We start from the raw sequence: 57,671 nt of genomic DNA on the forward strand, positions 1-57,671 counted from the left end.
CCACGACGAACGCCGCCCGGGGGCGACCGGCCACCGCCTCGTCGACCGAGAACGCCGGCACCCCCGCCTCGGCGGCGGTCGACGGCGACCCGGGCACCCGCTGGGCCAGCGCCGCCGCCGACCCGCAGTGGCTCCGGGTCGACCTGGGCAGCGTCCGGACCATCTGCCGGGTGGTGCTGAGCTGGGAGGCCGCGTACGCGCGGGCGTACCAGGTGCAGACCTCGACCGACGGGACCACCTGGACCACCGTGTCCAGCACGACGAACGGCGACGGCGGGACCGACGCGCTCACCGTCAACGGCTCCGGCCGCTACCTGCGGGTGTACGGCACCGCGCGGGCCACCGGCTACGGCTACTCACTGTGGGAGGTCACCGTCAACACCACAGGCGGTGGCACCGTGCCCGGCGGCGGGTCGCTCGGACCCAACGTCATCACGTTCGATCCGTCGATGTCCGCCGCCAGCATCCAGACCCAGCTCGACGCCGTCTTCCGCACCCAGGAGTCGAACCAGTTCGGCACCCAGCGGTACGCGCTGATGTTCAAGCCGGGCGACTACTCCGGCATCAACGCGCAGATCGGCTTCTACACCTCGATCATGGGGCTCGGCCGGAACCCCGGCGACGTACGCATCCACGGCGACGTCACGGTCGACGCCGGCTGGTTCAGCGGCAACGCCACCCAGAACTTCTGGCGCTCGGCGTCGAACATGCAGGTCTTCCCGTCCGCCGGGTTCACCCGCTGGGCGGTCTCGCAGGCCGCCCCGTTCCGCCGGATGGACATCCAGGGCGACCTCAACCTGGCCCCCAACGGCTACGGCTGGGCCAGCGGCGGCTACATCGCGGACAGTCGGGTGACGGGCGTGGTCCAGCCGTACTCGCAGCAGCAGTGGTACACCCGGGACAGCAACGTGGGCGGCTACCTCAACGCGGTCTGGAACGTCACCAACTCCGGGGTGGTGGGCGCGCCCGCCACCAGCTTCCCGAACCCGCCGTACACGACGCTCGCGCAGACCCCGGTCAGCCGCGACGTGCCCTACCTCTATCTCGACAGCGCCGGCGCCTACCAGGTGTTCGTCCCGTCCACCCGGACCAACGCCAGCGGGGCGTCCTGGCTGGGCGGGTCCACCCCGGGCACGTCGATCCCGCTGAGCCAGTTCTACGTGGCGAAGCCCGGCGACTCGGCCGCCACCATCAACAGCGCGCTGGCCCAGGGACTGAACCTGCTCTTCACCCCCGGCGTCTACGCCGTCGACCAGACCATCGCGGTCAACCGGGCCGGCACGGTGGTGCTCGGCGTCGGCTACCCGACGCTCGTCCCGCAGAACGGCGTGGTCCCGATGACGGTCGCCGACGTCGACGGGGTCCGGCTCGCCGGGCTGCTGTTCGACGCCGGGGCGGTCAACTCGCCGGTGCTGTTGCAGGTCGGCCCGGCCGGCTCGGCCGCGAGTCACGCCACCAACCCCACCTCCGTGCAGGACGTCTTCTTCCGCATCGGCGGCGCGCACGCCGGGAAGGCGACCACCAGCCTGGTGGTCAACCAGGACGACGCGCTGATCGACCACATCTGGGCCTGGCGGGGCGACCACGGCACCGGCATCGGCTGGACCGTGAACACCGCCGACACCGGCCTGATCGTCAACGGTGACCGGGTCACCGCGCTCGGGCTGTTCGTCGAGCACTACCAGAAACACGAGGTGATCTGGAACGGCGAGAACGGGCGGACCATCTTCTTCCAGAACGAGCTGCCGTACGACCCGCCGAACGCGGCGGCGTGGATGAACGGCTCCCGGGTCGGCTACGCGGCGTTCAAGGTCGCGGACGCGGTCACCTCGTTCGAGGGCTGGGGGATGGGCAGCTACTGCTACTTCAACGTCGATCCGACCATCGCGGCCTACCACAGCTTCGAGGCGCCGACCCGGGCCGGCGTACGGTTCCACGACCTGCTCACGGTGTCGCTCGGCGGCAACGGGTCGATCACCCACGTCATCAACGACACGGGCGCCACCGCGCAGGGCACGAACACGGTGCCGGTCAACGTGGTCAGCTACCCCTGACAGAGGTGAGGCGGGGCCCCTTTTTAACAGACGTCTGTTAAAAAGGGGCCCCGCCTTCGTGGAGGGCGGGCCGGCGGCGACCCGAGGGGGAAGGGCCGCCGCCGGCCGCCCGGTCAGGAGGTGGGGAAGCTGTCCGGGGTACGGATCCGGTTACGCATGTACGCGCCGGACTCGGTCAGCATCGACGTGCCGGAGAAGTTGCCGGCCGCGCAGGTGCCCGGCCGCAGCGCCGCGCTGCCCTCGGCCGCGTCCGAGAACGTCCAGTTGGCGTAGCTGATCTTCAACCGGTCGAGCAGGTCGAGCCAGGCGTTGCTGCTGCCCGTGTCGACCGCGCCGTCACCGGTGTAGGTCACCGTGCCGAACTCGGTGACGAACAGCGGGATCCGGGACGCGGCGCGCTGCACCTCGTTGCGGTAGTTGTCCCCGTGCGACGCGGCGTAGAAGTGGAACGTGTACATGATGTTCTCGGCCCGCACCGGGTTGTTGACGACCTCGTCGGAGTTGCCGCCCTCGGACACGCCCAGCGAGGACCAGCCCCGGGTGCCGACGATGACCACGGCGTCCGGGTCGTTGGCCCGGATCACCGGGATGACCTGCTCCGCGTAGCTGCGGATGGTCGACCAGCTCACCCCGTTGGGCTCGTTGGTGATCTCGTAGATCACGTTCTTCTTGGCGGCGTTGCGCGCGGCCACGTTGGCGAAGAACGTCTTGGCCCGGTCCAGGTTGTACATCGGGTCGCCGGGCGTCAGCGTGTGGAAGTCGATCAGGGCGTACATGCCCCGGGCCTCGGCCTTGTCGACGAGCGTGTTCACCTGGTTGGTGAAGGCGGCCGGGTTGGTCTCGTAGCCCTTCTCCTGCACGTACATCGAGATGCGCAGCAGGTCGGCCTGCCAGTCGTCGGCCAGCGCGGTGAGCGAGGCGTCGGTGTAGCAGTTGGCGAACCACTGCAACCCGTGCGTGCTCATCCCGCGCAGTTGGATCGGCCGGCCGTACTGGTTGCAGAGGTTGACCCCGCAGACCCGCAACTGTCCGTTGATCGCCACCGGCGTGGTGCCGGTCGGCGGCGGGGGCGTGGTCGTCGGGGGAGTGGTGGTGGGCGGCGTGCTCGTCGGCGGTGTGGTGACACCGCCGGTGCAGACCGCGCCGTTGAGCGTGAACGAGGTCGGGTTCGGGTTCGACCCGGTCCAGGAGCCGTTGAAGCCGATGCTGGTGCTGGCGCCGGTGCCGAGTGAGCCGTTGTAGTCCACGTTGCGCGCGGTGACCGCGGAGCCGCTCTGCTGCCACGTGGCCGACCAGCCCTGCACCACCCGTTGGCCACCGTCGGGGAAGGTGAAGCCCAGCGTCCAGTCGCTCACCGGGTCGCCGAGGTTCTTGACCGTCACATTGGCGGTGAAGCCACCCGGCCAGGAGTTGGTGGTGTAGGTGACGGCGCAGCCGGTCGCCGCCATCGCGTTGGTCGACGGCAGGACGGCCGTGGCCGCGAGGGCGAGCGCGCCGACGGCGGCGCCGACGAGCAGGTGCCGCCGGGACGGCCGGGGTATCGAGGACATGCGGGAAGGTCCCATCTGGTGGGTGGTGAACGGACGGTGCCCGTCGTGAACCTGCCCGGAAAGCCCGACGTGGCGGCCTGGGGAGCGCTCCCACGCCGAGGGTAGAGGCGGATGCCGATACGTGCAACCAGCACCCCGGCGGATCAGCGCCGGCTGCGGCGCCCGCCGTAGAGCCGAAGCGCGTTGCAGACGTCGGACACCCCCGGCACGTCCCAGGCCAGCTCGGCGGCGACCCGGCGGGTCTCCGGATCCGCGACCAGACCGGCGAGGATGACCACCCGGTTCTGCACGGTGACGGTGATCTGCTGCCGCCGGGTGGTCCAGTCGGCGCTCAGCCGCTGGGCGACCAGGGAGGTGAGCCGCATGTCCGCGCCGTCGGGCTCCGGCCCGTCGTCGGGAAACGGAAACTCGGGGTACGGCCAGGGCATCATCGCGGGGTGGGCTCCTTCTTCGTCGGTCATGCGCGGCGGCCGGGCGCGACGCCCGACGTCGGGGCGGGAACGTCGACCACGGCGAAAACGCCGTCGAGCCGCATGGTGTGCAACACGGTGAGCACGAACCGCGACGGAGACACCAGGCAGAGCTGCCGGCCGTCGCGCCGGGCGTCCTGGTGTGCCCGCACCAGCAGACCGAGGCCGGCGGAGTCGATCACCTCGATCCCGGCGAGGTCGACGTGCACCCGGTCGGCGCGGACGATCCGGTCGGCGAGCGCCCGGCGTACCTCCTCCGCGGAGTCGCTCTCCGGGGTGGCCCTCGGCTCCTCCACCTGCTCCAGGTCTTCGACGCCCAGGCCGTCGTCGGCGACGGCCGCGCGGGCGCTGCACCGGGGGCAGTGGTGCGGGCCGGAGGCGAACGGCGAGCCGACCCAGTCGTGTTCGAAGACGAGCGTCCACACCACCTCGGCGTCCGGCAGCGTGGTGCCCGCGCCGGTGACGCTGTCGCCGCAGCCGTCGCAGATCAACATCATCAGGTGTTCCGCCGGTACGACCGTCACACCTCCTCCTTCCGCCGGGTGCCCGGGTCGGAGGGCGCCTGCCGGTCCGCCGTCGACCGGACGGCGGCCAGCACCGCCAGGATGACCGCCACGGCGGCGAAGCCGGACTGCACCAGCAGCGGCAGCAGCATCGAGCCGTTGGGGCGCCGGTCGACCAGCCCGGTCACGATTGCCCCGAGCAGCGCGGCGGCGACGCCGAGCGCGAGGGTCAACCAGACCGGGACGGCCTTGCGGCCGGGGACGGCGAGGCGGCCCACGCCGCCGACCACGAGGCCGACGACGAGTGCTCCGACGAGCGTGCTGGTGGTCACCACTCCTCCTCAGCGTGGCGTGGACCCGACCCGGGCCCGGCCGCGTACGGCCGGGCGGGGCGTGTCGACGACGGTTACGGCCGCGCCCAGCCCGCCGGTGGCGAGGATGCGCCGGATCCGGGGATGCGGGTTGCTGAGGATGAGGGTTCCGTCCCGGCGGGCCAGCCGGCGGTGGACGTCGAGCAGCAGCGCGATGGCGGCGGCGTCCAGGTGGCGGCACCGGGCGAGGTCGATCGTCACCTCCCGGGGCTGCAGCGCGAGGACCCGGTCCAGCACGTGTGCGACCTCGGGGAGCCCGGCCAGGTCCAGCTCGTCGGTGATCTCCACCCTTACGTGCGGCACCGCGGACTCCGGCGAGGAGGACGGCAGGGAGATGGTCATCGGGGTCGCTTCCGTGACGGAGTTCCGGTGTCGTTCCCACTCTGGCCAGCGATCTTGGAGGTCACCGGACGGTTGGATGACGGTTCGGTGACAAAAGTCGTGAACGGCCGACGCGATTGGGCGACCCGCGGCCGGCCGGTCATGATGCCCATATGACGGCCGTACTGGTGATCGAGGACGACGACCGCATCCGACTCGCGCTGCAGCTCGCCCTCGAAGAGGAGGGCTACGCCGCCGACGGGGCGGCCACCGCGGAGGAGGGGTTACGCCGGCAGCGCGAGCACCCGGCCGACTACGTGCTTGTCGACCTGATGCTGCCGGGAATCGACGGCTTCGACTGCATCCGCCGGTTACGCCGCGACGACGACGTCCCGGTCGTCGTGATCAGCGCCCGCGACGACACCCACGACATCGTCGCCGCGCTGGAGGCCGGCGCCGACGACTACGTCATCAAGCCGGTCGCGATCAAGGAACTGTCGGCCCGGCTGCGCGCCCTGCGCCGACGGGCCCGGACCGTGGCCGGACCGGCGCCGGCCCAGTTCTTCGGCGACCTGGAGATCAGCCCGGAGGCCGGCGAGGTCCGCCGCTCCGGCCGGCCGGTGCCGGTGACCCGGACCGAGTTCCGGCTGCTCTGCGAGCTGGCCGAGCATGCCGGCCGGGTGCTCTCCCGCCAACAGTTGCTCAGCCGCGTCTGGGGCTACGAGACCGGTGACGAGCGGCTGGTGGACGTGCACGTCGGCCGACTGCGGCAGAAGATCGAGCCGGATCCGGCCAACCCCCGCCACCTGGTCACGCTCCGGGGCCTCGGCTACAAGCTGCAGCGATGAGCCGACCCGGACTGCGCGCCAGGGTCACCGCGGCGTTCGCCGTCGGCGCCCTGATGCTGGCCGCGCTGATGGCCCTCTTCTCGTACGACCTGACCCGGCGCTCGCTGCTCGACGAGCGCGAGCGTGCCGCGGTCCGGGCGGCGTACTACGACGCGGCGGTGGTGCGTTCCGGCCTGGACACCGGCACCCCGGACGTGGTGGCGGTGCTGCGCTCGCTCGACACCGGCAGCGCCCGTCGTCCGCTGCTGCACCTGCGCACCGGTTGGTACGCCCGCGCCGCCGACCTGGGGGCCGGCTCGGTGCCGGTGGAGCTGCAACGGGTGGTCGCCGAGGGGCGGCCCGCCGTGCAGCGGATCCGCCTCGACGGCCAGCCGACGCTGCTTGTCGGCGTGCCGCTCCAGGGCGAGCTGGGCTACTACGAGCTGACCTCGCTGCGCGAGGTGGAGGACACGTTCCAGGTGGTGGGGCTGGCGCTGACCGCGGTCGCCATCATGATCGCCGGAGCGGGCGCGGCCCTCGGCTGGTACGCCACCCGCAACAGTCTCCGGCCGCTCACCGCCGTCGCCGACGCCGCCGAGCGGATCGCGGCCGGTGACTTCGCCACCCGGCTCGACCCGACCACCGACCCGGACCTCACCCGCCTGTCCACCTCGTTCAACGCGATGGTCGACAAGCTGGTGCAGCGGATCGACCGGGACCGGCGCTTCGCCGCCGACGTGAGCCACGAGCTGCGCTCACCGCTCCAGACCCTCGCCGCGGCGGCGAGCGTGCTGACCCGCCGCAAGGAGCACCAGGACGAGCGCACCGCCACCGCGGCCGGCCTGGTCGCCGACGAGGTGGCTCGATTCCAGCGGCTGGTCGACGACCTGATCCAACTCGCCCGCACCGAGCAGCCCGCGCACCGGCAAACCGTCGACGTGGCCGAGTTGGCGCGGGCCGCCTGCCGGGAGCGGTCGCTGCCGGAGAGCCTGGTCACGGTAGCCGAGGGCGTCCCGGACCAGTGGTGGGTCGACCGCCGCCGGTTCGCGCAGGTGTTGCTGAACCTGCTGGAGAACGCCGAGCGCTACGGCGGGGGTCCGGTCGCCGTCCGCCTCGTCGCGGAGGACGGCGTGGGCGTGCTGGAGGTCGACGACGACGGGCCGGGCGTGCCGCCGGCGGACCGGGAGGCGATCTTCGACCGGTTCGTCCGGGGCCGTGCCGCCCACGACCGGGCCGGCACCGACGGCACCGGCCTCGGGCTCGCGCTGGTGGCCCAGCACGCCGCGGCGCACGGCGGGACGGCCGCCGTGCTCGACCGGGCGGCCCGGGGCGCCCGGTTCCGGGTCGAGCTGCCGGGGGCGGTCCGATGAGCTGGCGGCGGGGTCCGGGGCGGACCGCCCGCGGCCGGCGGGTGGTCCCGACGGTGCTCGCGGTCGTGCTGCTCGCCGGCTGCGGCGTGCCGGTCGACGACGAGCCCCGGTTGGTGCGGGAGCCGCCGGGCCGGTTCCCGACACCGTCGGGCACCACGACCGCCGACCCGGCCGGGCGGGCCGACGAGCCGTTCTGCTTCGTGCGTGACGACGGGCTGGTGGTGGTCAACCGCGGGGCGGACGGCCTGCCGGGGGTGGATGCCCACCTTCAGCACCTGCTGGCCGGACCGAACACCGCGGAACGCCGGGACGGGCTGGTCACCGCGTTGCCGGGCACGGTGGCGGTCGCCGGGGCCACCCTGACCGGCACCGTCGCCACGGTCGAGGTGCGCCAGGCCGGCGAGGAGACCGGCCGCAACGACGAGGTGCTCGCGTTCGGGCAGATCGTGTGCAGCCTCACCCAGCGACCGGACGTGGACAGCGTCGCGTTCCGCCGGGACGGGCAGCCGTTGGAGGTGCCGCGCGCCGACGGCAGCGTCTCGTCGCTGCCGTTCACCGCCGCCGACTACCGTCCACTCCTGCATCGCTAGGTTCTGTCCGAAATGAGGTTAAACATTCATCGTCCGTTCGGTTGATTTGACGGCGACTTTTGGTCTAGTGTGGCTGGCACGACCGGTGTGGGAGACCACCCGTTCTTCTCAGACAGGAAGGGCAGCATGACCACGATGACCATGGCACCGTCCGTCACCGAGGTGCACCGCGCGCCGCAGACCGGTGAGGAGAGCCGCGCCAGCGAACTCATCGCGGCGCTGGCCGAGCTGCCGGCGGGTCACCCGCGCCGGGCCGCCCTGCGTAACCAGGTCATCGAGGCGTGGCTGCCGCTGGCCAACCACCTGGCCGCCCGCTACAGCGGTCGCGGCGAGCCGGCCGGCGACCTCGCGCAGACGGCGGCGCTCGGTCTGATCAAGGCGGTGGACCGGTTCGACGCCTCCCGCGGGGTCGACTTCGCCGGCTTCGCCATCCCCACCATCCTCGGCGAGATCAAGCGGCACTTCCGGGACCGCACCTGGAACATCCGGGTGCCGCGTCGCCTCCAGGAGCTGCGCCTGCGCATCTCCGAGGCGAACAGCTCGCTGACCCAGACGCTCAACCGGGCGCCGACCGTCGCCGACATCGCCGCGCACCTCGACGTCACCGAGGAAGAGGTGCTGGAGGGCCTGGAGGGCGCCCGCGCCTACAACGCGGTGTCGCTGTCGACCCCGATCGGTGACGGCGAGAGCGCCACCGAGCTGGGCGACACCCTCGGCACCGAGGACAACGAGTACGAGCTGGCCGAACTGCGCGCCTCGCTCGGCCCGGCGCTGGCCACGCTCGACGAGCGGGAGCAGAAGATCCTCACGCTCCGCTTCTACGGCAACCTGACCCAGAGCGAGATCGCCGCCCGCGTCGGTGTCTCCCAGATGCACGTGTCCCGACTGCTCGCCCGCGCGCTGACCAAGCTGCGCGGCCAGCTCACCGAGGCCTGAGAGGTAAGGAGGGGCCCCCTGTTAACGCCTGCGGTATAGGCGGGGCCCCTTCTTAACCCTCCTGCCCGCGTCCCGACGCCACCTCGCCCGAGGTGGCGTCGGCGCGTCCGGCCGGCACGGCGGCGCGCGGCCGGACGCCGACGCGCCCGGTCGGCACGTCGAACGCGCCGGCCGCGCCGCCGGTCACCAGGCGGCGGGCGGTGGCGGCGGCACCACCGGCGGACGGTCGTCGCAGGTGATGGTGTTCGGCAGCAGCCACGGTGCGAGCCAACCGCCGTCGTTGCCACCGAGGTCGGTCAGGGCGAACTCCGACCCGGCCGACGTGAAGTGGAACGAGCCGCAGTTGTTCACCCCGACCGCGCCCACGTGACGGGCGTCGACGTCGGCGAAGCTCGCCCCGCCGGCGGTCCGGGCGCTCACCACCGAGGTGCCCGTGCCGTCGACCCGGATGTCGCGGAACGCCACGTTGTCGATCCGCACGCTGTCCTTCACCGGCCAGTCGCTGACCAGCATGATCGCGTTGTAGGTGCTGTCCAGATAGGCGTCGCCGGTGACCCGGATGTCGGCGGCGATGCTGCGGTCCAGCGCGTAGAACCAGATCGCGCCCAGGCCGATGTTCCAGTTCAGGTCGTAGGTGCCCGCTCGTACCGTGGTGTTTCCGGTGATCCGAATCCGGCCGGCGAAGGGCTCGGCGCCGAAGCGGGAGCCGACATGGATGGCGCTGCCCTCGCGTACCGGATCGGCCACGAGGTTGTGTGCGACGGTCAGGTCGGCGCCGCCGTAGAGCGCGATGCCGTTGGCCAGCACCGGCGACTGCACGGTGTTGTACGCGAACGTGTTCGCGGCGTTCGCCGTCCCCTCGGACCACATGGCCAGCGCGTCGTCGCCGCTGTTGCGGACCACGGAGTTGGTGACCGACGAGTGCGTGACGCCGGTGTGGAAGTTGACCCCGTCGGCGATCTGGTCGGCGATGACGGTGTTCGTGACCCGCAGGCCGGTCATCGGCCCGTCGAACCACATGCCGACCTTGGTGTGGTGCAGGTAGAGCCCGTCGACGGTGCTGTGGTTGAGCGCTCCGCCCACGCCGTTGACCTGGTCGGTGTCGATCCGCTCACGGACGTCGCCCTCGATCGCGAAGCCGGAGAGGTGCACGTTCCGGCTGCCACCGTCGGCGGCGTCGCGGCCGTAGAAACCGACGCCCGTGTGCCGGGAGCCGTCGGGCGCCGGCGGGTCGAGGGCGACCTCGCGTCCTTTCACGATCGTGTACCAACTGCCGGCGCCGGCGATGGTCACGTCGTCCACCACGATGTGCCGGTTGACCTGGTAGGTCCCCGGTGGCAGGTACAGCGGTCGGTCCACCCGCCGGGCGTACGCGACGGCGCGGTCGAACGCTGCGGCGGACTCCCGCCGGCCGGTCGGGTCGGCGCCGAAGGCCAGCACGTTCACCGCGCGGGGGAGCACCCGGGGCGGGGCGACCAGGTGCGCGTCGAGCAGGTCGATCACCGTCCAGGCGGCGGCCGTGCCGGTGGGCGCGGTCAGCCGGACCACCTCGCCGGCCCGGTGGGTACGGCCGAGCAGCAGCCGCCGCTCGTCGTAGAAGTGGTGCGGCCGGAACGGCTTGCTGATCACCGGCGCGGGAGTGGTGGCCACCGGCACGCAGGCGCACTCGGTGATCCACCAGTCGGGGTGCAGCAGGTCGGCGTCCGGGTCGTTGGTGAACGGGTACTGGTTGTAGAGCCAGGCGTACTGCGAGGTGAGCGTCATGGTGCGCGCGGGCGTCCGCCCGACGGCGACCCGCAGCGGCGCGGTGATCCCACCCCCACCCGGCGCGTCCGGGATGCTGTAGCGCACGGTCAGCGCGTTGGCGGCCCGGGGCAGCGTGAACTCGACGTACTGGCCGGGGAGCAGGCGCACGGCGCGGCGGCCGGACGCCTCGCCGGCGAGCGTGTACGCGGACCGGTCCGGGCCGATGACGGTGCCGGTGGTCCGGGCGTGCTCGGCCTCCTGTTCGACATGGTCGACCGTGGCGCCGCGCCCGGCGACAAGCGCCGGGTCGAGGGCGGCCCGGGTCGTCGCGGTCGGTGGGCCGCCCGGGGCGGGCGACGCGCCTGCGGCCCCGGACGGTACGACCAGGGCGATCGCGGTGGCCGCGGCGGCGAGAATCTTGGGGACGGACGGACGGCCCGCCGGGCCGGGAACGCTCCGCTGCATCGGAGCACCCACTTTCTCAGGGGAGGGACGGTGGCGGCCATGTTATTCCTTACTTCTGTCGCATTTCAAGCATGTAGATGCTCGGATCTTTCGCCACGCCAGGGGCGAAACACGGCAGGCCCGCTGTTCATTTCTTGCAAGAATCCGACGTAGGATTGACGTTGTGACGAAGCGCTTGACGGAGGTGGCTCGCAAGGCGGGCGTCAGCGAGGCGACCGTGAGCCGGGTGCTCAACGGCCGGGGCGGCGTGTCCGAGGCGACCAGGACGGCCGTGCTGACCGCGCTCGACGTGCTCGGCTACGAGCGCCCGACCAAGCTGCGGGGAGAACGCGCGCGGCTGGTCGGCCTGGTCCTGCCGGAGTTGCAGAACCCGATCTTCCCGGCGCTGGCCGAGGTGGTCACCGGCTCCCTCGCCCAGCGGGGCTTCACCCCCGCGCTCTGCGCCCGCACCATCGGCGGCGTGCCCGAGTCCGGCTACGTGGAGATGCTGCTGGACCACCAGGTCAGCGGCGTCATCTTCGCCGGTGGCTCGTACGCGCTCGCCGACGCCTCGCACGAGCACTACCGGCGCCTGATCGACCGGGGCCTGCCCGTGGTGCTGGTGAACGCCGGCGTCGAGGACCTGAGCTTCCCCCGGGTGTCCACCGACGACGCGGTCGCGGTGGAGCAGGCGTACGGGCATCTGCGGTCGCTCGGGCACGATCTGGTCGGCATGGTGCTCGGCCCGGAGGACCACGTGCCCTCCCGGCGCAAGCTGGACGCCATGGTCCGCATCGCGGAGTGGGGCGAGGATCGCAGCTACGTCGAGCGTTCCAGCTTCTCCATGGAGGGGGCCCGGGTCGCGGCGACGAAGCTGATCGATCGCGGCGTCACCGGCATCGTCTGCGCCAGCGACGTGTTGGCGCTCGGCAGCATCCGGGCGGCACGCCGGCTCGGGCGCGCGGTGCCGGCCGACGTGTCGGTGGTGGGCTTCGACGACTCGGCGTTCATGACCTGCACCGACCCGCCGCTGACCACGGTGCGGCAGCCGATCGAGACGATGGGCCAGGCCGCGGTGGACCTGCTGGTCACCCAGATCGAGGGGGCCGGCGTGCTGCACGACGAGCTGCTCTTCGAGCCCGAGCTGGTGGTACGCGGCTCCACCGCCCCCGCCCCCCGCGCCTGACCCCGTCCCCGCCCCGGCATCCCGTTCCGCTCCTGCGTAGCCCGCACCACCACACCCGCACGGCCGTCGACCGCACCCGCGGTCGGCGGCCGTTTCGTGTGCCGCCTGATGCCATGGTCGTGATCAGCCGTTGCAAAGTCGTGTTCTTTCGTCATCAGGTCGACACCTTGCTGTAAAGAGTCGACGTCGCTACATTGACTCCACTCACAGCGGTCCCGCACCTCAGTGGAAGTCATCGATACATCAGTTCCCGAAGGGATGGACAGCATGTCCGTACCGCAGTACCGGAAGGTCGCGGCGGCGGCGCTCGCGGCCGGCCTCGGGCTCAGCCTCGCGGCCTGCTCCACGAAGAGCGACGACTCCGGCGACGCCGGCGACAAGGTCACCATCACGGTCGACTGCCAGCCCGTCGGCGCGCAGAAGGAGCTGCTCAAGAACTGGAACGACGACGTCGCCGAGTTCCAGCGGCAGAACCCGACAATCGTGGTGAAGAGCGTCAGCGTCGGGGAGCAGTGCAACAACCCGCCGGACTTCACCGCCCGCCTCGCCGGCGGCACCGTCACCGACGTGTTCTACGGCTACATGACCGACCTCCAGCAGGTGCTGGACTCCGGCCAGGCCATGGACATCACCGAGTACGCCACCAAGGACACGATCCCCACCTGGGACAGCGTCGACCCGGCGCTCAAGGAGGTCTTCACCGACTCCGGCAAGCTCTACGGCATACCGGTGAAGAACTACTCGATGGGCCTGATCTACAACAAGGCGCTGTTCCAGCGCGCCGGGCTCGACGTGAACAACCCGCCGAAGACGTGGCCCGAGGTGCGAGCCGCGGCCAAGAAGATCTCCGCGCTCGGCGGCGGCGTCGCCGGCTACTCCGAGTACAGCGCCGGCAACACCGGCGGCTGGCACTTCACCTCGCTGCTCTACTCGCAGGGCGGCCAGGTGCTCACCGCGGACGGCAAGAAGGCCGACTTCAACAACGCCGCCGGCAAGCAGGTCCTGCAGAACCTCAAGGACATGCGGTACGGCGACAACAGCATGGGCAGCCGGCAACTGCTCCAGTGGGGTGACCTGCTCACGAACGCCGGCGCGGGCAAGGTCGGCATGTTCATCGGCGCGCCGGACGCCACCCAGGCGATCGTCAGCCAGTTCCAGGGCAAGTACCAGGACTGGGCGATGGGCCCGCTGCCCGGCCAGGACGGGCCGGCGAAGGCGACGCTCGGCGGCGGCGAGGGCTACTTCTTCAAGAAGGGCCTGAGCCCGGAGCAGGTCAAGGCCGGTCTGAAGTGGATCGCCTACCAGAAGCTCACCCCGGGCAAGGGCCAGTTCGACTACGCGCGGGCCAAGCCGCAGAACTACCCGGTGGGTCTGCCCCAGCCACTGCTGTTCACCAACGGGAGCGACGCCCAGAAGCAGGAACTCGACCTGCGCAAGGCCAACGCCAACGTCGACACCACCAACTTCGCGGCCTTCGAGGCCAACCCGGTGCCGATCAAGGGTGAGCCGCGCAACGCCCAGGCCATCTACGCGGTGCTCGACGGCGCGATGTCCGGGGTGCTGACGAACCCGAACGCGAACGTCGACGCGCTGCTCAAGACCGCCGAGGACAAGGTCAACCAGTTGCTGGCCGCCGAGAGCTGAATCGACCGGCGTGGGGGCCGGCGCGCCCGGCCCCCACACCCCGATCACCGCAGGAGTTGCCTTGGCGCTCACCACCGCCCCGGGTGTCACCCGCCGGTCGAGCCGTCCCGCACCGCCGCCGCGGCGTTCCGCCGCGCGCCGCGCCGGCCTCGGTCGGAAGGTACGCGACAACCTCACCGGGCACACGTTCCTCATCGGCGCGGTCGCGTGCTTCGCCGTCTTCTCCTGGTATCCGATGGTCCGCGGCGTGGTGATGAGCTTCCAGCGCACCCGACGCGGCGAGACCACCTGGGTGGGCTGGGACAACTACGCCCGGATCGTGGCCGATCCGAGCTTCTGGACCGCCTGGAAGAACACGTTCGTCTTCACCGGCCTGGCGCTCGTGCTCGGCTACGCGGTGCCGTTCTTCGTGGCGATCCTGCTCAACGAGCTACGCCACGCCAAGGGCTACCTGCGGGTGCTCGTCTACCTGCCGGTGATGCTGCCGCCGGCGTCCGCGCTGTTCCTGTTCAAGTTCTACGCGTACGACCCGAGCGAGGCCGGGCTGTTCAACGCCGTGCTCACCGCGCTCGGACTGCCCACGTCGGAGTGGATGCAGTCGCCGACCATGACGATGCCGGCCATGGTGCTGGCGTCGACCTGGATGAACATGGGCGGCGCGGTGCTGATCTACCTCGCCGCGTTGCAGAACATCCCCGGCGAGCTGTACGAGGCCGCCGAGATCGACGGCGCCGGGGTGTGGCGGCGCATCGCGCACGTGACGATCCCGCAGACCCGGCTGATCCTGGCGCTGCTGGCGATGCTCCAGATCGTGGCCACCATGCAGCTCTTCATCGAGCCGTTGATCCTCGCCAACGGCGCCGGCACGCAGGACTCGGCGACCTCGGTGGCGTACCTCATCTATCAGCACGGGTTCTTCCAGAACGACCTCAACGGCGCCGCCGCGCTCGGCGTGATCATGCTGGTGGTGCTGGCCGGGTTCTCCGCCGTCTACGTGCGACTGACCGCGAGACAGGACTAGGACATGGCAGCCGACGCCACCACCCGTACCCTGATTTCCCCGGCCCAACTGCGGCGCGGTCGCGGCCGGATCCTCTACTGGGCCGTGCTCGCCGTCGTCGTGGCGGTCTTCACGCTTGTCTTCCTCGGCCCGCTCTACTGGATGGTCACCGGCGCGCTCAAGAGCGGCCAGGAGATCGCGCAGACCCCGCCGTCGCTGTTCCCGCGCGACCCGCAGCCGCAGAACTACGTCGACGCCTGGACCAACCTCGACCTGGCGAAGCTGCTGTTCAACACGTTCTACTACGCCACCGGCGCGGTGCTGTTCCAGTTGGTGTTCGACACCGCGGCGGCGTACGCGCTGTCGAAGCTGCGCCCGGTGCTCGGCGGGCTGATCCTCGGCATGATGCTGGCGACGCTGATGATCCCGGCGATGGTGCTGATCGTGCCGCAGTACGTGACCGTGATCGACCTACCGATCGTGCACGTCAACCTGCTCGACTCGCCGTTCGCGATCTGGTTGCCGCTGGTGGCCAACGCCTTCAACATCTTCCTGCTGAAGCGGTTCTTCGACTCGATCCCGGAGGACCTGATGTCGGCCGCGGTGATGGACGGCGCGTCGCCGCTGCGCACGCTCTGGTCGATCGTGCTGCCGATGTCCCGCCCGATCCTCGGCGTGGTCGCGATCTTCGCGGTGACGGCGGTCTGGAAGGACTTCCTCTGGCCGAAGCTGGTCATGCCGTCGCCGGAGACGCGCACGGTGAGCGTCGGCATCTACGCCTTCGCCGGCGGCACCCCGATGAACGTGGTGGTCGCCGCCTCGGTCATCGCCGCGATCCCCACCGTCGTGCTGTTCCTGATCTTCCAACGGAACATCATGTCCGGCCTGACCACCGGCGGCCTCAAGGGTTGACCGGCAGCCGCCGCCCGCCGCATCAGAACCGACCCGCAGAAAGCAGGTGCCCGTGTCCATCGTCGACAGCAGCCCGTGGTGGCGCTCAGCGGTGATCTACCAGGTCTACCCGCGTAGCTTCGCCGACGGCAACGGCGACGGGATCGGCGACGTCGCCGGCATCCGGTCCCGCCTGGACCACCTCGCGGCGCTCGGCGTCGACGCGATCTGGTACAGCCCCTGGTATCCCTCGCCGATGGCCGACGCCGGCTACGACGTGTCGGACTACCGCGACATCGACCCGGTCTTCGGCACCCTCGCCGAGGTCGAGGCGCTGATCACCGAGGCGCACGCGCTCGGCATCCGGACCATCGTCGACGTGGTGCCCAACCACTGCTCGGACGCGCACCCGTGGTTCCGGGCGGCGCTGGCCGGCGGCCCGGACGCGCCGGAACGGGAACTGTTCTGGTTCCGCGCCGGGCGCGGCCCCGGTGGCGACCTCCCGCCCACCGACTGGACCGGCGAGTTCGGGGGCCCCACCTGGACCCGCACCACCGACCCGGACGGCACCCCCGGCGACTGGTACCTGCACCTGTTCGCCCCGCAGCAGCCCGACTTCAACTGGGACCACCCCCGGGTCCGGGCCGAGTTCTCCGACATCCTGCGGTTCTGGTTCGACCGGGGCGTGGACGGCATCCGGATCGACTCGGCCGGCCTGCTGGTCAAGGACGGCACGCTGCCGGAGGTCCACCCGGACCGGCCGCACCCGTTCCGCGACCTGGACGGGGTGCACGACGTCTACCGCGCCTGGCGGCGGATCGCCGACAGCTACCCGGGCGAGCGGGCGCTGGTCGGCGAGGTGTGGTTGCCGGACCGGCAGCGGTTCGCCAACTACCTGCGCCCGGACGAGTTGCACACCGCGTTCAACTTCGACTTCCTCGGCTGCGCCTGGGACGCCGCCGCGCTGCGGGAGAGCATCGACGGCACGCTCGCCGCGCACGCGCCGGTCGGCGCGCCGGCCACCTGGGTGCTCTCCAACCACGACGTCACCCGGCACGTCACCCGCTACGGCCGGGCCGACACCACGTTCAGCTTCGCGGCCAAGCGCGAGGGCATCCCCACCGACCTGGAGCTGGGCACCCGCCGGGCCCGGGCCGCCGCGCTGCTCTCCCTGGCGCTGCCCGGCGCCGCCTACGTCTACCAGGGCGAGGAGTTGGGGCTCTGGGAGGTCGAGGACATCCCGTACGAGCTGCGGCAGGACCCGATGTGGGAACGCTCCGGACGGGTCGACCCGGGCCGCGACGGTTGCCGGGTGCCGCTGCCCTGGCAGGGCGACACGCCACCGTTCGGGTTCAGCCCGGACGGCGCGACCGTCGCGCCCTGGCTGCCGCAGCCGGCGGACTGGAAGGACCGCACGGCCCGCGCCCAGGCCGGCGACCCGCACTCGATGCTGGAGCTGTACCGGGCGGCGCTGGCGCTGCGCCGGGCCGAGCCGTCACTCGGGGACGGCGCGTTGACCTGGCTGCCCGCGCCGCGGCGGGTGCTCGCGTTCGCCCGTGAACCCAACCTCACCTGCGTGGTCAACCTCGGCGACGAGGCCGTGCCGCTGCCCGCGTACGACCGGCTGCTGCTGGCGAGCGGGCCACTCGACGACGACCGGCTACCAGCGGACACCGCCGTCTGGTTGCGTACCCGATCGGCCTGACGGCGGCGCGCCGGCGGCACCGTCCCGCCGCCGGCGCGCCGCGCCCGGGGAGAAAGGAGCAGCCCACCGCCGCACACGGGGGACCTGGCCACCGATGAAAGGGAGCACACCCCGCATGGCCGAGCACCGCACCACGCACCGCCACCGCAGGACCGGGCTGGCGGCCCTGGCCGCCGCCGCGCTCGCCGCCTCGACGCTCACCGTCGTGGCGTTGACCTCCACCGCCACCCCGGCGCAGGCCGCCGGACTGTCCCCGTTCGACATCTCCGGCCGCGGCGCCACCGTGCCGTTCCGGGAGCAGGAGGCGGAGCAGGCCGCCCACAACGGCACGAGGATCGGACCGGACCGCCGCTACGGCACGCTGCCGTCGGAGGCGTCCGGCCGGGAGGCGGTCACCCTCGACGCGGTCGGGGAGTACGTCGAGTTCACGCTCGCCGCCCCGGCGAACGCGGTCACCTTCCGCTACAGCCTGCCGGACAGCGCCGCCGGCACCGGCCGGGACGCCAGCATCGACCTGCGCGCGAACGGCACGCTGGTCAAGGCGGTCCCGGTCACCTCCCGGTACGGGTGGTTCTACGGCGGCTACCCGTTCAACAACAACCCGGGCGACACCAACCCGCACCACTTCTACGACGAGACGCGGACCATGTTCGGCACGACCTATCCGGCCGGCACGAAGATCCGGCTCCAGGTGTCGTCGACCGCGCAGTCGCCCACGTTCACCATCGACCTGGCCGACTTCGAGCTGGTCGGGTCGCCGATCGCCAAGCCGTCGGGCGTGCTCGACGTGGTCACCGACTTCGGCGCGGACCCGACCGGCGCCACCGACTCGACCGCGAAGTTCCAGGCCGCGGTGGACGCCGGGAAGGCGCAGGGAAAGCCGGTGTGGATCCCGTCCGGCACGTTCACGCTCTGGGACCACGTGGTGGTCGACGGCGTGACGCTGCGCGGCGCCGGGCCGTGGTATTCGGTGCTCGGCGGCCGGCATCCCACCGACCGCAAGCGGGCCGCCGGCATCTACGGCAAGTACGTGCCCGGCGGCGGCTACTCCGGTGGCATCCGCTCGCACGAGGCGGGCGGGCCGAGCCGCGACGTGACGCTGCGGGACTTCGCCATCATCGGCGACATCCGCGAGCGCGTCGACGAGGACCAGGTCAACGCGCTCGGCGGCGCGATGACCGACTCGGTGGTGGACAACCTGTGGTTGCAGCACACCAAGGTCGGCGCGTGGATGGACGGGCCGATGGACAACTTCACCATCCGCAACAGCCGCATCCTCGACCAGACCGCCGACGGGGTGAACTTCCACTGGGGGGTCACCAACTCCACGGTCACCAACACGTTCGTCCGCAACACCGGCGACGACGGCCTCGCCATGTGGGCGCAGAGCGTGCCGAACGTGGGCAACTCGTTCACCCACAACACGGTCGGCGTGACGATCCTGGCGAACCACCTGGTCACGTACGGCGGGCGCGACATCACCATCGCGGACAACGTGACCGCCGACTCGGTGACCAACGGCGGCGGCATCCACGTGGCCAACCGCTATCCCGGCGTCACCGGGTCGACGGCGGTGGCCGGCACCATCACGGTCGCCCGCAACACGCTGATCCGCAACGGCAACTCCGACTACAACTGGAACTTCGGGGTGGGCGCGATCTGGTTCTCGGCGCTCAACGAGCCGATCCAGGGCGCGAGCATCAGGGTCACCGACACCGACATCCTGGACAGCTCCTACGCGGCGCTGCACTGGATCGAGGGGCAGACCAGCGGGATCAGCCTCACCAACGTCCGGATCGACGGCGCGGGCACCTACGCGCTCCAGGTGCAGGCGCCCAGCCAGGTCAGCTTCACCAACGTGCGGGCCACGAACATCGCCCAGGCCAACCCGATGCACAACTGCGTCGGCAGCGGTTTCCAGATCACCCAGGGCAGCGGCAACTCCGGCTGGTACACGCCCACCCCGTACTGCGGTCCGTGGCCGCAGCCGCAGTGGGGCAACGGCCCGTCCAGCCCGCCGCCGACGAGCGTGCCGCCGACCACCGCGCCCCCGACCACCGCGCCTCCGACCACGACCCCGCCGACCACCCCGCCGCCGGCCGGCGGCAACCTCGCCCAGGGTCGCCCGGCGACCGCCACGAGCGTCAACCAGGTGTACGCCGCGGGCAACGCGGTCGACGGCAACGCGGCCAGCTACTGGGAGAGCGCCAACAACGCGTTCCCGCAGTCGCTGACCGTCGACCTCGGCGCGTCGCGCACGGTCGACCGGGTGGTGCTGAAGCTCCCGGCCGGCTGGGAACGCCGCACCGAGACGCTGTCCGTGCTCGGCTCCACCGACGGCTCGTCGTTCACCACGCTCGCCGCGTCGGCGGGCCGCGTGTTCGACCCGGCGGCCGGCAACAGCGTGTCCATCGCGCTGCCGTCCGGCGCCCGCCGGTACGTCCGGGTCACCGTCACCGGCAACACCGGCTGGCCGGCGGCCCAGCTCTCCGAACTGGAGGTGTACGGCGGCGGCACCACCACCCCGCCGCCCACCACCACCGCGCCGCCGACGACCGCGCCGCCGACCGGGAACCTGGCCGCCGGCCGCCCGGTCGCGGAGAGCAGCCACGCCGACGTGTACGGCGCCGGCAACACCGTCGACGGCAACGCCACCACCTACTGGGAGAGCGCCAACAACGCCTTCCCGCAGTCGGTGACCGTCGACCTGGGCAGCGCCCGGCCGGTGGCCCGGGTGGTGCTCAAGCTGCCACCGTCGGCGGCCTGGCAGACCCGCACCCAGACGGTGACCGTGCTCGGCTCCACCGACGGCGCGTCGTTCGCCACGCTCAAGGCGGCGGCCGGCTACACGTTCGACCCGGCGGGCGGCAACAGCGTGTCGATCGCGCTGCCCTCCGGTGATCGCCGCTTCGTGCGGCTGACCTTCACCGGCAACACCGGCTGGCCGGCCGGCCAGCTCTCCGAGTTCGAGGTCTACGCCTCCTGACCCGGCGCGGCGGGGACCCGGCCGGATCCCCGCCGCGCCACCACATCCCCCACCCCCGTCAACGCCTCTCCACCTCCCCCGGGAAGAAGGTGTCCGTCCACCATGTCCAGATTCCGTACCAGAATGGTCGCGGTGCTCGCCGCGGTCGGCCTGGCCGTCACCGCGGCGCCCGCCACACCGGCCCTCGCGGCCGGCGGCCCGAACCTCGCCGCCGGCCGCCCCGCGAGTGCCAGCAGCGTCAACGGCCCCTACGTCGCCGGCAACCTGACCGACGGTGACCAGGGCAGCTACTGGGAGAGCAGCGGCGCGCTGCCGCAGTGGGCGCAGGTCGACCTCGGCACCAGCCGCGCCGTCGACCAGGTGGTGCTCAAGCTCCCGGCCGCCTGGGAGGCCCGCAACCAGACGCTGTCCGTGCAGGCCAGCGCCGACGGCAGCGGCTTCACCACGGTCGTCGGATCCGCCGCCCGCTCGTTCAGCCCGGCCGCCGGCAACACGGTGACGCTCGGCTTCGCCGCCACCAACGCCCGCTACCTGCGCGTCCTGATCACCGCGAACACCGGGTGGGCCGCCGCCCAGCTCGCCGAGTTGGAGGTCTACGGCACCGCCTCCTCGTCGACGAACCTGGCGCTCGGCAAGACGCTGACCGAGAGCGGCCACTCCGACGTGTACGCCGCCGGCAACGCCAACGACGGCAACGCGGCCACCTACTGGGAGAGCCCGAACAACGCGTTCCCGCAGTGGATCCAGGCCGACCTGGGCGCCGCCACCAGCGTCAACCGGCTGGTGCTGCGGCTACCCACCGGCTGGGGCGCGCGCCACCAGACGCTGACCGTGCAGGGCAGCACCAACGGCTCGACGTTCGGCACGCTCGTCGCGTCCGCGTCGTACGGGTTCGACCCGGCCGGCGGCAACACGGTGACCGTCACCGTGCCCACCGCGTCCACCCGCTACCTGCGGCTGCTGTTCACCGCGAACAGCGCGTGGCCCGCCGGGCAACTCGCCGAGCTGGAGATCTACGGCCCGGCGACCGGCGACACCCAGGCGCCGAGCGCACCCGGCAACCTCGCGTTCACCGAGCCCACCACCGGCCAGGTCCGGCTGACCTGGACCGCGTCCACCGACAACGTCGGCGTCACCGGCTACGACATCTACGCCAACGGTGTGCTGCGCACGAGCGTCGGCGGCGCCACGCTCACGTACACCGACACGCAGCCCGCCGGGACCACCGTGTCGTACCAGGTCCGGGCGCGGGACGCCGCCGGGAACGTGTCCGCGAACAGCAACACGGTGACCCGCGCCGGCAACACCGGCGACACCACCGCGCCGACCGCGCCCGGCAACCTGGCCTACACCCAGCCGGCGAGCGGGCAGATCAAACTGACCTGGACCGCCTCCACCGACAACGTCGGCGTCACCGGCTACGAGGTGTGGGCCAACGGCGCGCTGCGCACCACGGTGGGCGGGTCCACGCTGACGTACACCGACAGCCAGCCGGCCAGCGCCACCGTCTCCTACCAGGTGCGGGCCCGCGACGCGGCCGGCAACGTGTCGGCCACCAGCAACACCGTCACCCGTACCGGCAGCGGCACCGGCGGCACCAACCTGGCCGTCGGCAAACCGGCCACCGCCTCGTCCGTGGTGCACGTGTTCAACGCCGCCAACGCGGTCGACGACGACGTCGCCACCTACTGGGAGGGCGCGCCCGGCGCGTACCCGAGCACGCTCACCGTCGCGCTCGGCGCCAACGCCAGCATCAGCGCCGTCGTGGTGAAGCTCAACCCGGACCCGGCGTGGGGCGCGCGCACCCAGACGTTCCAGGTGCTCGGGCGGGAGCAGTCCGTGTCCGGGTTCACCAGCCTGGTCGGCTCCGCGACGTACTCCTTCAACCCGAACACCGGCAACACCGTGACCGTCCCCGTCTCGGCGACCGCCGCGGACGTCCGGTTGCAGTTCACCGCGAACTCCGGCTCGTCCAACGGCCAGGTCGCCGAACTCCAGGTGATCGGCGTGCCGGCGCCCAACCCGGACCTCACCGTCACCGCGCTGACCGCGTCGCCGTCCGCGCCGGTCGAGACCGACGCGATCACCCTGTCCGCCACCGTGCGCAACGCCGGCACCGCCGCGTCCGCCGCCACCACCGTCAACCTCTACCTGGGTACGACGAAGGTCGGCACCGCCTCCGTCGGCGCGCTCGCGGCCGGCGCGTCGAGCACCGTCTCGGCGAACATCGGCGTGCGTGACGCCGGCAGCTACCCGCTCACCGCCAAGGTCGACGAGTCGAACGCGGTGATCGAGCAGAACGAGGCGAACAACACCTACACCAGCCCGACCGCGTTGACGGTCCGCCCGGTGGACAGCTCCGACCTGGTTGCCTCCGCGGTGACCTGGTCGCCGGGCACGCCGGCGGCCGGCGCGACGGTCAGCTTCGCGGTGACGGTGCGCAACCAGGGCACGGTCGCCTCGGCGAGCGGCGCGCACGGCATCACGCTCACCGTGCTCAACGACTCGGGTTCCGTGGTCCGCACGCTCACCGGCTCGTACTCCGGCACGATCGCCGCCGGGGCCACCGCCGGTCCGGTGTCGCTCGGCACCTGGACCGCCGCCAACGGCCGCCACACCGTGCGGGTGGTGCTCGCCGACGACGCCAACGAGCTGCCGGTGAAACGGCAGAACAACACGAGCGACCGGGCGCTGTTCGTCGGTCGCGGCGCGAACCTGGGCTACGACATGTACGAGGCCGAGGACGGCTCGGTCGGCGGCGGCGCGCAGGTCATCGGCCCGAACCGCACCATCGGCGACCTGGCCGGCGAGGCGTCCGGCCGGCGCGCGGTCACCCTCAACACCACCGGCGCGTACGTCGAGTGGACCACCAAGTCGGCCGCGAACGCCCTGGTCACCCGCTTCTCCATCCCGGACGCCCCGGGCGGCGGCGGGATCGACTCGACGTTGAACGTCTACGTCAACGGGGTGCTGCACAAGCCGATCAGCCTCACCTCGAAGCACATCTGGCTCTACGGCGCGGAGGCCGGACCCAGCGACTCACCGAGCGCGGGCGCGCCCCGACACCTCTACGACGAGGCGAACGTGCTGCTCAACTCCACCGTTCCGGCGGGCAGCCGGATCCGGCTCCAGAAGGACCCGGCGAACACCACCACGTACGCGATCGACTTCGTCAACACCGAGCTGGTGTCGCCGCGGGCCAACCCGGACCCGGCCCGCTACAAGGTGCCGACCGGGTTCAGCCACGCCGACGTGCAGAACGCGCTTGACGCGGTGCGGATGGACACCACCGGCACGCTCGTCGGCGTCTACCTGCCCGCCGGCACCTACGAGACCGCGCAGAAGCTCCAGGTGTACGGCAAGGCGGTGAAGGTCGTCGGCGCGGGTATGTGGTACACCCGCTTCCAGACGCCCACCAACCAGCAGAACACCGACGCCGGCTTCCGGGTGGAGTCCTCGGCCAGCGGCTCGACCTTCGCCCACCTGGCGTTCTTCGGCAACTACACCAACCGGATCGACGGCCCGGGCAAGGTGTGGGGTGAGCTGAAGGACGTGGACAACCTCACCCTGGACAGCGTCTGGGTCGAGCACACCGTCTGCGCCTACTGGGGGGTGAGCGTGGACGGGCTGACCATCCGGGACAGCCGGTTCCGCAACACGTTCGCCGACGGGGTGAACATGACCAACGGCAGCACCAACGCGCTGGTCACCAACTCGGAGGGCCGCTCCAACGGCGACGACGCGTTCGCGTTGTTCTCCGCCACCGACCAGGGTGGCTCCGGCGGCAACCACGGCAACGTGTTCGAGAACCTGACCGCCACGCTGACCTGGCGGGCCGCCGGCCTCGCCGTGTACGGCGGCTACGACAACGTCTTCCGCAACCTCTACATCGCCGACCAGTTGACGTACTCGGGCATCACCATCAGCTCGCTGGACTTCGGCTACCCGTTCGTCGGGTTCGGCGCCAACCCGCCCACCCGGTTCGAGAACATCTCGCTGATCCGGTCCGGCGGGCACTTCTGGGGCGCGCAGACGTTCCCGGCGATGTGGCTGTTCTCCGCGTCCAAGGAGTTCCGCGGCATCCGGGTGACCGACGTGGACATCGTCGACCCGACGTACTCGGGGATCATGTTCCAGACCAAGTACACCGGCAGCCAGCCGGAGAACCCGATCACGGACACCGTCCTGACGAACGTCTCGATCTCCGGGGCGCGGCGTAGCGGTGACGCCTTCGACGCGAAGTCCGGCATCGGCATCTGGGTCAACGAGATGCCCGAGCCGGGCCAGGGGCCGGCGGTCGGCTCCGCGACCTTCACCAACCTGCGCCTGAGCGACAACGCCCAGGACATCCGCAACACCACCACCACGTTCACCATCACCCGCAACTGAGGTAAGGCGGGGCCCCTTCTTAACGCCTCCGGTATAGAAGGGGCCCCATATCACAGCCTGGGAGGGTCACTCGGGGATGACGAACTGGGCGGTGCTCGTGGTGTCGTAGCTGACGCCGTTCTTCTCGGCGTGGTGAGTGCAGGTGACCGTCACCGTCCGGGACTGGGCGGGCACGCCGGTGACCGGGACGGTCGGCGACCAGAAGGTCACGTCGACGAGCGCGCCGTTGTTCTCGGAGTCGTAGTCGTTCGTGACGTAGCCGAGCACGGTGGCGGAACACCTGACGTTTATGTAGTTGGCGTCCACCCGGTCGTTGCTCCAGGTGGCGAGCCGCGAGTAACCGCGCACCTTGATGCCGCCGACGCGGAACGGCCAGGTCCCTTCGTGGCCGACGCTCTCCAGTTGGATGACGCCCTGCAGGTTGTACGCCGGCGACGACGGCGGCGGTGGCGTGCCGGGGTCGCCGGTGCCCGGGTCGCCGGTCCCGCCCCCACCCCCGCCGTCGCAATTCAGGGAACACTCGGGTTCCGAGGCGTGCGCCGGCGCTGCCGCCGCGCCGGTGCCCGCGAAGCAGGCCAGCAGGGCGATTCCGACGGTGGTAAAGCGTCTGAGCACGTCGTCTCCTGACAGTGGACGCCCGAGAAATCGACCCGCGGCGTGTGATCGGGGACGTAGGTTATCGCTGCCATTTTCGGAAGCGCAATGGATACTGGCCGGTACCGCCGCCCTTACCCGACTCGGCCGCGATTTCCGCGTGTCTTCGCTGGTCAAGAGCCATGTGAAATTCCTGGCGGTTGTTCAAATCGACGCAACAAACACCATTCCGGCGGCGTACGGCGGAGTGGTGACAATTGTCTGGGCTGGCGGGATAATTCGGGCTCAACTGACCAGCTCATTCCGCGCGATACGGCATGCCCGCCATCCCGGTCGGTCGAGCCGTGGCCGGCCGCCGTTCGAGGATGGCGGTCGCGGAGACGGCCGCCCCCGAGGGCGAGGGCGCGACCATCATCGGACCGCGTTCGGGTCGGCCGCCGGCCGGATGGCGGTACGGAGGCAGTCCGCCCGTCGGACCGAGTCGCCGGAGTTGTGCGGCATCCGGGGCAGTTTATTGGGCTTCGGGGATATCGTTCCGGCCTTTTGGTGACCGGTCCCTTATGCAGGGTGTGGCGCGATGTGGGGACGGGGCGCCCTCGGCCGAGTTGCTGAAATAGATGGGCCGCATCGGTATTTTCGGCGGTCGACGGCGCTCCGGTATAGTGCGTCCAATCCCCCTTGGAGTTCGTCGGGAAGTGTTTTGCTGCGTGATGACAACCGGGCTGGATAATGTGCCAACGGGCCTCCGTTTCGTCGGGCGGCGACCACTGTTGGCGCGTATCGACCGGGCCCACGACGCCGCCCTGAGTCGCGGGCGGCAGGTGGTCTGCGAGGTGGTCGGTGAGCCGGGGATCGGCAAGACCCGACTGGTCCACGAGGCCCTGCACCAGCGCGTCCCCCAGGTTCCCTGGACCGTCGGCACCTGCGCGCCGGAGGAGCGGGGGGTCCCCTTCCACGTGTTCCGGCACGCCTTCGCCGCGGGGCGGTCACCGCGGCGGGGGCTGGGCGCCGGGCGGCCCGCCGGAGCGACCGGGGAGATCTGGGGATTCGCCGCCGCGGCGCCGCCGACGTCGGCGTCCGACGCGCGGCGCTTCCGCGCCTTCCAGTTGGCCCGCCGGCTGATCGGCCTGGCCGCCCGGGACGGCCTGGTGCTGGTCCTCGACGACCTGCACTGGGCGGACGCCGCCTCCGCCGGGCTCATCGCCCACCTGCTGCGATATCCGGTGCCCGCGCCGCTGCTGCTCGTGCTCGTCTACCGGCCGCGGCAGACGGCGACGCCGATGCCGTTCGGTCCGCCCGATCCCGGTGGACACGTCGACGCGGAACCGGCGTCGCACGACCGGATCGAACTCCGTCCCCTGAGCCTCGCCGAGACCGCACTCCTGCATCCTGGCGTCGACCCGGCGGAGGTGCGCGCCCGCCACGAGCTGACCGGCGGCAACCCCGGTTACCTGGCGGCGTTGCCCGGCGGCCCGGCCGCGGAGCGCGCCGAGGAGGTCCGTGAACCGCAGGGCGCCCGGCTGTCCGACGCGACGATGGCGGTGCTGCGCCGCGAGTGGGCGGATCTGCCCGCGGTCGACCTGGCCTGCCTACGCGCCGGGGCGATCGTCGACGCGCCCTTCGCCCCCGAGCTGCTCGCCGAGGTCGCGCAGGTGCCCGCGGCCCTGGCGGTCGAGGCCGGCTGGCGGCTGGTCCGACGCGACCTGATCCGCCGGGTACCGGGCACCGGACGGTTCGCCCTCCGGCATCCGGTGCTGCGGATGGCGGTCGCCCAGGACACCGACCCGGCGTGGCGGGTGGACGCCTGTGCACGGGCGCTCACCGCGCTCGTCGACCTGGGCGCGTCGCCCGCGGACCGGGCCCGCTACGCGGAGCGGCTGCTCGCCCTGCCGAGCGGCCGGTGGGCCGAACGCTGCGTGGACGTGCTCTGCCGGGCCGCGCAGGAGATCCGGCGCGAGACACCGGACCTGGCCGCCCACTGGCTGCGACTGGCGCTGCGGGCGCTGCGCCCGACACCCGGCTCGACGTCGCGTCACCGGGAGGTGTCGCTCGCGTTGGCCCGGGTCATCGGGGAGGCGGGCAACCTGGCCGAGAGCCGGGCCCTGCTCCAGGAGATCGTGCCGCTGCTCCCCGCCGACCCGGAGGGGCGACGGGCCCAGGCGGTCGCGCTGTGGGCGCGGGTGGAGCGCCTTCTCGGGAACTTTGCGGAGGCGGCGGCCATCAGCCGGCGCGAGCTGGCCGCCCTTCCGAGCGGCACCGGACCCGCCGGCGCCTACCGACTCGCCACCGAGATCGGCGCCGCCGGAATCCTCGCCGGGCGGCCGGTGGCCGGGCCGCCCGACGCGCTCGCCGGCGACCCCGACGGCTCCGGCGCGGACCTGGCCGGCCTGCTGGCCGTACGCGGCCTGGCCGCCGTCCACGACGGCGCGGTCGACGACGCCCGGGGTCTGCTCGACGCCGGTGCCCGGATCGTCGACTCGCTGCCCGACCGGGACGTGCGGGACCATCCGGACTGCCTGACCGCGCTCGGTCTGACCGCGTTGTATCTCGAACGTCAGGCCGACGCGGTGCGGCACCTCGACCGGGGGTTGACGCTGGTCCGTGCCGCGCATCGGGACGACGGCCTGTGCCAACTGCTGCTCGGCCGCAGCCAGGTGGCCTACCACAGCGGCCAACTGACCGCGGCCATCGGGCTGGCCACCGAGGCGGGCATCGTCGCCCGGCGCATCGGCAGCCGCCACCTGCTGAGTTTCGCCCTGGCGTTCGAGGCGGAGGCGACGGCGTGGCGCGGCGGCCTCCGCGACGACGAACGGGCGGTCGGGCTGGCCCGCAGCGCCGTCGACCTCGCCACCGACCTCGCCACCTGGTCCGGCCGGACCGCCGCGACGGCGTTGGCGACCGCGACGTTGCTGTCCGGCGATCCGGGCACGTGCGCCGACCTGGTGCGTTCGGCCGGGGGAGACAGCCGGCTGAGCCGCCTCCAGGGCACCCTGCGGCCGATGTGGCACGAGCTGCTCTGCGCCGCCGCGCTCGCCGCCGGCGAGATCGCCGACGCCGAGCGGCAGGCGCGGCTGGCGCTGGCCGAGGCGGAGCGGGTCGGTCTGACCGGGCAGCGGGGCTTCGCCGAATCGGCGTACGGCGAGGTGTTGCTCGCCCGCGGTGAGGCTGAGGCGGCGCTGCCGCATCTGGAGACCGCGGCCGACCTGTTCCGCGCCGGCGGGATGGCGCTGCGCCGCAGTGTCGCGCTCGCGTCCCTGGCCCGGGCCGCCGAGGCCGCGGACCGGGGCGTTCCGGCGGCGCGGGCGCGCCGTCGGGCGCTGGAACTGGCCCGGTGGTGCGGGACGGAACGGGTGGGCACGCGGCTGGCCAGCCCGGTCGGCCCGCGCGCGGTCGCCCTGACCGATCGGGAGTGGCACATCGCGCAGTTGGCGGCGACCGGGGTCACCAGCCGGTTGATCGGGCGTCGGCTGAACATCAGTCCCCGCACCGTGGAGGCGCATCTCACCCGGATCTACCGCAAGGCGGGGGTCGCGTCCCGGCCGGCCCTGGTCGCCTGGGTCGCCCGGCTCGATGACACCGATCGGTGACCGCGACCCGACCCGGATGACGTCGTTCGGTGCAACGCCGGACGGCCGGGCAGCATGAGGCCGCGCCGCCACCGGCGGGCTCCGACCGTCGCTCACATACTCGACTGCACCGGGCGCGATTCCCGTGCACCGGTTGCGGATGGAGGACGAGATGCTGGGCAGTAGATCCGTGGGGAGCCCGCGTCGCCTCGTCGGGCCGGCGATGCCGGTAGCCGCCGCCGCGACGGCGTTGCTCGTGCTGGCGGGCTGCGGGGACGGACCGGTGGACGCCGCCGCACCGGCGGCGTCCGATCCGGCCACCTTCGGCCGGGACCGGGCCGCGCTGGTGCTCACCGCCTTCGACCAGGCCGACTCGGCCGCCTCGGTGGCCGGCGACGTCGAGGCGTTACGGACCCAGGAGGTCTCGCCCTCGCTGGACCTGAGCATCGCCGCGGTCCGCCGGGCCACCTACAACAAGCGTCCGCAGCCGTCGTTCCAGCACCTCAACCCGGCCTTCGCGGTGCCGCCCGGCGACCCGGCCTGCTTCCTGGCCACGGCCACCCTCCGGCTCGCCGGCTCGGAGCTGGCCCCCACCGACGTCAGCCAGTTCGTGCTCGACGCCGACGGCCAGTGGAAGCTCAGCCACAACATCCAGGTCACCCAACCGTCGCTCGTGGTCGCCCGGAGCATCGACGGCCGACCGGCCACCGAGGGCGGCGAGGCGCTTGACGAGACCAGCCGCCGGGCCCTCGCCGCCGAGGTGTTCGCCCGCAGCATCGGCTCCACCACGAGCAACAGGGCCCTCGTCGCGTCGAGCCCGCTGCTGGACGGCCAGTTCGCCGGCGGTTGGGAGGTCTACGGGCAGCAGCTCGCCGGCGTCGGCGCGACGGTGCGACGGACGATGGACCGGGCGGAGTGGTCGGACTGCGCGGTCGCGGTGCCGACCGGCACGCTGACGTTCCTGACGATCCACGCCACCGACACGCTGAGTCCGGCACCCGACGGCCCGGCCACCGTCACGATGGTGCCGCAGAGCCCGGACCTGATCGCCACCGGTCATCGCGCGCCGGTGAGCGGGAAGTCGATCCGGGTGACCCGGGTGGAGACCTTCCTGCTGCTGGTGCCGGCGCAGGTCACCGGCGCCTCGGTGCTGGGTCTCAACGACACCGCGCTGACCGTCACGGCCGCCTGACCGCCGCCGCCCGCCCGTCACGGCGACCGACCGGGCTGCCGGCGACGGCTGAAACCGGTGGCAGAACTCGGGATCGGACCCGGGGACCGCGACGATGGCAGCAGCCCTGATCGCCGGCGGGGCCGGGGCACAGTCGCGGTCCGGCCACCAGGCCCGGGAGGAACCATGTGGCGTCCGCGCTTCCGATCGGACTACCTGCCGGTGCGCCTGCCCGACGGTCCGCTCGTGGTGCTGGGGGAGACCCGCAGCCTGCTCATCGACGACCCGGTCACCGCCGAGCTGGCCGACCGGCTCGACGGCACCGTACCGCTTGCCGACGTGGTGGCCCGGCTGGCCGCCCGGCATCCGATGACCGCCGTCGCCGCCGCCCTCGCCCGGCTACGCGACCACGGCCTGCTCGTGTCCGGTCCGGCGCACGCCTCGCCGGCCGAGGCCGCCGGTTGGGACGCCCGGGGGGTGCCCCCCGGGGCCGGGCAGCGGTGGATGGCCGGCGGCAGAGTCACCATCGTGGACCTCGGGGCGCCGCGGGTCGCCGAGATCGCCGGGGCGTTGCGCGCCCTCGGGCTCGCCGCGACCGTGGTCGGGCCGGACGCGCCGGAAGCCGACCCGGACGCGCCGGACGCCGATCCGGACGCCGATCCGGGCGTCGCGCAGGTGCTGGTGCTGCCGTCGTCGATGCTCGACCCCCGGCTGGCCCGGCTCAACGAGCGCCACCTGGCCGCGGGCCGGGCGTGGACCCTGGCCCGGCCGCACGGCAACGTCGTCCTCCTCGGGCCGCACCTGGTGCCCGGCCGCACCGGCTGCTGGGCCTGCCTGCGGCAACGCTGGCAGGAGAACGAGCAGGTGCACGCGTTCCTCGACGGGCAGGACCTGGCCGGACCGTTGCCGCAGCCCGGCCGGGCGGTCCTGCCCGGACTGGCCACCACCGCCGCGGGGCTGCTCGCCGCCGAACTCGCCGTGCTCGCCGTGCGGGGCTCGTCGCCCCGTCTCACCGGCCGGATGGTCGCCCTGGACACCCGGGACCTGAGCACGGAGAGCCACCACCTGGTACGCCAACCCCAGTGCCCCGCCTGCGGCGACCCGGACCTCGTCCGCAAGGCCGAGCCCCGCATCGACCTGCCGCGCAGCGGCGCGGAGCCCAGCCGGGGCGCGGAGGCCCGCACCCGGGAACCCGCCGAGGCGTACGCCGGCCTCGCCCACCACGTCAGCCGCTACCTGGGCGTGGTGAGCCGGCTGACGCCGCTGGAGACGACCGACAACGGCGTCACCCACACCTACTCGGCCGGGCACAACTTCGCCCAACCCCGCCAGCTCGCCGCGCTGCGCCGCAACCTGCGCGGCCAGAGCGGCGGCAAGGGCCGCACCGACCTGCAGGCGCGGATGAGCGCGGTCGGTGAGGCGGTGGAGCGCTACTGCGGGGTGTGGCGCGGCGACCGCCCGGTGCACCGGGCGACCTACCGGCAGCTCGGCCCGGACCGCGCCCTGCACCTGCGCGAGTTGCTGCTGTTCTCGGACCGCCAGTACGCCGACCGGGACCGGCTGAACCCCGACCTGGGCCATCTGCACCGCATCCCGCGCCCGCTGCCCGACGAGATGGAGCTGGACTGGACCACCGGCTGGTCGTTGACCCGGCAGGCGCCGCGCGAGCTGCCCGCCGCGTACTGCTGGTACGGGCATCCGGAGCAGGCCGCCCCGGGGGTGTGCGCGGCCGACTCGAACGGCAGCGCGGCCGGCGGCACCCGGTCGGAGGCGATCCTGCAGGGCTTCTGCGAACTCGTCGAGCGGGACAGCGTGGCCCTGTGGTGGTATCACCGTTCCCGGATGCCGGGGGTGGACCTCTCCTCGTTCGCCGACCCGTGGACGGCCGCCTGCGTCGCGCACCACGCCACCGCCCTGGGCCGCGAGCTGTGGGCCCTCGAGCTGACCGCCGACCTCGGCGTACCGGCGTTCGCGGCGGTGTCCCGGCGGGCCGACGGCGGGCCGGAGGACGTGCTGGTGGGCTTCGGCGCGCACCTGGACGCGCGGGTCGCGCTGACCCGGGCGCTGACCGAGGTGAACCAGTTCCTGCCTGCGGTTCCCGGCCCCACGTCCAGCCGCAACAGGTACGGCGTCGACGACCCGGACACCGCGCGCTGGTTCGGCACGGTGCGGGTGGCCGACCAGCCCTGGCTGTCCCCGGACCCGGCCCGGCCGCCGCGCACCGCCGCGGACCACCCGACGCTCGCCACCGGTGACGTCGGCGACGACGTGCGTCGCTGCGTCCGCCGGGCGGAGCGCGCCGGCCTGGAGGTGATCGTCGTCGACCAGTCCCGGCCGGACATCGAACTGGCGGTGGTGAAGGTCGTGGTGCCGGGGCTGCGGCACTTCTGGCGCCGGCTCGGTCCGGGCCGGCTGTGGGAGGTCCCGGCCCGCCTCGGCCGCGGCCCGGTGGCCGTCGACGAGACGTCGGCCAATCCGTTGAACGTCTTTTTCTGACCGACGCTGTCGACCTGCCGGGAACCGGGGGAGGGACGTGGAGATGAGCACCGATCCGGACGGTCGGCGGTCGCCGTGAGCGGCTCCGGCGGCGGCCCGCCGATCCAGGAGTCCTACCGGCTGCGCCGCGACGCGGAGTTGCGACTCGGTGAGGACGGTTCGCTGACCCTGCGGCAGACCCGTTTCCAGCTCACCCTGGAGCGACCGGGGATGGGTCGGCGGGCGCTGTTGTTGCGGCTCGCCGCCGACTGGGTCGGTGACGTCGAGGTCGGCCGGCTGATCAGCGGCCTGGAGGGGGAGAGCCGCGTGCTGCCGGCGCAGTTGCTGCTGCGCCGGCTGCTGGCCCACTCCTGGTTGGAGCGTCGCGTCCAGGTCGACGAGCGGGCGTTGCTCGACCTGGTGCCCACCGGCCTGGGCCGGGGCAGTCTGCCGGAGAGCCGCACGCACGTTCCCGGCGTCCGCTACCGGCTGTCCCGCTTCGCCACCCTCCAGCACGAACGGGACATGCTGGTGGCCGCGTCGTCGCTGAGCACCCTCGTGGTGGGTTGCGCCGACGCCGCCGTCGGCGCGGTGCTGGCCGCCGCCGTGCCGGGTGTCGGACCGGACACGGTGGCCCGCACGCTCGGCGTGTCGCCGGCCACCGCCGGCCGGGTGCTCGACGAGCTGGCCACCGCCCGGGTCCTGGTCACCGACGCCGAGTTCGAGGCGGAACGCGACGATGCGCCGCTCGCCTACTGGTCGCCGGAGGAGTTGCGGCTGCACCAGCGTTCCCGGGCCGGCCGGCACGCGCTGCCGGTGGGCGGCACCTACCGGATGCGGGAGCGTTTCGCCCCGCAGCCGCTGCGCCGGCCCTACGACCGGGACCGGGCGGTCGAGCTGCCGCTGCCGGACCTGGCGACGATCGCCAAGGCGGATCCGGCGTTCAGCCAGGTCGTCGCCGACCGGCGCAGCATCCGCGAGCACGACGACGCGGCGCCGCTGCCGATCGAACGGCTGGCGGAGTTCCTGTACCGGTCGCAGCACACCACCGCCGTCGGCGAGGCCGGCGGGCAGGAGGTGGGCCACCGGCCCTATCCGGGCGGCGGCGGGGTCTACGAGCTGGAGATCTATCCGCTTGTCGCGCGGTGCGCCGGACTCGACCCCGGGCTCTACCACTACGACGCCGTCGGGCACCGGCTGGAGCCGGTCGCCGGCTGGGCGCCGGCCGCCGACCGGCTGCTGGCGTACGCCCGGGCGGCCGGTGCCATGCCCCGGCCGCCGCAGACGGTCCTGCTGGTCACCGCGCGGGTCCAGCGACTGATGTGGAAGTACGAAGGGATGAGCTACGCCATGATTCTCAAGGACGCGGGTGTGCTGACCCAGCAGATGTATCTCGTGGCCACCGCCATGGGGCTCGCGCCGTGTGCGCTCGGCGCCGGGGACTCCCAGGCGTTCGCCGAGTTGTCCGGGCTCGATCCGCTTGTCGAGCCGAGCGTGGCCGATTTCCTGCTCGGCTCGCGCGGCGCCGACGTGCCGCCGTCGGGGTCCGCGCGGGCGGGGGCCCGGCCGTGAAGTTCCGGCGGCAGGCGTTGCGCCAGTTGGAGGCGCCCGAGCAACTGGACCTGGCGGTGCGGCTGACCACCGTGCCCAGTTGGTTGGCCACCACCGCGCTCGTCATCGTCGTGGTCGCGGCGGGCATCTGGTCGGTGCGCACGGTGGTGCCCCGGACCGTCGAGGCGGCCGGGGTGCTGATCCACTCCAACGGGATCTCCGCCCTCGACGCGCTCGACAGCGGTCAGGTCACCAAGGTGTGGGCGTCACCGCACCAGCGGGTGCCCAAGGGCACCCCGCTCTACAGCCTGCGCACGTCCGACGGCACGGTGCGGGTGGAGACCGCGCCGGGTGACGCGTACGTCGTCGCCTGGCTGGTCTCGGAGGGCGAGATCGTCACCCCGGGCTCGCACCTGGCCGACCTGGAACGGCTCGACACGGCCGGGGACGCGTTGCAGGCCGTCGTCTACGCCCCGGCCGTCGCCGCGCCGCTGCTGCAACCGGGCGTGCCCGTCGAGGTGGCCGCCGCGGCGGCGCCGCGCAACGTGTTCGGCACCCTGGCCGGTCGGGTGACCACGGTCGGCGCCTTCCCGGAGACGGAGGCGTCGCTGCGCGCCTTCCTGGGCACCGGGCCGGACGTCCGGCGGCTGCTCGCCCGGGGCAGCGTGGTCCGGGTCACGGTCGCGCTGGAATCCGACCCGGCCGCGCCGGGCGGCCTGCGGTGGACCAAGTCCCCGCCGCCGTTCCAGCTCAACTCGGCAAGCGAGGTCACCGCGTGGTTCACCGTGGACCGGGACCACCCGATCGACTGGTTGCTGCGGCGATGAGCGGGCCGAGGGACGCGGCGGTGGGCGCGCCGGAGCTGCCCCGGATCCGGCGGCGACGGGTGCGTACCCCCACCCTGATCCAGATGGAGGCGGTGGAGTGCGGCGCCGCCGCGCTCGGGATCCTGCTCGGTCACCACGGCCGGCACGTGCCGCTCGAGGAGCTGCGCCGGGTGTGCGGCGTGAGCCGGGACGGCTCGACCGCGGCCACCGTGCTCAAGGGCGCCCGGCGGTACGGGATGGTGGCCAAGGGTTTCCAGATGGACCTGGCCGGGCTGGCCGGCGTGGCGTTGCCGGCGGTGCTGTTCTGGCGGTTCGAGCACTTCGTCGTGCTGGAGGGGCTCGGCCGCAAGGTCCACATCAACGATCCGGCCACCGGGCCCCGCGCGGTGAGCTGGGAGGAGTTCGACGGCGCCTTCACCGGCATCGTGCTGACCATGGAGCCCGGCCCGCAGTTCCAGCCGGGCGGCACCCGCTACCGGCTGGTGCGGGCGCTGGCGCAGCGGTGGCGCGGCCCGGGCTCGGCGATCGCGCAGATGCTGCTGCTCGGCCTGCTGATCGCCCTGGTCGGTCTGACCATCCCGGTGATGGCCCAGATCTTCGTCGACCGGGTGCTGTTGCAGGAGGACCGGGCCGCGTTCGCCGGCCTGGTGGCCGCGGTGGCGGTGGCCGCCGTGCTGACCTTCCTCGCCAGTCTGCTCCAGCAACGCCTGACCGTACGGTCGGAGACGGCGCTGGCCCTGGGCAGCGCCGCCCGCTTCTTCCGACATCTGCTGCGGCTGCCGCCGACCTTCTTCGACCAGCGGCAGGCCGCCGACCTCAGCCAGCGGGTCCGCGGCAACGACGTGGTCGCCGAGGTGCTCACCCGCCGGGCGGCCACCACCGTCGTGGACACCACCCTGGTGCTGGCGTACGGGGCGCTGCTGTGCCAGTACGACCTGCTGCTCGGGCTGTGCGCGGTGGTCCTGGCCGGGTTGAACGTCAGTGTGCTGCGCTACGTCGCCTCGACCCGGTCGACGGCCGTCGCCGGGTTGCAGGCGGACCGCAGCAAGCTGGTGACCACCGTGTACACCACCGTCCAGATGATCGAGACGGTGAAGGCCGGCGGCGAGGAGGAACGGGCCGTGGCCCGGTTCGCCGCCCGCAACGCCACCGTCGCCAGTCGGCAGCAGCGGCTGGGGGTGCCCACCGCGGTGCTCTCCGTCCTGCCCGCGTTCCTCGCCTCGGGGACCACCGCGGTGCTGTTGGGGCTGGGCAGCCGGCAGGTGGTGGCGGAGGCGATGAGCGTCGGCGTGCTCGTCGGCATGCAGAGCCTGGCCGTCGCGATGAACCGGCCGTTGGGCAATCTGGCCGCGCTGGGCTCCCGGTTGCAGGACATGAGCGCCGACCTCAACCGGCTGCGCGACGTGGAGCGTTATCCGCTGGCGCCGGTGGAGGAGCGGGCGGCCGGGCCGCTGGCGCCGATGGAGGGTCATCTGCGCATCGAGGAGGTGACCTTCGGCTACAACCCGCTGGGCCGTCCGCTGCTGGAGAACTTCAGTCTGGACCTGCCGCCCGGCGCCCGGGTGGCGCTCGTCGGGCGGTCGGGCAGCGGCAAGTCGACGGTGGGCCGGCTGGTCGCCGGCCTCTACCGTCCGTGGACCGGGCGGGTCACGGTGGACGGTCTGGAACGGCCCGCGGCCGACGGCGGTCTGTGGGCGGCCACCGTCGCCATGGTGGACCAGGACCAGCGGCTGTTCGAGGGGACGGTCCGGGACAACGTCACCATGTGGGACATCACGGTCGCCGACGAGGACGTCGTCACCGCGCTCACCGACGCCTGCCTCTACGACGAGGTCGCGGCCCGCCCGGGTGGCCTGGGCAGCCCGGTGCGGGAGAACGCCCGCAACTTCTCCGGTGGCCAGCGGCAGCGGCTGGAGATCGCCCGCGCGCTCGTCCGCAACCCCCGGGTGCTGGTGCTGGACGAGGCCACGAGCGCGCTCGACGCCGAGACCGAACGCCGGATCGACAGGCACCTGCGCCGGCGCGGGGCGACCTGCCTGATCGTGGCGCACCGCCTGTCCACGGTCCGCGACTGCGACCTGATCGTGGTGTTGGACGGCGGCCGGGAGGTGGAGCGCGGCACCCATGAGCAGCTTGTCGCCCGGGACGGGGCGTACGCGCGCCTGGTCCGGGACCACTGACCACGACGATCCGAGGAGACGCTGATGAGCGACGCGGTGGAGGACCTCCCGGGCGGCGGCCTGATCGGCCTCTGCGGCGACGGCGTACGCGAGGTCTGCCGCCTGGACGGCCCGGTGGCCGGCTGGCTGGTGGCCGGCGGCGAGGCCGACCTGTTCGCGGTGCGCCGGGCGGGGATGAGCCCGTCGCGTCGCCACCACGTGGCCCGGCTGCCCGCGGGTGGCCTGGTGCCGACGTCCACCGCGATCGGCGCGTGGCAGTTGATCCTGGTGCCGCTGCCCGGCACGGAACTGCGCGGGCTGCCCCGGCACCACCTGTCCCGGTTGGAGCGGCACGTCCGGCTCGACCGGGCCGGGGACGAGGCGTCGCCACGGGCGCGGACCGCGGCGTCGGAGCTGGTCGCGGCGATGGACCTGGTGCTGGTCGCGGTCGCCGACGCGCTGCGCCGGGGGCAGGCCCCCCGGGAGGCGTCCACCCTGCGGGGACGCGAGATCGTCTCGCTGGCGCCGGGCAGCGCCCTCACCTCCACCGGCGGCGCGTGGTGGCTGCGCAGCGTCGGCGCGCAGCTACGACGCAACGACGGCGGCCCGGCCGAGATGTCGGGGGAGCGGGAGCTGCTGCTGGTCGCCGAGCGGGACTGGGTGGTGGCCGAGTCGGCCTGCGCGGTGGAGAGCCACGGGAGCTGGGACCTGCTGGTCACCGGTCAGCTCCGGGCGGCCGTGGACCAGCACGTGGCACGGCTGCTGCGGATGGTGGAGACCCGGATCGAGGAGGCCGACGCCGCCCTGCTGGCCGCGCTGGAGCGGCGCCGGCAGATCGACGCGGCGGTGCTCGCCGCGGCGGCCCGCCGGTCGATCGGGGTGATCGGCGCGGGCGAGGCGGTGCCGGTTCCGGAGGGGGAGCCGGGCTTCGACAGATACGGCCGGGCGGCCTCGGTGGTCCGGGTGGTCACCGAGGGCATGGGCGGCCCGGTCAACGAGCCGGCCGATCGCAGCCGCCTGCCGCTGGACGACCGGGCGGCGGTGCACGCCGTGTCCCGCGCGTCCAGCCTGTTCCTGCGCGAGGTGCGGCTGCCGGACCGCTGGTGGCGGCGGGACCTGGGCCCGCTCGTGGGGTGGCGGGTCGCGGGCGACCCGGAGCGCGCCGTCGCGGTGCCGTTGGTGTTCCGCCGGGGTCGCTACCACCACGTCGACCCGGACACCCGGGCGCACGGCCCGGTCGACGCGACGGTGGCCGCGACGTTCGCCGCGGAGGCGACCCAGGTGCAGGCGCCGCTGCCGTCGGCCGCGCGGATGCGCCACCTGCTGCGGGCCGGGCTGGTCGGCGCGGCCCGCGACGTGCGGGGCCTGCTGGTCGCCGCCACCTGCGTGGGGTTGCTCGGCCTGGGCGTGCCGCTTGCGACCGGCCAGGTGCTCGGCCAGTTGGCCCGACAGGGCGAGGTCGACGGCCTGGTCGGCTTCCTCGCGCTGCTGCTCAGCGCCGCCGTGGTCGCCGGGCTGGTCGGTGTGGTGCAGAATCTGCGGCTGCTGCGGCTGGACGGGCGGTTGCAGTCCGGCGCGCAGATGGCGGTCTGGGACCGGCTGATGCGGCTGCCGGCCCGCTTCTTCACCGGCCGCAGCAGCGGCGAGATCGCCAACTCGATGTTGGGCATCTCGTTCGTCGGCGAGGCGCTGAGCGCGCTGCTGCCGCAGGTCGTCTCGGCGGTGGCGACCGTCGCGGTGACCCTGGGGCTGCTCCTGGTGGTCCAACCCGTGCTCGGGTTGTGGGGGCTGGGGATCGTCGCGGTCACCACGATCGCCTTCGTCGCGTTCGCCGCGCTGATCGTGCGCCGGCAACGCGCCGCGCTGCCCGCCGAACACCGGGCGGCGACGATGACCAACCAACTGCTGGGCGGCATCGTCAAGATCAAACTTGCGGCGGCCGAGGCCCGCGCGCACGCCCGGTGGGCGGAGACGGCCGCGCTGGCCCGGGGGGCGTTGCAACGGGTCCGGCAGAGCCAGTCCGGCCTGGTCGCCTTCGCCACCGTGCTGCCGGTCGCCGGCCAACTGGTCCTGTTCGCCGTGCTGATGGGACCGCTCGCCGGTCGGGTGCCGCCGGCCGACTTCTTCGTCCTCAACGTGGGCTTCGCGATGCTGCTCGGCGCGCTGCTGGTGCTGGTGTCGGCCGGGGTGGAAGTGGTCGCGGCGGTGTCGCGGCTGGGCAGCCTGCGGGAGATCCTGCGCGCCGAGCCCGAGGCGCGACCGGACCGGGTGGACCCCGGCGAGCTGCGCGGCGAGATCGCGCTGCACCGGCTCACCTTCGCCTACCAGCCGGACGAGCCGCCGGTGCTCGTCGACATTGACCTGCACGTCCGTCCGGGCGAGTTCGTCGCCGTCGTCGGGCCGAGCGGCTGCGGGAAGTCCACCCTGTTGCGGCTGCTGCTCGGCTTCGAACGCCAGCAGCAGGGCGCGGTGCTCTACGACGGCCAGGACCTCTCCGAACTCGACGTGCACGCGGTCCGCCGGCAGTGCGGCGTGGTCCTGCAGGACGGCCAGCTCTTCGCCGGCTCGGTGCGGGACAACATCTGCGGCGCCGGCAGTTTCCCGCTGGACCAGGTCTGGGAGGCGGCGCGGATGGCCGGCCTCGCCGACGACCTGGAGGCACTGCCGATGGGGATGAGCACAATGGTGCCGTTCGGCGGCGGGACGCTCTCCGTCGGGCAGCGCCAGCGGGTGCTGATCGCCCGCGCGTTGGCGCCCCGGCCCCGGATCATCTTCTTCGACGAGGCGACCAGCGCCCTGGACAACCGGACCCAGGAGGTGGTCACCCGGAGCACCGCGACGCTGGCCGCGACCCGGGTGGTCATCGCGCACCGGCTGTCGACGGTCCGCGCGGCGGACACCATCGTGGTCCTCGACGCCGGGCGGATCGTCCAGCGGGGCAGCTACGACGAGTTGATGGACCAACCCGACGGGCTGTTCCACAGGTTGGCGCGGCGGCAACTGCTGACCGAGCCGGAGCATGCGGACGCGGTGGTGGAGAGCCGGCAGCCGGACGGTCAGCCCGCCACGGGCTGACCACCCCGGTCAGCCGTTGTCGATGACGCTGCTGTCCTCCAGGCACACGTCCGTGTCGAGGTGGTTCTCCAGCAGTTCCGCGACGTGCGCCTCCGCCTGGTTCTCCACGGCCAGCCGGAACGCCTCGCTGAGCACGTTGACCACACCCTGGGTCAGCAGCAGCGTCTCGCGGTCCAGGTCGGCCCAGGACGACCGGGCGTCACCGCGTACCAGATCCGGCGCGAGGGCCAGCAACCGCGCGGTGACGGCGGCGACCAGCTCGTCGGCCACCGGCCGGAGGCTGTCCAGCACCTCGCTGAGGGTCTGCAGGGCCGGCGCCGTGCCCACCCGTACCCGCTGCAGGTCCAGGGCGGCGCGCAGCGGGCGCGGCCGGACGGTGCGCACGGTGCCGTCGGTGGTCCGCCCGATCACGCCGTGCCGGGTCAGCGCGTGGGCCAGCGCGGGACGGTCGGCGGTCAGGCGTTGCAGCATCGCGGTCAGCCCGTCGGACGCCTCGTCCCGGGCCCGGACCCCGAGCATCGCCTCGATGGAGACGAGGTTGAAGCCCTGCCGTTGCAGGGCGAGGATCGCGTCCAGCCGGCGCACGTGGGAGTCGTCGTAGAACGCGGCCCGGCCGTGCCGCACCGGCGGGGGCAGCAGCCGGCGGGCCTGGTGGGCGCGGATGTTGCGCGGTGACATCCCGACCTTGCGGGCGAGTTCCTCCACGGTGTACCCGGCCGGGCCGCCGGGCGTCGTCGTCACCTCGTCGATGGTCACGGTGGCCTCCGGCAACACTCGGTGACGAACACGGCGTGCCGTCGAACCGCTGTCACGGGGGACGGCCCGACGATCGCAGCGTAGGTGCGCGCGCCGGTCGGGTGACAGGCGAGGAATTACTACTTGTCCACAGTGATGTGAGTAATTTAGAATCGCAAACCGCCGCCCGTCGCTCATTCCTCATTACCCGGCTTTCGCCCCCGTGCGACCTTTTCGCGGCCACATTCGATGAAATTGCCCCGCTCCGGGCGGACCGGCTCCACCGGTGCCCCACGATGAAGCGAACCGGCGGCCCGGAATCTCCCGCGCTGCCGGTGGTCGCCGGCGGCGTCCTCGCCGCCGGCCCGCCGTCGAAGGGAGCAGGGGTGTGACACCTGTCGATCGAGCGGTCTTCGTGGCCGCGTACAGCCGACTGGTCGCCGACGTCTGGGCCGACCCGGCCAGGGAACAGGCGCTCGATGCGGATCCGCGCGGATTCCTCGCCGACTACGGGCTTCAACTGCCCGAAGACGTGCAGGTCCGGGTGGTGCGCGACGTCGCCGACGCCGATCCGGACCTTGAGGTGCAGGTCGAGTCGTGGGAGCGGGCGGGGGCCACCGGCGCCTTCGTGCTCTTCGTGCCGTCGCTGCTGCCGGTGGCCGAGGCGGAACTGGCCGAGGACGAGCTGGACAGCGTCGTCGCCGGCCTGGACTCGAGCTGCGCCTGCTGCTGCCCGTGCTGCTGCACCTGACACCGATGTCTGCCGCCCAACGGGTGGCGCGGCACATTCTGATGGCAGCCGGAAGAAAAGCTTGATTGTCGAACACCGCTATTCCTAGCGTTCTCGCCACAGCGATTAACCCTCCTCCCGCAGCGACCCCCGAGGAAAGGACCGAACGATGAGCAACGACGAACAGGAATACGGCGCGAGGTTCGTGACGAAGTACTCGGAACTGGTCACCGCGGTGTGGCGCAGCGACGACGAACTGGAGCGGCTCCTCGCCGACCCGACCGCGTACGCGACCGCCGCCGGCCTTCCGGTCGCCCCCGGCGCCACCGTCGAGGTCGACCGGGCCCAGCCCGCCACGCTCTACACCAAGGACCAGATCGTCGCCGACTGGTCCGGCACGCCCGGCCGGCACGTCCTGCACGTGCCCGAGGTGCCGCTTGTCGACCTCAACGAGCTGACCGAGGCCGAACTGGAGACCGTTGCCGGTGGCGTGGCCCCGGTCGCCGACAACAACGTCAACATCATCGCCGTTCTCATCCTCTGAGTTCCACCCCCGCCGGGAGCCTCGATGACTGACACGACCGAGACCATCGCCTTCCGTTCCGGCACCTACCGGACGGCAACCGTGGAGCAGACCTGGGCACGGGTCGGCGGCATGCTCGACCGGTTCCGGATCACCCGGGTCGCCGACATCACCCGGCTCGACGAGGTCGGCCTCCCGGTGCACGTCGCCTACCGGCCGGTCGGCGCCACCATGGCGGTGAGCGTCGGCACCGGCGCCACGGCGACGCAGGCACGGGTCAGCGCGGTGATGGAGAGCATCGAGTCCTGGCACGCCGAGAACCTCCGGCCGGGGACCGTCGTGCGGTCCCCGGCCGAGGCGCTCGACCTGCCGTACGACGTCCGCTGGCTGCACCTGGCCGAGCGGTCACCCCTGACCTCCGCCGTCGAACTCGACTGGGTGGCCGGCCGCGGGCTGGTCACCGACGCGGCCTTTCTGGTGCCCCGCGCCACCATCGAACTCGACTTCACCGTCCGGCGGGGCTGGGACCGCGCCCTGTTCACGCCCAGCAGCAACGGACTCGCCACCGGGAACACCTTCGCCGAGGCCAGCCTGCACGCCCTGCTGGAGGTCATCGAACGCGACTGCATCGCCCCGTACTGCACCTCGCCGTTGTCCGAGCGCGTCTACGCCGACCCCGGCACCGCCACCAACGCGATGACCCGCGCCGTGCACGACGCGCTGGTGCGGGCCGGCTGCTGGGTGGAGGTCTGCGACATCACCAACGCCCTCGGCGTGCCCTGCTACGCCGCCTCGATCTGGTCGGAGGACCTGCCGGTCACCTTCGGCGGCTTCGGCTGCCATGTGGACCCGGAGATCGCGGTTGGCCGGGCCATGGCGGAGGCGGCGCAGTCGCGGCTGGTCATGATCTCCGGGGCCCGGGACGACATCGACGCCACCGCGTACCGCGACGTCGGCGCCGCGCCGGTGCCCCCACCCACCGTCGACCGGCCGGTCCGGCCGGTCCGCCGGGACCCGCCGCCCACCGGCGACGTCACCCAGGTGCTGCGCGAACTGGCGTCACGGGTACGGCGGGTCACCGGTGTCGAGCCGTTCAGCGTCGACCTGACGCACGACGACATCGGCATCCCGGTGAGCAAGGTGTTCGCCCCCGGCCTGCGGATGTTCGACGAGCGGGCCCTGAGTATCCGACCGGGAGTGCCACGTGACTGACGTCGTCTTCATCGGTCCGAGCCTGCCGGCCGACGAGGTCGGCCGGCTGCTGCCCGACGCGGTGGTGCTGCCCCCGGTGGCACACGGCGACCTGCTGCGCCTGGACGTCGGCCCCGGCGACCGGGTCCTCGTGATCGACGGGTTCTTCCTGCAACACCCGCCGGTCCGCCACCGGGAGATCCTCGACCTGCTCGACCGGGGGGTGACCGTGGCCGGCGCCGCCAGCATGGGCGCGCTGCGCGCCGCGGAGCTGTGGCCGTTCGGGATGCGCGGCGTGGGCGAGGTGTTCCGGCTCTACCGCGACGGCGTCGTCACCGGCGACGACGAGGTGGCGGTCGTGCACGGACCCGCCGAGGAGGGCCACCGCGGCCTGAGCGAACCGCTTGTCAACATCCGGGTCGCGCTGCGCCGCGCCGTCGTCGCCGGTGTGCTCAGCGACGCCGAGGCCGCGCTGCTGCTCGAAACCGGCCGGGACCTGCCGTTCCGGCGACGCTCGTACCGCGCGCTGGCGCACACCGCGCCGCCCGGCGCGGCGGCCACGGTGGACCGGTTCCTCACCTGGCACCGGCGGAACCCGTGGGACGCCAAGAGCGCCGACGCGCGGACGCTGCTGTCGATGGCGGCGCGCGACGCGCCCGAGCTGTGCCCGGCGCACGCCGCCGACCAGCCGATCGACAACCTGCACACCCGCTTCCTCGACAGTTGGCGGGCGCGGTTCGCCGGGGCGTCGGTCGGCGGGCACCGGGTCAGCGACCGGGACGCCGCCGCGGTGCTGATGCTGACGCACCCCGAGGCGCCGACCTGGCACCGGCGCGCCGTGCTGGCCGGACTGGTCGGGGCCGACCTCACCGACCCGACGGTCGAGGAACGCGCCCACGAGGTCGCCCGCCGGCGCGGACTGACCCATCCGACACCGACCGGGTCCGACTGGCTGACCGAGGGGGAGCGCGCGCTCGACGAGCGGGAGGGGGTGCTGCGGGTGCTGGTGCGGGCCTTCGGCACCACGCCCTACCGCAGCCTGGCGCTGTGGATGGTCGCGGCGCCGCTGCGTACCCCCGCGATGCTCGCCGCGGCCCGGCAGGTCGCGGCGACCGCGGCGTCGCTGAACGAGACGCTCGTCCCGCGTACGACGGGGCTCCGCCGCCCGGGTGGTCGGCTGCACTTCCGCACCGAGGTCGTCGACGAGTGCTTCGCCGGTCTGTGGGGCTGCGCCCCCGACGGGGTGGAGGCGGCGGCGTGGGATCGCGGCTTCGTCGACCTGGCGGCGTTCCGGTACGCGGCCGAACCGTTGGTGGCGTACGTCAAGGCGTTCGGCGCCCCCCGGCTGCCGGCGGTGGCGCAGCGCGCGCTGGAGGAGACCCTGGCCGGTTCCGCGGCCCGGGTCGGCTGAGGAGGAGTCGATGAGCGGCATGGTGAACGCGGCACTGATCTACCCCCCGCTGACCGATCCCACCTCGGGATACCACTCCCTGAACTACCTCGACTCGTACGCCCGGGCGCAGGGACACCGGCCGGCGGAGATCATCGACGCCAACATCGAGGCGTTCCACCACTCGTACACCCCGTCGGCGTACGAGTGGCTGCGGCGGGAACTGTCCCGGCGCTCGACCGACGACCTCAGCGGCCCGGACGCGCTGATGGCCCGCGCGAACCAGCTCGGTCTGCCCGACCCCGACCCGGAGCGGCTGCGCCGGTCGATCGGCGTGTTGCAGGACCCGACCCTGTTCTACGACTACGCGCACTACCAGGACGCCGTCGAGGGCGTGATCTCCTGGATGGACGCGCTCGGCGCGGTCGGTTTCCCCGGGCAGTTCCGCGCCGGCTTCCGGCTCCACCCGCCGCCGATGATCTCGATCGGCTCGGTGGCGGCGCTCACCGACGAGACGCTGCTCGGCCGGCTCAACCGGCCCTTCCAGCCCTACTACGAGGACGTGCTGATCCCGCGGCTGGCGGCGGGCGGGCACCAGGTGATCGGGATCAGCGCCACCTACCAGTGGCAGCTCCCGTTCGCGCTCTGGATCGCCCGACTCGTCCGGCGGGCCTGCCCGGACGTCTTCCTCATCGCCGGCGGCACGGAGATCTCCGACGTCTGGAAGTGCGCCAGCCGGCCCGAGTACGTCTTCCAGGTGCTCGCCGACTTCGACGCGATCGTGGTCGGGGAGGGGGAGAGCGCGTACACGGAGATCCTGGACGCGGTGGCGACCGGAACCCTGCCGGGCGGGCATCCCAACGTCCGCCTGCACCCGAAGTACGGCCGCCAGCGCCACCTGCCCCTGCGCTACGAGCGCCTGGCGCAGGTGCCGGTCCCGGACTTCTCCGGCCTGCCCTGGGACCTCTATCTCAGCCCGGAGCGGTTCGTCTACTACTCCCCGACGCGGGGCTGCTACTGGAACAAGTGCACGTTCTGCGACTACGGCCTGAACACCGACGGCCCGACCAGCCCGTGGCGGCAGGACACGGTGGACACGATGGTCGCGGACGTCACCGAGTTGTCGAAGTTCACCAAGTTCATCTACTTCTCGGTCGACGTGCTCGCGCCGGCCACCATCCTGCGGTTCGCCGAGCGCGTCGTCGAACGTGGGCTGGACTTCCGGTGGGGCGCCGAGATCCGGCTGGAGAAGTACTGGTCGGACGAGCGCTGCGACCTGTTGCGGCGTAGTGGCTGCGTGGCCATCTCGGTCGGCTTCGAGTCCGGCAACCAGCGCATCCTCGACCTGATCGACAAGGGCACCAGGCCGGAGCAGGTCCGTCGCACCATGACGGCGATGACCAAGGCCAACATCGGGGTGCAGATGATGGGCTTCACCGGCTTCCCCACCGAGACCCGGGAGGAGGCGCTGGACAGCATCACGTTCCTGCGCGACAACCCGGACCTGTGGACGCTCGGCGGGCTCGGCGACTTCATGCTGACCCCGGGCGCCATCGTCGCCAAGGAGCCGGAGCGGTTCGGCCTCACCAACGTGCGGCCGGTGGAGGGCTCGGACATCGTCCGGGTTCTCCGCTACGACGAGCCGGTGACCGAGGCGGCGCGCGACGAGGTCGCCCGGGCCAAGGCCGACCTGAACCCCGGGCACTTCCACCGCCCGTGGCTGGGCTCCACCGACACCCCGCACACGTTCTTCTACCACGACCGCTACGGCACGGCGGTGCGTGGCGTGCTCGCCGACGACCGGGTCCGGCTGGACTCCGACGACCGGACCGAGTTCCTCGCCAACGGCTGCTTCGTCGACCACGACGACGAGCGGCTACGGGAGGCGTACCGGCAGATCCAGTCGGACGACCAGGACGGCACGGGCGAGTTGCCGGCCGGCCGGCACCTGTTCCGGCGGGCCGACGGCCAGGTGTTCGCGCTCAACCGCAGCAGCCGGCTGTTCCTGGATCTCTTCACCGCGCCGCTCACCCTCGCCGACGCGCAGCGCCGGCTCTGGATCGTCGAGCCGACGGTCGCCGAGCGGGTGTGGCGGACGTTCATCGGGCAGCGCCTGATCCGCCGCCTCCGCACCCCCGACCTGGTGTGAGGCGGGGGCCCGAGGTCGACCTCGTGATCACGGCATCGACGCGGTGGCATCTTCGCGGATGCCGCGCGCCGCCATACCCGCTCCGGCACTGGTCAATCGGTATTCGCGAGTTCAAACTCCGCTGTTGTCACGACTTCGGGGTGTGAAACTCATCGTCCCGTCATGACTCATCGCACTGTGCCCACGCCTCCGCCATCCGGTTTGATTGGCATCAACCGATCAGGCGGTGGAGGCATCCGACATGGACGAACGGTACGACTCGTACTGCGCGGTCGATCCGCTCTTCTACGACTCGCTGGCGAGCACCACGGCCGAGTCCGACGGCTACTCGACCGGCCCGATCCCGCCGGGCTGGGAGTGCGAGGCCAAGGACGACTGGATGATCCACGGCCCGGTCGACGGTTCCCTCCCCGCCCAGGGCTGGAAGATCCACATCTCCGCCTGCCTGGACAACGCCGAGCGCGTCCTGGCCCAGGTGGTCGGCTACTGCCGGCCCCGCGGCATCCCGTTCAAGCACCTGCGCGGCCCGCGCCTGCTGCTCATGCGCAACAGCAAGTACGCCCGGCGCGGCGCCAGCGGGAAGTTCGTCACCGTCTACCCGCGCGACGACGCCGAGCTGGAGCTTGCGGCCAAGGAACTCGCCGGCCTCCTCGACGGCGAGCAGGGGCCGTACATCCTCAGTGACCTGCGGTACGGCGACGGCCCGGTGTACCTGCGCTACGGCGGTTTCGCCGCCCGCTACTGCGTCTCCGCCGACGGGCAGACGGTGCCGGCGATCGAGGACGCGGACGGCGTGCTGGTGCCGGACCGGCGGGACCCGGTGTTCCACGTGCCGCACTGGGTGACGTTGCCGGACTTCCTCGCCCCGCACCTGGCCGCCCGGAACGCGGCGATGACGACCGACCTGCCGTACCGGATCGAAAAGGTGATCCACTTCTCCAACGGCGGCGGCCTGTACGAGGCCCGCGACACCCGCACCGACGAGCGCGTGGTGCTCAAGGAGGCCCGCCCGCACGCCGGGTTGGACGCCACCGGCGCCGACGCGGTGACCCGGCTGCGCCGCGAGGCGGCGACGCTGCGACGCCTGGCCGACGTGCCGCACCTGGTCCGGGTGCACGACGAGTTCAGCTTCGGCGGGCACGAGTTCCTCGCCCTGGCCTTCGTCGAGGGCCGCCCACTCAACCAGGTGGTGGTGGAGCGGTACCCGTTGGTCCATCCGGACGCCGACCGGGCCGACTACACCCGGTGGGCCCTGGAGGTGCACCGCCAGGTCGCCGAGGCGGTCGCCGCCATCCACGCGCACGGCGTCGTCTACGGCGACCTGCACCTGTTCAACATCATGGTCGGCGACGACGGCGAGGTGACCCTGGTCGACTTCGAGGTCGCCGCAGGCGTCGACGAGGCGAGCCGGCCCGCGCTGCGCAACCAGGCGTTCGCCGCCCCGCGCGACCGCACCGGCACCGACGTCGACAGGTACGCGCTCGCCTGCCTGCGCCTGGCCCTGTTCCTGCCGTTGACCGCGATGCTGCGGCTGGCGCCCGCCAAGGCGGCGCACCTGGCCGACGTGGTCGCCGAGCACTTCCCGGTGCCGCGCGAGCTGCTCGACGAGGCGGTCGAGGTGATCGTGGGCGGGCGACCGACGGACCTCCGCCACGCCGTCACGATCGACCCGGACGACTGGCCCGGCCTGCGCGACCGGCTCGCCGGGGCGATCACCGCCAGCGCCACGCCGGAACGCGACGACCGCCTCTTCCCCGGCGACATCCGCCAGTTCGCCGGCGCCGACGGCGGGCTCAACCTGGCGTACGGCGCGGCCGGGGTGCTCTGGGCGCTGCACGTCAGCGGCGCCGGCACCGACCCCGCGCACGAGCGGTGGCTGATCGACCGGGTCCGCCACCCCGCCTCCGGCAGCCGGCTCGGCCTCTACGACGGGCTGCACGGCATCGCGTACGTGCTGGACCTGCTGGGCCACCGGGACGAGGCGGTACGCCTGCTCGACCTCGCCGTCGACCAGCCCTGGACCGAGCTTCGCGACGACCTGACCGGGGGACTGTCCGGGATCGCGCTGAACCTCGCCCACTTCGCCGCGCGCACCGGCGAGCGGCGGTACGCCGACGCCGCCCGGCAGGCCGTCGACGTGGTGGTCGGACGGCTCGGCGACGTCGACTCGGTCGCCGAGATCAGCGGCGGGCAACACCCGTACGCCGGGCTGGCCCGGGGCGGGGCCGGCGTGGCGCTGATGCTGCTGCGGATGTACGAGCGGACCGGCGAGGTCGACCTGCTCGACCACGCGCGCACCGCGCTGCGTCAGGACCTGCGCCGCTGCGTCCGCCGCGACGCCGGGCACCTGGAGGTCAACGAGGGCTGGCGGACCATGCCCTACCTGGCCGAGGGGAGCGTCGGCATCGGGCTGGTCCTCGACCAGTACCTGCGGCACCGCCCCGACGACGCGCTGCGCGACGAGGCGATCGCGATCCGCCGTGCCGCCGACTCCCCCTTCTACGCGCAGTCCGGCCTCTTCGCCGGCCGCGCCGGGATCGTCGCGTACCTCGCCGAGCGCGGCGACCGGGACGCCGCCCGGCAGCAGGCCCGGCTGTTCGGCTGGCACGCCCTGCCGTACCGGGACCGGACCGCCTTCCCCGGCGACCAGCTCCTGCGGCTCTCCATGGACCTGGCCACCGGCGCCGCCGGGGTGCTCGCGGCGCTCGCCGCGACCCGGCCGGCCGACCCGCTCCACCTGCCGTTCCTGACTCCGCTGCCCGACGCGACGCGCGTCGCGGGCGCGGACCGGGCGGCCACCGACCCCCCGGTTTCCCCGGGGCGACCCCACACCGACGTGACCGGAAGGAGGTGAATCGACATGGTTCTGCTCGATCTCCAGGGCATGGAACTGCCGGCCGCCGAGCGCACCGGCGGTGGCAGCCGCGCCAGCCTGCTGCTCTGCGGCGACAGCTCGCTGAGCGTCACCACCTGCAACTGATCCGTCCGACGACCAACGTCACACGAGAGAGAAAAGAGGAAGCGACATGACTCTGCTCGACCTCCAGGGAATGGAACTGCCGACCGTCGAGCGCACCGGCGGCGGTAGCCAGGCCAGCCTGCTGCTGTGCGGCGACAGCTCGCTGAGCGTCACCACCTGCAACTGACGATCAGTCGCTTGGCCCCGGACCGGCGTGAGCCGGCCCGGGGCCCGCGCCCGTGGGAGGCCCGATGACCCCCGCCGACCGGCTCGCGCTTCGCGCCGTGGCCTTCGCCGGATGGTGGACGCCGACGTTGGCGGTGCTCGCCGTGGTCGAGACCGCGGCCGAACTGGCGCTCCCCGCCGTCCTGGGGCGCGCCGTGGACGCCGTGGTCGGCGCCGCGCCGCAGTCGTCGTCCGGTCGGTGGCTCGCGGTGGTCGCCGCGCTGGTGCTGGTGTTGATCGCCACGCGGGCGGCGAGCGACTTCGGCGACGGCGTGGCCGGGGCCCGCTCGGTCGCCGCGCTGCGGCACGCCCTGGTCCGGCACCTCTTCACGCTCGACCCCCGCACGGTGGCCCGCCGGCCGGTCGGCGACCTGGTCGGCCGACTGGTCGGGCAGGTCGCCGACGCCGGACAGGCCGCCCCGACGGTCGTCCTGGCCGGTAGCGTGCTGCTGCCCCCGCTGGGCAGCCTGGTCGCGCTCACCCTGCTCGACCCGTGGCTCGGCCTGACCTTCGTGGTCGGCCTGCTGCTCCTGGCCATGCTGCTGCGGCGGTTCGTCAGCGAGGCGTCCGGCGCGGTCGCCGGCTACCAGCGGGCCCAGGGTGACCTGGCCGGGCGGCTCGTCGAGGCGCTGGCCGGCGCGCGGACGATCACCGCCGCGGGCACCGCCGGGCGGGAGGTCGACCGGGTCCTCACCCCGCTGCCGGAGCTGCGCCGGCACGGCGTACGCACCTGGCGGGTGCTCGCCGGGGCGTCGGCCCGCGGTGCCCTGCTGAACCCGCTGCTGCAACTGGCGGTGGTGGCGGTCGGCGGCTGGTCGCTGTCGGCCGGTCGGCTGACCCCGGGCGAACTGCTCGCCGCCCTCCAGTACGCGGCGATCGGCGCGGGGCTGGGCGCCGCGATCAGCGCCGTGAACACCGCCGTCCGGGTCCGCGCCGGCTGCGCCCGGGCGGCCGAGATCCTCGACGAGCCGACCCGCCGGCACGGCGGCCGGGACCTGCCGCCCGGGTCGGGGCGGCTGGAGCTGTGCGGCGTCGACGTCCGTGGCGACGGCGGCGAGCCGCTGCTCGACCGGGTCGACCTGCGGGTGCCGGGTGGCACGCTGCTCGCCGTCGTCGGGCCGTCCGGCGCGGGCAAGTCCCTGCTCGCCGCCGTCGCCGGCCGGCTGCGTGACCCGGACTCCGGCGAGGTACGCCTGGACGGCGTGCCGCTGCCGCAGTTGACCCCGGCGGCGCTGGGCCGGGCGGTCGGCTACGGCTTCGAGCGGCCCGTGCTGGTGGGCGACACGGTCGGCGCGGCGGTCGGCTGCGGCGACGACCCGGTGCCACTGACCCGGGCGGCGCAGGTGCACGACGTGGTACGGCTGCTGCCCGAGCGGTACCGCACCCCGCTGGCCGGGCTGGCCCTGTCCGGCGGGGAGCGGCAGCGGCTCGGCCTGGCCCGCGCGTTACGGGCCGAACGGCTGCTGATCCTCGACGACGCGACGTCCAGCCTGGACACCGTCACCGAACACCGGGTGGTGGACGCGATCACCGGCCCGCACGACCGGCGTACCCGCGTGGTGGTGAGCCACCGGGTCGGCACCGCCGCCCGGGCCGACCTGGTCGCCTGGGTCGACGGCGGCCGGGTGCGGGCGGTGGCGCCGCACGAGGTGCTCTGGGACGATCCGGCCTACCGGGCGGTGTTCCGGTCGTGACCACGGTGGGGGCGGTGACCCGTGCGGCGCTGGCGCAGCGCCGCGGTCCGCTGCTGCGCCTGGCCGGCTGGTCGTTCGCCGAGGCGCTCCCGGCGGCGCTGACCGGGCTGCTGACCGCCCGTGCGGTGGATGACGGGTTCCTGGCCGGGCGGCCCGGCGTCGGGCTGGCATGGCTGGGCCTGCTGGCGGTCGCCGTGCTTGTCGGCGCGCTCGGCACCCGGCAGGCGTACGGGCTGCTGGGCGAGGTGGTGGAACCGTTCCGCGACGACCTGCTGCGGCGGGTGGTGGCGGGGACGCTCGCCGGCGCGACGGACGGGCGGGGCGACGACGCGGCGGTCACCCGGCTGACCCACCAGGTGGAGATGGTCCGGGACACCTGGGCGGGCCTGCTGATGGTGGTCCGGGGTTTCGTGTTCGCCACCGGCGCCGCCGTGGTCGGCCTCTGCTCCCTGGCCGCTCCGGTCGCGCTGCTCGTCACCGGGCCGGTCCTCGCCGGTCTCCTGCTCTTCGCCGCCGCGCTGCCGGCGATGGTGGCCCGGCAACGGGAGTTCGTCCTGGCCGGTGAGCGGCTCGGCCGGGACGCGGTCGTGGCGGTGGCCGGGCACCGCGACGTCACGGTCAGCGGCGCCGGGGACCGGGTCGTCGACTGGCTGGGCGGTCACGTCGACGCGCAGGCGCGGGTGGAACGGCGGCTGGCCACCATGGCCGCCGCGCGCAGCCTGAGCCTGGCCGTCGGCGGGTGGCTGCCGGTGCCGCTGCTGCTGGTGGCCGCACCATGGCTGCTCCGCCAGGGCCTCGGACCGGGCGCGCTGCTCGGGGCGCTCGTCTACGTGGTCCGCGGCATCCAGCCGGCGCTGCACACGCTGTTCCAGGGCGTGGCGGCCGGCGGTCTCCGCTTCGTGGTCACCCTCGACCGGCTGCTGAAGACCTGCGTACCCCCGGAGGGGTCGGGGGGCGCGACGGCCGCGTCGCCGCGCGATCCGGCCGCGCCCGCGCTGTCGCTGCGCGCGGTGACGTTCCGGTACGGCCCGGACGCCGTGCCGGTGCTCGACGGCTTCGACCTGGTCGTGCCGGCCGGCGACCACCTGGTGATCGTCGGCGCGAGCGGGATCGGCAAGTCCACCCTCGCGGGCCTGATGGCGGGCGTGCTGCGCCCCGGTGCGGGCACCGTCCACGTGGCCGGGACGCCGACCGCCACGGCCACCGCCGCCGAGTTGGCCGCGCACCGGGTGTTGATCCCGCAGGAGGCGTACGTGTTCACCGGCACGGTCCGGGACAACGTCCGCTACCTGCGACCCGACCTCGACGACGCGGACATCGGTCGGGCGGCGGACCGGATGGGCCTGGCCGACCTGGTGGCCCGGCTCGGCGGCCTCGACGCGGTGCTGCGGCCGGCGGGCCTGTCCGCCGGGGAACGCCAGCAGGTGGCGTTGCTGCGGGCCTGGCTGTCACCGGCGCCGCTGGTCATCCTCGACGAGGCGACCTGCCACCTGGACCCGGCCACCGAGGCGCGCCTGGAGGCGGCCTTCGCCACCCGGCCCGGCACGCTCGTGGTGATCGCGCACCGGATCAGTTCGGCGGCGCGGGCCCGCCGGGTGCTGCTGCTCGACGGCGGGCACGTCCACCTGGACACCCATCGCGGCCTGCTGGCCCGTTCGGCGGCCTACCGGGAGATGGTGGGCTACTGGGCCGGCGACGGGGTCAGATCCAGCAGGACTGCCGGGCGATCCGCACCGCTTCCAAGCGGGTCCGCGCCCCGGTCTTCGCCATGACGTGGGACAGGTGGTTGCGGACCGTACCGGGGGACAGGCCCAGCTTCTGGGCGATCTCCCGCACCGGCATGCCGGCGGCGGCCACGTCGAGCACCTCCCGCTCACGCGGGGTCAACGGATTGTCCGCCACCTCGAGCGCGGCGACGACCAGATCCGGGTCGAGCACCACCTGACCCTCGGCGACCTGCCGCACCCCCTCGGCGATCCGTGCGGGCGGCACGTCCCGGTCGAGGAAGCCGATCCGGCCACGATGCTCGGCGAGCACCGCGCGGAGGCGACCGGCCCGTCGCCGGTCCACGAGCACCAGCATCCGGCCGCCGTGGTCGCCGTCGGCGGCGGCGGCCAGGCACACGAGCCGCTCCACCGGTACGACGTCGACGTCGATGACGGCGACGTCCGGGCGGACGCTCAGCAGCGCGTCGTGGACGGCGTCGGCGGTGTCGGCCTCAGCGACGACGTCGATGTCCTCCTGGGCGGCGAGCAAATGGGCGAGCGCCCCCCGGACCAGCCGTCCCTCGATCGCGAGCAGCGTGCGGACCATGTCGACTCCCAGCCATGACCCCCGCTTTCCTGACCTAATGTGAACGGCCGATAACCAGCCGTCAGGATCTTATGTAAATCTTTGGCTCGGCGACACCCGCGTCGGGGTGTCGGCAATCAGATCCAACCGGCGTCGCGGGCGCGTTGCACCGCCTCCCACCGGTTCCGGCCGCCGGCCTTGCGCAGGAGGCTGGACAGGTGGTTGCGGACCGTGCCCGGAGCGAGGTGCAGCAGCGCGGCGATCTCCCGGCTCGGCAGTCCCTTCGCCGCGACGGCGGCCACCTCACGCTCCCGGTCGCTGAGCGGGTTGTCCGCGGTGTCGAGCGCGGCGAGGGCGGTCACCGGGTCGATGGTGTGGCGCCCCTCGGCGACCGCCCGCAGCCGGGCGAGCATCTCCTCGGGCGGCACGTCCTTGGCGACGACCCCACGGGCCCGCAGCCGCAGCGCCGAGCGCACCACCCGGGCGGTCGGCCGGCGCGTCAGCACCACCACCGCGCACTCCGGCACCGCGCCCCGCAACGCCGCCACCACGGCCCACGGTTCGTGCTCGGGGTCCTTGTGCTCGGGGTCCTCGCGCTCCGGGAGGTCGACGAGCACGAGATCCGGATGGGCGGCGGCGAGACGGCACAGGTCGGCGGCGTTCCCGTCGCACTCCCGCACCACCTCGAAGTCGGGCGCCGACGCCACCACCCCGGCCACGAGCGTCCGGCACAGCCCGGGTTCGCCGAGCACGGCGACCCGGACTGTCGGTGTCGGCCCGGGGGACGGTAAAGGTGGAGTATCACTCACGGGACTACTCTGCCCCACGGAGCGTCACGGGTAAACTCCGTCGGGGACACATTCCCGGCCGTCCCGTCATGTGGTCGGGGGCGGCGCACGCCGCGCTCACCGCCACGTCGTCGACGCCGTCCGGCAGCCGGACTCACCGGTCCGCGCACAGCCTCCGGGCTACGTCCAGGCCCACTACGGAGACGCCGCCCAGCGGTAGTGCTCCCGCCACGCCCGCGATGATCAGCTCAGGGCATGTCACTTCGGGTACGAGGAATTGTCGTCTTCCTGGTCATCGCGTTCGGCGGGACGTGGCCGTACCTCTTCTTCGCCAGGTGGGGGATGGGCTGGTCGCTGGTGAACCCGCTGGTCCAACTGCCGGTGGCGCTGATGCCCGCGCTCGGGGCCGTGGTGGTGCGGCGATGGGTGACCCGGGAGGGGTTCGCCGACGCGGGCCTGCGGTTGCGGCTGCGCGGCGCGTGGCCGCACTGGCTGCTCGCCTGGTTCGCGCCGCTCGCCGTGACGTTCCTGGCCCTGAGCTGCGCCGCCGCCCTCGGGTGGTGGCGGCCGGATCTGTCGCCGGCCGGCGGGCCCGGCGGCATCGCGCTGCTGCTGATCCTGCAACTGGTGTCGACGCCGGTCTACTGGGGGGAGGAGTTCGGCTGGACCAGCTTCCTCTGGCCCCGACTGGTTCCCGGCCGCCCGCGTGTCTCGGTGGTCGCAACCGGTTTCGTCTGGGCGGTGTGGCATGACCCGCTCGCCTACCTCGGGTACGCCGAGTTCACCGACCACACGGTGAGCATGGCGCTGTGGACCGTGATGTTCGTGCTGTTCCAGATGATGCTGTGCTGGCTCTACGCCCGCACCGGCTCGGTGTGGGCCACCAGCCTGGCGCATGCCGGCAACAACATGGTGATGGGGCTGCTCACCGAGCAGTTGTTCGGCGACCTGACGCCCGTACGGAACATGATCTGCGTCAACGTGGCGCTGGCTCTGGTCTGCGTGCCGCTGCTCTGCTCGGCCGCGTTCGGTCCGACGCGGCGCCGATCGTCGACCGCCCGTGTCTAGCCCGCCCGGACCTCCGGCCGGCGAGTGGCCCGCCGCTCGCGCCCCCACGCGGCCAGCGGTCGGAGCGCCTCGTTGACGCGCCTGCCGTCGTCGGTGAGCGAGTATTCGACGCGGGGCGGCACCTCGTCGTAGGCGACCCGGAGCACGATGCCGTCCGCCTCCATCTCGCGCAGGTGCGAGGCCAGCACCTTCTCGGTCACCCCCGGGAGGAGCCGGCGCAGCTCGCCGAAGCGGCGGCGCGGGTGCTCGTGGAGCGCCCAGAGGATCAGGACCTTCCACTTGCCGCCGATGACCCCCATCGCGGCGTCGATCCCGCACGTGTGCCCGTCCGGTGCGCCCGGCCGGTTCAACGTCGTCATGCTCCACCCTCCGGCCTGCTCGCTCACCCCAGGGTAACCACCCACTCCGACGTGCGTACTTGATCATCGCCGGGCCGGTGGCCAGCCTGGTCTGCATGGCACCGAACACTGTGGAGAAGACGCCCGTCACGCTGCTGGGCCTCGGCGCGATGGGCACCGCGCTGGCCCGCGCCTGGAACGCCGCCGGCCACCCACTCACCGTCTGGAACCGCACCGCGGCCCGCGCCACGACACTCGCCGGCGAGGGTACGCGGGTCGCCGGCACCGCCGCCGACGCGGTCGCCGCGAACACCCTCGTCGTCACCTGCCTGCTTGACGACGCCTCGGTCGGCCAGGCGCTCGCCGACGTCGACCTGACCGGCCGGGACCTGGTCAACCTGACCACCAGCACCCCCGCCCAGGCCCGCGCCCGCGCCCGGTGGGCCCACGAGCGCGGCGCCCGCTACCTGGACGGCGGGATCATGGCCGTCCCCCCGATGATCGGCGTGCCGGGAGCCGGCGGCTACATCCTCTACAGCGGCTCGGCGGCGCTCTTCGAGCGGCACCGGGACACGCTCGCCGTCCCGGCCGGCGCCACCTACGTCGGCGCGGACGCCGGCTTCGCCGCCCTGTACGACGTGGCCCTGCTCAGCGCCATGTACGGCATGTTCGCCGGCACCGCGCACGCTTTCGCCCTGATCCGCAGCGAGGACATCGACCCCGCATCGCTCGCCCCGCTGCTCGCCGACTGGCTGACCGCGATGGCCCCCTCGGTCCATCAGACCGCCGGCCACCTGCGCGGCGGCGACTACACCAGGGGTGTCGCCTCCACCCTCGCCATGCAGGTGGCAGGCGTGCCGACGTTCCTCGACACCGCCGAGCAGCAGGGCGTCAGCCCGGAACTGCTCCACCCCTACTTCGCGTTGATGCGCCGCCGCCTGGCCGAGGGCAACGGCGCGGAGGGCCTGACCGGCGTGATCGACCTGCTGCACGGCACGAAGCCGGCGTAGGGCCTGCTTGCCGGACTCCTCGTCATCCCGGCCGGGGCCGCCTGCGGTCGATCAGCGTCGCTGTCGGGCCGCCCTCTCTACCTCGCGGAGAACCAGGCCGAGAGTTTGTGAACGTCGGTCGGCGGGCAGCGCCGCCCACGCCCGTCGGGCATGGGCCAACCCGCCGGACCCGTCGCCC

The 57,671-nt window shown here is 73.0% G+C and carries 44 protein-coding genes (2 of these 44 running past the window's edge); 31 read left to right on the forward strand and 13 right to left on the reverse strand.

What is annotated here, in order from left to right:
• On the forward strand, window positions 1-2,054 hold the 3' portion of the coding sequence (locus O7619_RS17755) for a discoidin domain-containing protein (RefSeq protein ID WP_282282076.1). 517 nt of this gene lie to the left of the window's left edge; the window shows 2,054 of its 2,571 coding nt (coding positions 518-2,571); its start codon lies off the left edge, out of view; its stop codon occupies window positions 2,052-2,054.
• Between the two features lie 113 nt (window positions 2,055-2,167).
• Here O7619_RS17755 and O7619_RS17760 read toward each other — a convergent pair whose 3' ends face one another.
• The 5 genes from O7619_RS17760 to O7619_RS17780 form a co-directional block, all read right to left on the reverse strand.
• A complete protein-coding gene (locus O7619_RS17760) occupies window positions 2,168-3,604 on the reverse strand; it encodes a cellulase family glycosylhydrolase (protein WP_282282077.1) in 1,437 nt (478 codons plus the stop codon).
• 143 nt (window positions 3,605-3,747) lie between these two features.
• The gene (locus O7619_RS17765; protein ID WP_282288861.1) at window positions 3,748-4,032 is read right to left on the reverse strand and encodes a BON domain-containing protein; all 285 of its coding nucleotides are present in this window, start codon (window positions 4,030-4,032) and stop codon (window positions 3,748-3,750) included.
• A gap of 29 nt (window positions 4,033-4,061) precedes the next feature.
• Entirely contained in the window at window positions 4,062-4,598 is a 537-nt protein-coding gene (locus O7619_RS17770; protein WP_282282078.1) for an STAS domain-containing protein, read from the reverse strand.
• A complete protein-coding gene (locus O7619_RS17775; protein ID WP_282282079.1) occupies window positions 4,595-4,909 on the reverse strand; it encodes a hypothetical protein in 315 nt (104 codons plus the stop codon). The genes O7619_RS17770 and O7619_RS17775 overlap by 4 nt, the downstream gene beginning before the upstream one ends.
• A gap of 9 nt (window positions 4,910-4,918) precedes the next feature.
• Complete coding sequence (locus tag O7619_RS17780; protein WP_282282080.1) at window positions 4,919-5,290, reverse strand: STAS domain-containing protein; 372 nt, start codon at window positions 5,288-5,290, stop codon at window positions 4,919-4,921.
• A gap of 152 nt (window positions 5,291-5,442) precedes the next feature.
• On the opposite strand from O7619_RS17780, the gene O7619_RS17785 reads away from it, so the two are divergent.
• From O7619_RS17785 to O7619_RS17800, 4 genes are all read left to right on the forward strand, one after another.
• Window positions 5,443-6,117: a response regulator transcription factor gene (locus tag O7619_RS17785; protein ID WP_282282081.1), complete on the forward strand. Its 675-nt coding sequence runs from the start codon at window positions 5,443-5,445 to the stop codon at window positions 6,115-6,117.
• Window positions 6,114-7,466: a HAMP domain-containing sensor histidine kinase gene (locus O7619_RS17790; protein WP_282282082.1), complete on the forward strand. Its 1,353-nt coding sequence runs from the start codon at window positions 6,114-6,116 to the stop codon at window positions 7,464-7,466. Before O7619_RS17785 ends, O7619_RS17790 begins: the two co-directional genes overlap by 4 nt.
• Window positions 7,463-8,056: a GerMN domain-containing protein gene (locus O7619_RS17795; RefSeq protein WP_282282083.1), complete on the forward strand. Its 594-nt coding sequence runs from the start codon at window positions 7,463-7,465 to the stop codon at window positions 8,054-8,056. The genes O7619_RS17790 and O7619_RS17795 overlap by 4 nt, the downstream gene beginning before the upstream one ends.
• Window positions 8,057-8,182: 126 nt before the next feature.
• Window positions 8,183-8,992 carry a SigB/SigF/SigG family RNA polymerase sigma factor gene (locus O7619_RS17800; RefSeq protein ID WP_282282084.1) on the forward strand — a complete coding sequence of 270 codons (810 nt, stop codon included), beginning with the start codon at window positions 8,183-8,185 and terminating at the stop codon, window positions 8,990-8,992.
• Between the two features lie 52 nt (window positions 8,993-9,044).
• On the opposite strand, the gene O7619_RS17805 is transcribed toward O7619_RS17800, so the two are convergent.
• Together O7619_RS17805 and O7619_RS17810 are read right to left on the reverse strand one after the other, a co-directional pair.
• On the reverse strand, window positions 9,045-9,179 hold the full coding sequence (locus O7619_RS17805; RefSeq protein WP_282282085.1) for a hypothetical protein: 135 nt from the start codon (window positions 9,177-9,179) through the stop codon (window positions 9,045-9,047).
• A complete protein-coding gene (locus O7619_RS17810; RefSeq protein ID WP_282282086.1) occupies window positions 9,176-11,203 on the reverse strand; it encodes a glycosyl hydrolase family 28-related protein in 2,028 nt (675 codons plus the stop codon). The genes O7619_RS17805 and O7619_RS17810 overlap by 4 nt, the downstream gene beginning before the upstream one ends.
• Before the next feature lie 163 nt (window positions 11,204-11,366).
• Here O7619_RS17810 and O7619_RS17815 point away from each other — a divergent pair, with 163 nt between their 5' ends.
• The 7 genes from O7619_RS17815 to O7619_RS17845 all read left to right on the forward strand — a co-directional run bounded on the left by O7619_RS17815 (window position 11,367) and on the right by O7619_RS17845 (window position 24,983).
• Window positions 11,367-12,368, forward strand: a complete 1,002-nt coding sequence (locus O7619_RS17815) for a LacI family DNA-binding transcriptional regulator (RefSeq protein WP_348774326.1) — start codon at window positions 11,367-11,369, stop codon at window positions 12,366-12,368.
• A gap of 267 nt (window positions 12,369-12,635) precedes the next feature.
• Window positions 12,636-14,012: a sugar ABC transporter substrate-binding protein gene (locus O7619_RS17820; RefSeq protein ID WP_282282088.1), complete on the forward strand. Its 1,377-nt coding sequence runs from the start codon at window positions 12,636-12,638 to the stop codon at window positions 14,010-14,012.
• Window positions 14,013-14,073: 61 nt separating this feature from the next.
• On the forward strand, window positions 14,074-15,033 hold the full coding sequence (locus O7619_RS17825) for a sugar ABC transporter permease (protein WP_282282089.1): 960 nt from the start codon (window positions 14,074-14,076) through the stop codon (window positions 15,031-15,033).
• Window positions 15,034-15,036: 3 nt separating this feature from the next.
• Window positions 15,037-15,924 carry a carbohydrate ABC transporter permease gene (locus O7619_RS17830; RefSeq protein WP_282282090.1) on the forward strand — a complete coding sequence of 296 codons (888 nt, stop codon included), beginning with the start codon at window positions 15,037-15,039 and terminating at the stop codon, window positions 15,922-15,924.
• Window positions 15,925-15,982: 58 nt separating this feature from the next.
• On the forward strand, window positions 15,983-17,608 hold the full coding sequence (locus tag O7619_RS17835) for a glycoside hydrolase family 13 protein (protein ID WP_282288862.1): 1,626 nt from the start codon (window positions 15,983-15,985) through the stop codon (window positions 17,606-17,608).
• A 115-nt stretch (window positions 17,609-17,723) separates the two neighbouring features.
• The gene (locus tag O7619_RS17840) at window positions 17,724-20,594 is read left to right on the forward strand and encodes a discoidin domain-containing protein (protein WP_282282091.1); all 2,871 of its coding nucleotides are present in this window, start codon (window positions 17,724-17,726) and stop codon (window positions 20,592-20,594) included.
• Between the two features lie 102 nt (window positions 20,595-20,696).
• On the forward strand, window positions 20,697-24,983 hold the full coding sequence (locus O7619_RS17845) for a discoidin domain-containing protein (RefSeq protein WP_282282092.1): 4,287 nt from the start codon (window positions 20,697-20,699) through the stop codon (window positions 24,981-24,983).
• 66 nt (window positions 24,984-25,049) lie between these two features.
• Here O7619_RS17845 and O7619_RS17850 read toward each other — a convergent pair whose 3' ends face one another.
• Window positions 25,050-25,598, reverse strand: a complete 549-nt coding sequence (locus O7619_RS17850) for a hypothetical protein (protein WP_282282093.1) — start codon at window positions 25,596-25,598, stop codon at window positions 25,050-25,052.
• Window positions 25,599-26,287: 689 nt separating this feature from the next.
• Between O7619_RS17850 and O7619_RS17855 the strand changes: the two genes are divergently transcribed.
• The 7 genes from O7619_RS17855 (at window position 26,288) to O7619_RS17885 (ending at window position 40,401) form a co-directional block, all read left to right on the forward strand.
• A complete protein-coding gene (locus O7619_RS17855) occupies window positions 26,288-29,164 on the forward strand; it encodes a LuxR family transcriptional regulator (protein WP_282282094.1) in 2,877 nt (958 codons plus the stop codon).
• Between the two features lie 151 nt (window positions 29,165-29,315).
• The gene (locus tag O7619_RS17860) at window positions 29,316-30,335 is read left to right on the forward strand and encodes a hypothetical protein (RefSeq protein ID WP_282282095.1); all 1,020 of its coding nucleotides are present in this window, start codon (window positions 29,316-29,318) and stop codon (window positions 30,333-30,335) included.
• 165 nt (window positions 30,336-30,500) lie between these two features.
• Complete coding sequence (locus O7619_RS17865) at window positions 30,501-32,810, forward strand: TOMM precursor leader peptide-binding protein (RefSeq protein WP_282282096.1); 2,310 nt, start codon at window positions 30,501-30,503, stop codon at window positions 32,808-32,810.
• Between the two features lie 75 nt (window positions 32,811-32,885).
• Window positions 32,886-34,361 carry a SagB family peptide dehydrogenase gene (locus O7619_RS17870; protein WP_282282097.1) on the forward strand — a complete coding sequence of 492 codons (1,476 nt, stop codon included), beginning with the start codon at window positions 32,886-32,888 and terminating at the stop codon, window positions 34,359-34,361.
• Window positions 34,358-35,167 (forward strand): HlyD family efflux transporter periplasmic adaptor subunit, encoded by an 810-nt coding sequence (locus tag O7619_RS17875; protein WP_282282098.1) that lies wholly within the window; start codon window positions 34,358-34,360, stop codon window positions 35,165-35,167. Before O7619_RS17870 ends, O7619_RS17875 begins: the two co-directional genes overlap by 4 nt.
• The gene (locus tag O7619_RS17880; protein WP_282282099.1) at window positions 35,164-37,347 is read left to right on the forward strand and encodes an NHLP family bacteriocin export ABC transporter peptidase/permease/ATPase subunit; all 2,184 of its coding nucleotides are present in this window, start codon (window positions 35,164-35,166) and stop codon (window positions 37,345-37,347) included. Before O7619_RS17875 ends, O7619_RS17880 begins: the two co-directional genes overlap by 4 nt.
• Before the next feature lie 24 nt (window positions 37,348-37,371).
• The gene (locus tag O7619_RS17885; RefSeq protein ID WP_282282100.1) at window positions 37,372-40,401 is read left to right on the forward strand and encodes an ATP-binding cassette domain-containing protein; all 3,030 of its coding nucleotides are present in this window, start codon (window positions 37,372-37,374) and stop codon (window positions 40,399-40,401) included.
• 9 nt (window positions 40,402-40,410) lie between these two features.
• Here O7619_RS17885 and O7619_RS17890 read toward each other — a convergent pair whose 3' ends face one another.
• Entirely contained in the window at window positions 40,411-41,157 is a 747-nt protein-coding gene (locus tag O7619_RS17890) for a MerR family transcriptional regulator (RefSeq protein WP_282282101.1), read from the reverse strand.
• A 367-nt stretch (window positions 41,158-41,524) separates the two neighbouring features.
• On the opposite strand from O7619_RS17890, the gene O7619_RS17895 reads away from it, so the two are divergent.
• From O7619_RS17895 to O7619_RS17940, 10 genes are all read left to right on the forward strand, one after another.
• Window positions 41,525-41,887: a hypothetical protein gene (locus tag O7619_RS17895; RefSeq protein WP_282282102.1), complete on the forward strand. Its 363-nt coding sequence runs from the start codon at window positions 41,525-41,527 to the stop codon at window positions 41,885-41,887.
• 148 nt (window positions 41,888-42,035) lie between these two features.
• Window positions 42,036-42,410 carry a hypothetical protein gene (locus O7619_RS17900; protein WP_282282103.1) on the forward strand — a complete coding sequence of 125 codons (375 nt, stop codon included), beginning with the start codon at window positions 42,036-42,038 and terminating at the stop codon, window positions 42,408-42,410.
• Between the two features lie 24 nt (window positions 42,411-42,434).
• Window positions 42,435-43,601: a YcaO-like family protein gene (locus tag O7619_RS17905; RefSeq protein ID WP_282282104.1), complete on the forward strand. Its 1,167-nt coding sequence runs from the start codon at window positions 42,435-42,437 to the stop codon at window positions 43,599-43,601.
• Complete coding sequence (locus O7619_RS17910; protein WP_282282105.1) at window positions 43,594-44,991, forward strand: TfuA-like protein; 1,398 nt, start codon at window positions 43,594-43,596, stop codon at window positions 44,989-44,991. Before O7619_RS17905 ends, O7619_RS17910 begins: the two co-directional genes overlap by 8 nt.
• A gap of 10 nt (window positions 44,992-45,001) precedes the next feature.
• Entirely contained in the window at window positions 45,002-47,119 is a 2,118-nt protein-coding gene (locus tag O7619_RS17915; RefSeq protein WP_282282106.1) for a radical SAM protein, read from the forward strand.
• Between the two features lie 241 nt (window positions 47,120-47,360).
• The gene (lanKC, locus tag O7619_RS17920) at window positions 47,361-49,973 is read left to right on the forward strand and encodes a class III lanthionine synthetase LanKC (RefSeq protein ID WP_282282107.1); all 2,613 of its coding nucleotides are present in this window, start codon (window positions 47,361-47,363) and stop codon (window positions 49,971-49,973) included.
• A gap of 6 nt (window positions 49,974-49,979) precedes the next feature.
• The gene (locus O7619_RS17925) at window positions 49,980-50,099 is read left to right on the forward strand and encodes a SapB/AmfS family lanthipeptide (RefSeq protein WP_282282108.1); all 120 of its coding nucleotides are present in this window, start codon (window positions 49,980-49,982) and stop codon (window positions 50,097-50,099) included.
• A gap of 46 nt (window positions 50,100-50,145) precedes the next feature.
• A complete protein-coding gene (locus O7619_RS17930; RefSeq protein WP_281589684.1) occupies window positions 50,146-50,265 on the forward strand; it encodes a SapB/AmfS family lanthipeptide in 120 nt (39 codons plus the stop codon).
• 64 nt (window positions 50,266-50,329) lie between these two features.
• A complete protein-coding gene (locus O7619_RS17935) occupies window positions 50,330-51,997 on the forward strand; it encodes an ABC transporter ATP-binding protein (RefSeq protein WP_282282109.1) in 1,668 nt (555 codons plus the stop codon).
• Window positions 51,994-53,769 carry an ABC transporter ATP-binding protein gene (locus O7619_RS17940; protein ID WP_282282110.1) on the forward strand — a complete coding sequence of 592 codons (1,776 nt, stop codon included), beginning with the start codon at window positions 51,994-51,996 and terminating at the stop codon, window positions 53,767-53,769. Before O7619_RS17935 ends, O7619_RS17940 begins: the two co-directional genes overlap by 4 nt.
• On the opposite strand, the gene O7619_RS17945 is transcribed toward O7619_RS17940, so the two are convergent.
• Window positions 53,699-54,310, reverse strand: coding sequence for a response regulator transcription factor (locus O7619_RS17945; protein ID WP_282282111.1), 612 nt, complete (start codon window positions 54,308-54,310; stop codon window positions 53,699-53,701). The two genes, O7619_RS17940 and O7619_RS17945, sit on opposite strands and share 71 nt — an antisense overlap.
• Window positions 54,311-54,426: 116 nt before the next feature.
• A complete protein-coding gene (locus O7619_RS17950; protein WP_282282112.1) occupies window positions 54,427-55,098 on the reverse strand; it encodes a response regulator transcription factor in 672 nt (223 codons plus the stop codon).
• A 234-nt stretch (window positions 55,099-55,332) separates the two neighbouring features.
• On the opposite strand from O7619_RS17950, the gene O7619_RS17955 reads away from it, so the two are divergent.
• Window positions 55,333-56,145 (forward strand): CPBP family intramembrane glutamic endopeptidase, encoded by an 813-nt coding sequence (locus tag O7619_RS17955; protein ID WP_282282113.1) that lies wholly within the window; start codon window positions 55,333-55,335, stop codon window positions 56,143-56,145.
• Here the strand turns inward: O7619_RS17955 and O7619_RS17960 are convergent.
• Window positions 56,142-56,504: a helix-turn-helix domain-containing protein gene (locus tag O7619_RS17960; protein WP_282282114.1), complete on the reverse strand. Its 363-nt coding sequence runs from the start codon at window positions 56,502-56,504 to the stop codon at window positions 56,142-56,144. The genes O7619_RS17955 and O7619_RS17960 overlap by 4 nt on opposite strands.
• A gap of 95 nt (window positions 56,505-56,599) precedes the next feature.
• Here O7619_RS17960 and O7619_RS17965 point away from each other — a divergent pair, with 95 nt between their 5' ends.
• Window positions 56,600-57,493: an NAD(P)-binding domain-containing protein gene (locus O7619_RS17965; protein ID WP_282282115.1), complete on the forward strand. Its 894-nt coding sequence runs from the start codon at window positions 56,600-56,602 to the stop codon at window positions 57,491-57,493.
• Window positions 57,494-57,544: 51 nt separating this feature from the next.
• Here the strand turns inward: O7619_RS17965 and O7619_RS17970 are convergent, their stop codons facing one another.
• Window positions 57,545-57,671, reverse strand: the end of a protein-coding gene (locus O7619_RS17970) for a helix-turn-helix transcriptional regulator (RefSeq protein WP_282288863.1). Its footprint extends 917 nt past the window's final position; only the last 127 of its 1,044 coding nucleotides appear in the window; the start codon falls outside the window, past its right edge; its stop codon occupies window positions 57,545-57,547.

Source organism: Micromonospora sp. WMMD998 (assembly GCF_029581235.1).
Lineage (GTDB): Bacteria > Actinomycetota > Actinomycetes > Mycobacteriales > Micromonosporaceae > Micromonospora.

Coding starts and splice junctions, on each gene's coding strand:
- O7619_RS17860 (WP_282282095.1), top strand. CDS start 29,316: ATGCTGGGCAGTAGATCCGTGGGGAGCCCGCGTCGCCTCGTCGGGCCG.
- O7619_RS17925 (WP_282282108.1), top strand. CDS start 49,980: ATGGTTCTGCTCGATCTCCAGGGCATGGAACTGCCGGCCGCCGAGCGC.
- O7619_RS17930 (WP_281589684.1), top strand. CDS start 50,146: ATGACTCTGCTCGACCTCCAGGGAATGGAACTGCCGACCGTCGAGCGC.
- O7619_RS17965 (WP_282282115.1), top strand. CDS start 56,600: ATGGCACCGAACACTGTGGAGAAGACGCCCGTCACGCTGCTGGGCCTC.
- O7619_RS17830 (WP_282282090.1), top strand. CDS start 15,037: ATGGCAGCCGACGCCACCACCCGTACCCTGATTTCCCCGGCCCAACTG.
- O7619_RS17795 (WP_282282083.1), top strand. CDS start 7,463: ATGAGCTGGCGGCGGGGTCCGGGGCGGACCGCCCGCGGCCGGCGGGTG.
- O7619_RS17855 (WP_282282094.1), top strand. CDS start 26,288: ATGACAACCGGGCTGGATAATGTGCCAACGGGCCTCCGTTTCGTCGGG.
- lanKC (WP_282282107.1), top strand. CDS start 47,361: ATGGACGAACGGTACGACTCGTACTGCGCGGTCGATCCGCTCTTCTAC.
- O7619_RS17900 (WP_282282103.1), top strand. CDS start 42,036: ATGAGCAACGACGAACAGGAATACGGCGCGAGGTTCGTGACGAAGTAC.
- O7619_RS17790 (WP_282282082.1), top strand. CDS start 6,114: ATGAGCCGACCCGGACTGCGCGCCAGGGTCACCGCGGCGTTCGCCGTC.
- O7619_RS17905 (WP_282282104.1), top strand. CDS start 42,435: ATGACTGACACGACCGAGACCATCGCCTTCCGTTCCGGCACCTACCGG.
- O7619_RS17820 (WP_282282088.1), top strand. CDS start 12,636: ATGTCCGTACCGCAGTACCGGAAGGTCGCGGCGGCGGCGCTCGCGGCC.
- O7619_RS17785 (WP_282282081.1), top strand. CDS start 5,443: ATGACGGCCGTACTGGTGATCGAGGACGACGACCGCATCCGACTCGCG.
- O7619_RS17960 (WP_282282114.1), bottom strand. CDS start 56,504: ATGACGACGTTGAACCGGCCGGGCGCACCGGACGGGCACACGTGCGGG.
- O7619_RS17765 (WP_282288861.1), bottom strand. CDS start 4,032: ATGCCCTGGCCGTACCCCGAGTTTCCGTTTCCCGACGACGGGCCGGAG.
- O7619_RS17935 (WP_282282109.1), top strand. CDS start 50,330: ATGACCCCCGCCGACCGGCTCGCGCTTCGCGCCGTGGCCTTCGCCGGA.
- O7619_RS17800 (WP_282282084.1), top strand. CDS start 8,183: ATGACCACGATGACCATGGCACCGTCCGTCACCGAGGTGCACCGCGCG.
- O7619_RS17845 (WP_282282092.1), top strand. CDS start 20,697: ATGTCCAGATTCCGTACCAGAATGGTCGCGGTGCTCGCCGCGGTCGGC.
- O7619_RS17840 (WP_282282091.1), top strand. CDS start 17,724: ATGGCCGAGCACCGCACCACGCACCGCCACCGCAGGACCGGGCTGGCG.
- O7619_RS17945 (WP_282282111.1), bottom strand. CDS start 54,310: ATGGTCCGCACGCTGCTCGCGATCGAGGGACGGCTGGTCCGGGGGGCG.
- O7619_RS17760 (WP_282282077.1), bottom strand. CDS start 3,604: ATGTCCTCGATACCCCGGCCGTCCCGGCGGCACCTGCTCGTCGGCGCC.
- O7619_RS17810 (WP_282282086.1), bottom strand. CDS start 11,203: ATGCAGCGGAGCGTTCCCGGCCCGGCGGGCCGTCCGTCCGTCCCCAAG.
- O7619_RS17955 (WP_282282113.1), top strand. CDS start 55,333: ATGTCACTTCGGGTACGAGGAATTGTCGTCTTCCTGGTCATCGCGTTC.
- O7619_RS17780 (WP_282282080.1), bottom strand. CDS start 5,290: ATGACCATCTCCCTGCCGTCCTCCTCGCCGGAGTCCGCGGTGCCGCAC.
- O7619_RS17880 (WP_282282099.1), top strand. CDS start 35,164: ATGAGCGGGCCGAGGGACGCGGCGGTGGGCGCGCCGGAGCTGCCCCGG.
- O7619_RS17885 (WP_282282100.1), top strand. CDS start 37,372: ATGAGCGACGCGGTGGAGGACCTCCCGGGCGGCGGCCTGATCGGCCTC.
- O7619_RS17915 (WP_282282106.1), top strand. CDS start 45,002: ATGAGCGGCATGGTGAACGCGGCACTGATCTACCCCCCGCTGACCGAT.
- O7619_RS17865 (WP_282282096.1), top strand. CDS start 30,501: ATGTGGCGTCCGCGCTTCCGATCGGACTACCTGCCGGTGCGCCTGCCC.